The sequence below is a fragment of the Clostridium fessum genome (assembly GCF_003024715.1).
Taxonomy (GTDB): Bacteria; Bacillota; Clostridia; order Lachnospirales; family Lachnospiraceae; genus Otoolea; species Otoolea fessa.
The window spans coordinates 748,004-805,674 of record NZ_PYLO01000001.1; the positions used below are offsets into that span (position 1 = coordinate 748,004).

Consider the following 57,671-nt stretch of genomic DNA (forward strand, 5'->3'; position numbering starts at 1 on the left):
CAGATACGCATCCGACTGTTTATCCGGGAACGCTTTTCCTAAATACTCCTCGGCGTCTTCAATAACTTCCCGCTGCATGAACTCGATCGCGGTCGGGATCGTCTTAGATTTGATGATAACCGGGACGGTGTCGATCGCCTGTTTCAGGGTCGGGAACGGGATCAGAAGGCTGATGACACGCTTCGGAAGCGGCAGAAGCTTTAAGATCGCCTTGGTAATAAAGCCAAGAGTTCCCTCGGAACCAATAATCAGATCTTTCAAGTCATAGCCTGAACTATTCTTTACGACTTTGCCTCCAAACTGAGTGATCGTGCCATCCGGCAGAACCACTTCCAGCCCCATGACATAGTCTCTCGTCACACCGTATTTGACCGCACGCATACCGCCCGCATTCGTGCTGATGTTGCCGCCGATGGTCGCTGATTTCTCACCCGGATCCGGCGGGTAGAAGAAATCGTGATCTTCTACATAGGCGGACAATTCCATCAAAAGGACGCCCGGTTCCACCGTGACCGTCAGGTTTTCCTCATCCAATTCGAGAATCTGGTTCATCAGGGTGGTATCGATCATGATGCCATGTTCCATCGGAACCGAAGAACCAACCAGACCCGTTCCGGCGCCCCTCGGTGTCACCGGAATCGTATTTTCGTATGCATATTTCATGATCGCCGCGATCTCTTCGGCTGATTTTGCCTTTACCACCACATCCGGATAACTGCTGGTGCCGCTCAGCTCATCGTGGCTGTACTCTTCGTTGATATTTTCACCTACGAGGACACGCTCGTCATCCTGAATTGTGTTTTTTATATATAAAATATCATCTTTATCTATTTTCTTGTAATTTCCCATGATATCCTGCTCTCCTTCCTGTGAATCTTTATCTTCCCATCTCAATCTTCTCAATCAGTCTCGGGAGAATCTCATAGAGATCACCAGTCAGGCAGTAATGTGCCGTCTTGAAAATCGGCGCTTTCGGATCTTTATTGATCGCGACGATCGTCTCCGCGTGATTCATGCCGGCAGTAAACTGGACCGCACCGGACACGCCGCAGGTGATGATGAGTTTTGGGCGGACCGTACGGCCACTCAGACCGATCTGGCACTTGGCATCCAGCCATCCGGCTTCCACCATCGGACGGGTGCAGGCAAGCTGACCTCCCAGCAGATCTGCCAGTTTTTCCAGCATTTTCAAATCTTCCGGCTTCTTCACGCCTCGTCCGGCTACCACCAGGACGTCAGCATTTTCGATAAAGGTTTCCTTCGGCTTTTCTACGATATCCAGAACCCTCACGTGGGAAAGTAGTTTTTCCTTCTCAATTGTACAGACCACAATCTCACCGCTCTCTTTCTCGGCACGCTCCGGTGCGTTCATGATCTTATAGCGCACGGTCGCCATCTGCGGACGGTGGTTCGGGGTCTTGATGTGCGCCATGATATTGCCGCCAAAAGCCGGTCGGATCTGGGATAAATCAGTATTTTCATCCATTTCCAGGATCGTACAATCCGCGGTCAGACCTGTCTTCATACGGGCAGCCACACGCGGCGCCAGCTGTCTGCCGACCGTGGTCGCACCGACGAGAATAGACGATGGTTTTACTGTCTGGATGAAGTTTTCAAAAACTGCCGTGTACGGCTCGATCTGGAAACGTGCCAGTTCCGGTGCATCATAGACGAATACTTTATCTACATTATAATGAAGCAGTTCGTGTGCAGCCGCTTCGATTTCATTTCCCATAAACAGGGCGTAAACCGGATGTCCCGTTACCTTGGAAAGTTCTCTCGCTTTTCCAAGAAGCTCCAATGTAACCGGATGCACCTTTCCATCCACGTGATCTACGTAAACGGCAATGCCCTTCCATGCACTCTTATCGACGCTCGGTTTTACCGCGTCTTCTACATATTCAACCGCGCCCTTCGGACCTTTTCTCACGCAGAGACGGCACATTTTACAGGCGGCGCTGATCGTCACCTTTCCGTCTTTTTCTTCCATCGCCCCGAACGGACAGAGCTTGATAAGTTCCTGATTATCCGGGATTTTGTCCTGATGTATGATTAACTCAGCCATGATTCCACCTCCTACACGAATTTCATATCCACGATCTTCTGATACAGCCGGTCCGCCAGCTCTTCGCCGCTTCCGTCCCACATTTCCTTTTTGTCATTGACAGCCGGTGGGAAAATGCGCTGAACCTGCGTCGGGGAACCATTGAGTCCATAGTGCATCGCGTCTTTATCATCCATATCCGCCAAGGAAAGAATCCGGATTTCACGGTCTTTCGTGTTCATTTTCCGGACATACGAAGGAAGTCTTGGCTGGAAAATATCCTTGTCAACGGCTAAGAGACACGGGAACTGCACTTTCGCCACCTCGACCTCTTCCGGCAGATCCATGCTGACGGTGATGCCGTCCTCATCAATCTGATTGATCTTGACAACATCTGCCACGCTCGGGATATTCAGCCACTCGGAGATCTCCGGACCAACCTGCGCGGTGTCGCCGTCCGTTGTCTGTTTGCCGCAGAGGATCAGGTCAAAATCGCCGCAGCTCTTGATGCCCTGCGCAAGTGTATAGCTGGTCGCCAGTACATCCGCACCGCCAAATTTGCGATCCGATAAAAGCGTTCCGCCGTCCGCGCCCATCGCAAATGCCTCGCGGATCACCTGCTGCGCCTGCGGCGGTCCCATGGAAATGACGTGAACACTTCCGCCCACTTCTTCCCGGATCCGGAACGCCGTCTCCAGCGCGTACAGATCGTATGGGTTCATCTTCGAAGCCGCGCCGTCTCGTTTCAGCACGCCGGTAACCGGATCGACTTCTACTTTATTGCTTTCCGGTACCTGTTTGATACAGACAAGAATCTTCATTCTGTTTCCTCCTTCATATGGATGCTTTGTAAAAATCTTTAAATGATGGATGTAAAGAATTTTTAATCCGCATATTGGTTCTACCAATTTATTGAAAAGAAAAAGAATTTTGGTAGAACCAATTTTCTTTATTCGTTAGTATAGTGGGCTGCGTTCTAGTTGTCAACGATTGTTTATCTTTTCACATAGAATGTGTTTTTTCATGTTTTTCCAAAATTTCATCTATCATCCGGAAATGCCGGTCCAGTGCATCCTTCCCCGCTGCATTATCTTTGTTCCGCAGCGCTTCCGCAATCTGCCGGTGACAGAGATTCAGTGCTTCTTTCGCCTCTTTTGTTCGCAGAATTTCCGCGCGCATATTCCGGATGAAGGTATCGATCACGCCGGAACACGCCTCTAAAATATTGAGCAGCAGCACATTTCCCGACGCCAGCGCCAGTGTAAAATGGATCTGTTTGTCAATCCGGGCGTTTTCCTGCTCGTCCATGCTCCGGTCAAGACGCTTTACCAGTTCTTCCAGCGCGTCCATCTGGCTCTCCGACGCATGTTCAACCGCCAGGGCAAACGCCTGCTGTTCCAGCGCATAGCGGATCTGGCTGATCTGCTGATAATTAATCTGGGACATAGCAAACATCATCCCCATCGTCTCCGCAATGCTTTTCTGAAATTCACAAGTGATGTAATTCCCCGAGCCCTGCTGGGAGGAAATCACTCCCGTCATATCCATGATCCGCAGCGCTTCCCGGACGGAATTGCGGCTGACTTCCAGCATCTGCGCAATCTCCCGCTCCGGAGGAAGCTTCTCCCCCGGACGCAGCTCGCCCGCCATGATGCGGTTCTTGAAATATTCGATGACGCCTTTGTAGGCTTTTTCCTGTTTTTCCATAGACGCTGCATTCCTTTCACTTTGTCTTTATCATATCATATATAAAAATCCGGATTGAACCGAAAAGATTCTTTTTACAGAAAGCTCTCCAATCTCGTCTCCTGCCAGCTTATAATCTCCTGCTCCAATTTACAGTTGTGCTCCAACATATACCGCAATATTCCCGCATAGCTGCTGCCCTGTTTTATCATCGCTTCCGCCTTCGTCCGATCGGGTGCTTCCAATGGCTTCGCATATGTCTGAAACTGCTGCAATTCCTGCACGCCCATCGCGCACAGCTGAAACGGCAGTCCCGTCTTTCGGATCAGATGTCCCGCGATCGCCAGACCGTCTGGATCGAGATCTCCAAAATGATACCAGGAAAGTCCCGGATTTTCTCTGGCGATCCGCTGCAAAAGCGCCTGTTTCGTGCGGGTATGGTAACCACTCAGAAACAGGTAAAATATATGTTCCCGCTCCAGCCGATGAAACGAGGTCAGATTTTCCACCGTCATCAGCGCCGCATCCCGGATGTGGATGCTTTTTGCCTTCTGGAATGTCTCAAAAGGGATCGACATCGGCAGATCGTGATAAATCCGAAGTTCGCGTCCATCTTCAAGGCAGATCCGCGCATCCCCTTTCAGATAGATATACGCCGGATTGGAATAAATGTAAAATTCCTCCAGAAGCGCCGTCTGCCGCTCCCGTTCTTCTTCCAGCTCCGCAAGCGGTTCATCATACCGTCCTGTGTGCTCCAAAATCCCACACACCTTTTTCCGATATATCTTTTCCCACTGTTTACTGTCATGCAGAACTGCCTCTGACATTTCCCGCTCCAGCGTAGTTCTCTGCTTTTCCTGATTTTCTTTTAAAAATTGCACCAGCTTCCAGATAGCTTCTGCCTCGGTTATCTCTTTTTCTACCTTCTTTTCATCCAGCTTTCTCGCACGGCTGTTTTTCAGTGTCTGAAGCTTTTCTTTTCCATATGCCTCCAATAAATCGCATTGGCAGAAGCGATGATAAACCTCTTCCAGCCGTTTTTTTAGAATATTCTTTTCTGTCCGGTTCAGGCAGGCATAGTAATCTTCCCAGCGTTCCGGGACAGCACAGATCTGACGGAGAATACCCGTATTCGGAGGAACTACATGAATAAGTCCCTCCGATTCCATCTGACGGATCAGTCGTTCAAATTCTTTTTCCTGGAAAAGCTGTTCCGGCGGGAGAAAATCTTTGTTGTAGCCCTTGAAAATATCGGATGGTTTGACCGAAAACACTTGTTTTACCTTGTTTTCACCGGCGTAGGTGACGCTTTTTTCGTATTGATCCAGCAATTTACTTAAAAGCTGTTCTTTCCACTCTTTCCGATCCGCCATTTTTTCTCCTCGTTTCCTATGCCTGCTTCACCAATCCTTCTACCGCATTCGTATACCGTCCTGTCACGATCAGGCTGACGGTTGAATCGATGAACTGACCGATACTGTTGATCTTCTCCGGCGGGGCTGCATAGAATACCTGGAAGTGATTTTCTTCGAAATAACGGACCATCTGCTCGATCCGCTCTCTCGACAATGCCGAGAATGCCTCGTCGATGAATGCCAGACGGGCGCAGCAGGTGTTTGCCGGGTAGCACTGCAAAAGACTCGCCGCCAGAATGATGAAATATGGGGTCTGCTTTTCGCCGTTGCTGGCGGAACCCTGTTTTTTTGATAACTCTGCCGTGATCTCAGTCTGTCCCTGACGGCTGCTGATCTCCATATCGTAAGAGAAATATCTCCTGTAATCCGTGTATTCCCACTCATCTTCTTCCGCCAGAATGATACTCATAAACTCCTGAATATCATTCTCCATCTCCTCGTCGTCGCGCGCCGAATTCATATAGACCTGCGGGGAACTCATATATTTTTCCAGACGCCTGCAGATGCGGAAGAAGAGAGCGCGGTCTGGCTTTTCTTTCATCACAAACTTGTAGGTATCGTTGCCAAACGGCATATGGCGCAGTTCGCGGTTGATCGCGTCCATCTCACGTTTTGCCTCGCGGACATTCTCGTCAATCTCCGCCACGAAATCGTTCATAAACGCGCTCTCCAGTCGTCCTGCCTGCTCCTGCAGCTTCTGCTGGGCTTCCTCCACCTTGACGTGCGCCAGGTTCCGGTATTCTTCCCGGTACCACGGGATGTAACCGATGCCGCGCTTTCCGACGTCGATTCCCGCCAGGCGGCAATACGCCAGCTGTGCGTCCTCCAGCTGGCGCTCCCGCTCTGCCAGCATATTTTTGCTCTTGTCGATGGAAAGCTGTGTCGTCACGCGGATCGTGCCGCGCTTCTCGCTTTCGCGGTTATATTCCTCCAGCATCGCCTCTTTGAGTTCCATGTTGACAAGGCATTTTTCCTCATATGCCTTCTGGCATAAATAGATCTCCGTGCTGATACGGCCCAGTGTTCCTTCGCAGCCCTTTAAATCATTCTTACAGCCGCCGAGCTCACTCTGGTTCTGGTTCACACTCTCATTTGCCTCGCGTGCCAGCCGTCCCGCCGTCTCCAGTTCTTTCAGGACTGCGGTAAAGTCCGGATTTGCCTCGATCTCCTCGCGGTCCTTTACCAGGCTGTCCCTGCGCTTTTTGCAGTCCTTCAGCCCATATGCCGCGCCAAAATCGTAGTGTCCGCCGTCCCAGTCGATCTCCTTGATCGCATCACGGTATTTGATAACCTGTGAAAGTGCCTCTTTATCGGCCCGCTGAACCACCTGTAATTCTTCCAGTTCTTTTCTGGACTGTTCCAGCTGGCAGCGGATCGCGTCTGCGCCGAGACACAGCTCGGTCCGTCTCATATCCATCATCGCAACCGCATAGCTCTTCGCCAGCATGCCATCCCGCATGAGTCCGCCCTTCGGGTATTCATGCAGCTCTTCCAGATTTTCACAGAGATGAATGCCGTTTAACAGATAATTGGCGTAACGTCTCGCATAGACGTTCGGAATCCGCAGAATCTCCGCCGCGGAACCTTCCACCGCCTCTGTTTCCGGAAGCTTATCCGTGATCACGACATTTCCATCATAGATCCGCTCTTTCTGTAAAATCTGCATCGCCTTATGGCAGTGCGCGCCGTCCACGATGATATAGAAACGCTTTCTTCCCAGAAATGTCTCAACCGCCTTTCTCCACTCCGGAGCGGTCACCTCCTGGACCAATTCGGCAAAAATGTGGACCTCGGTCTGGATACCCTGTTTTTCTAACCCTCTCTGAATCTTATTCCGGGCATTTTCCACCTCCGCCGGGAACACAAGGATATTCGATTCCAGACGGCGGATCTTCTCCTGCAGCGCCCCTATCTCTTTTTCGCGCTCTTTACACTGATCCTGCAGGTGGATCTTATTTTCCTCATAGATGCCGTCCTGACGGTGCACCTTCTCGCGGAATGCGTCAAACGCCTCCCGCTTCTTCGCCGTCTCCCCATCCGCCTGTTCCAGTGTCTCCAGATAGGTGTTTTCCGAGGATAAGGACGGAAGATCTGCTTCCAGAAGCTTGATAAGCGCGCTTATCTTCTTCTTCAATTTCAAAATCTGCGCCAGCTTGTCCTCCCAGTTCTTTTTCTCACGATCCGCTTCCTCGATCTGCCGTTTCAGGGAATCCAGGCTTTCCTGCATTCCCTTGACCATATCGTTATTTTCTGCAATTCGCAGGCGTTCCTGTGCAGCTTCCTGCTGTCTTGCGAGCTCTCCCGCCCGCTCGGTCAGGCGCCCGTACTGGTCTTTTAAAGCCTGATAACGGTTTTTCGTCTGCTTTTCTTCCTCTTCCTTCTCCCGGAGCGCCTGGTACGAAAGCATCAGCTCCCGGATGCGGAGTACCCGCTTTTTCTTCTCGTATTCGTCACTCTGGCGAAGCACCTCTTCGAGCTGGATTTTGCCCTGTCTGAGACTCTCATAGAGTTCCCGCAGGCGCTCAAACTGGCGCTTCTGCTCGCGCAGTTCCTCCAGCGACTGGACTTTTCCCGGTTCCAGGACACAGTCCTGAATAAACTGGTCGATATTATTTTCCGGGTTAAATGCCATCATTTTCAGAAGCTTTGTCCGGTATTTAACTGCGTCCACGCGGAGTCCCAGTGCCCGGAGTACCGCCTCCGTGCCGCGGTCCCGTCCCATAAAAGAGGAAAGCTTCATCGCCTCGCCATTCACTGTCAGCTCATTTTTCGGCGTAATGCGGAGTGCATTTCCCTCAATCCGTGTAAAATCGATATCGTCAATCGCCGCCCCTGGACAGATAAACCAGCTGCTGACCGGCTTGCCAGACTCACTTGGAGACTCAATGCATACTCCGACCGTGAGCGGCTGCCCCAGCGTCGGATCGGAAAATTCCATCGCAATATAGCTGACAACGCTGCCATTTCTCAAATAACGCGCCTCGCCATTACTGCGCGTGTCGCCGCGCACATAACCAAGCACCGTCCGGTCTCGGTCCTTCGCCGCCTTGTTAAACTGCGTGTTGCCCGTCAGGAGATAGGTCATCGCATCAAGCACCGTCGATTTTCCGCTTCCGTTGACACCGGTCACCAGGGTCGAACCTTCCAGCTCGATACAGACATTCTGGAAACGCGACCACTGGACCATCAAAAGTTTTTTCGCCGATTTCCTATTCATGATCGTCTGATTCTTCATCGCCGTCTTCCTCCTCTTTTGTCAGCTCCGTTTCCCATTCGTCCTCACGGCTCCACTTTTCCTGCATCCGCCGGTTGACATTTTCCACAAATTTGCCAAACTCCTGTGGTTCCAGCACAAACTGCATCGACGGATAAAGACAGATCCGGCAGTCCTCCTCGCCGAGCTTTCCAATCACCTGCAGAAGCTGATATTTAGTAAACAGCGTCAGAATCGATGCAAAACTGCTCTTGTCAATCTGATCCCGAATGCCGTATTTTTCCATCTCATAGCGCAGATCGGTCACCGAAATCTCAATATTTTTCGAAAGATTTCCAGAACGCACCCGGTCCGCATAGAGAGTCCAGAGGCAGCATAAAACCACACTCTCCATCTTTTTGAGTGTCACATGGTTGATCTGCAGTTTTCCATTCTCGCCGAGATCCCGGCAGTTCTGCAGCATAATCACGCCATTTTCCCGGTCAATTACAATATCATATCCGATATATCCCAGGTACGCTGAAAATGGTTCCGAACGCTTGGAGACAAAATAGTACGCTTTTTTGCTGTCCTCGTCACGGTCGCGCACGATAAAGGTCTGCTTCAGAAGACGCCTGACACTTTTCTGGAACATGTCCTTCTCAGAGGATGTATATTCATTCCATATTTCTTCAAATCCCATGTTTTATTTCTCCTTCCGGCGTTCGATTTTAAAGCGCCGCAGAAGCATCTGCTGCGTTTCCAGATAACCATCCTCCGCCTGTATCTCATACCCATTTTCCGAACCATAGGCAACCGCCGAGAGCGCGCTTAAAAGATCCCGCTTGCTCTTCATCGGAACCTCCTCGCTGGATATCTCCGTCCGATCTCCTAAAAGCGCCTCCAGATAATTCTTCATCTTATCCTTCGAATACGGGTTCTCTGCCTCCCTCTCCTGTGCCTCCCTCGCACGATCGATGTCCTCCTGTGTCATTTCTTCCAGCTTTGCATAGGTTGCCTCGCGGATCATCTGCTCCCGTCGCGGATAGCGGATCGAGTCGGTATCGATAAACTCATTATTTTCCAGCAAAAACAACCCGTTCATCGACTCCGGCAGTTCTTCCTTCCAACCGAGTGTGTTCATCTCCGCCGCAATCACGCGGATCGTCTGCTCGACATGCCCGCGCACATCGCTGTCCCGGTTTTGAAGAAATCTCGCGCGTCCAATCGCAATCTGTAAATAGATATTAATTTTATGCTTGATATCCCGCATGATCTGGTCGTAATCGACTGAGAAAAACTGCAGAATCGTCTGGATCATATCCAGCACCTTATTCTCCGCCTCAATGTGTTCCAGTTCTTCTTCCTTCGCGCATCCCGCCACCAGGCCCTCAAACAGCTCCTGCCGGTTCTGCATCGCTTCCAGCTTTGACCGGATAAAGGAACGGTACATATGAATATTCTGCTGTTTTGTCAGACGCGCGTACTCGCGGATAAAATCGCCCTCACAGTATTCGAGGACGTTCTCGGTCAGACTTTCCAGGCTTTCCTCGCGCACCATCCGCTCGATGATTTTTTTGATAAAGGTCGCCAGGCGCTTGAGCGCACCGGAGAGCTGTTTCGCGTTGCGGTAGACCGAGCGCAGCGCATTGACATAGATATCCGGTTCCCACTGGTCGGGATTCTGCAAAATATTATAAATATTGAAAATATAACTTGAAAATTCTTCCCACTCCGGCTTCATCATCTTCTGGAGAAATTCTGCCAGAAAGACGCCCTGCTCCGTCATCATGATATGCTTCTCATACGTCGCATCGTCCGTGTCCTCCTCCAGCCATCCGACCTCTTTCGAGCAGAATTTGCGGATCACGGAATTGGCAAGCTGGTTGTAATTCCGGTCGGTTGTCATCTCATCGTCCAAATAATCAATGTGATTCTCCAGAAGATAGATGGCAAGCGCATCCCGGATGCGGCTGCGGGCAATGCGGTAGGTGATCTCCCGGTCATACTCATGATAAATGAGCAGAAGACAGTCCGAATAAATGCGGTTGCTGCTGCCGCTTGCCAGGCAGTTGAAAAAGCCGATTGGGAGAGCGTCAAAAAGGTTTTTATTTATACTCACGGTGTATTCCTTCCATATATTTATCTGTATTTATGTTTCTGATTTTCCTGAATATTTCAATATCTGAAAACACCTAACTACCAGCTCTTCCAAAAAACGAAAAGCCGGCAGTCTCAGTCGTTTCTTCTTAATAATTATATACTCTATACCGGGAAAATGGCAAGGCTGGGACTGTTTGGACTTTGATTCCGGTTATTTCAAAGAGACGTTTCTTCCTTTATTTAACGTACTCACAAACTGCATCACACATTTCGTCAGCTTCGCAATGCTTTCACTTTCCTCCGCCCCCGGCTTCATACCCATTCCTATTTCCCGGATGCAGGTCGGGGAAACCGGAACGCAGTAGACATCTTCAGTATTTCCGCGGATCATCAGTTCAGACATCATTGAAATGCCCAGCCCTTTTCCCACCATGCGGATCACCGTCTCATCATCCACATAGACAGACTGCTCCTTTGCCCTGACTCCCTCTTTTGCAAATGCGGCGTGTACATCGATGTCAAACCGCCCGTACGGCATCAGGAAATCTTTTCCTTCAAATTCACGCAGCGGAAATTCTTTGCGCCCATTTAAGGGATACTGCTTTGGCAGAATTGCATACAAAAGTTCATGATACAGCGGAATCCACTCGCATTTCGGTTCTTTCTGTCTGCTCGCAAAAATGACATCCGTCTTTCCGCTCTGTAATAATTCAAATGGTTCCAGCGCATGATCGACCATGCGGAGATCAACGTCCACCTTCGGGCAGAGGCGGCGGAACCGGTATAAAATCTCCGGCATCCAGTACATCGCGATGCTCGCATATGCCGCCACACGGATCGACTCCTCCTGCTGTTCCCGCACCGCCTGAATTTTATTTTCCAGGGTGGCATTTGCCTGCAAAAACTGGCGGATATCCGGCAACAGGTTTTCTCCCGCCTCCGTCAGCGCGATGCCGCTGTAACTGCGGCGGATCAACGGAAATCCAATCTCCCGCTCCAGGCTGTCCACCAGATGGGTCAGCCCCGACTGCGTGTAGCCAACTACCTCGGATGCTTTCGAAAAACTTCCAAGATCTACCGCCGTCATCAATATTTCCAGTTTTTTGGCATCCATGCCGCACCTCCTTTTAGAATATTACATTTTGTCATATTTCTATTATAAACTAGATTTTCACAAACCACAAGGAAGGCTTTATAATGATGATTAGAAAAGAGTTTTCAATTGTTATTGTTCACGGGTAGGCACTTTTGGAACCGAAAGTGCCGTAAGAAAACGTGGTGGCAGCAGGAATTTGCCGTATTTAAATGTGAAGCCACGGCAAATTCCGTTACTGGACACGTATGCGTGAACAGTAACTTTCAATTTTCATGTAAAAGGAGTGAGCATCTATGACGCAGACCTGTCTTTCCCATAAGCAGCGGCTTTTAGTTGCCGGAACATTATTCGGCATGTTCTTCGGCGCCGGAAATCTGATTTTTCCGGTGCACCTCGGTCAGCTTGCCGGACGCCAGTTTCTCCCGGCAACGATTGGGTTTATTCTGACTGCCGTCGGCATTCCGATCCTGGGCGTTGCCGCAATCGGAAACACCCATTCGGAGGGACTTCAGGATCTGTCCCGCCGCGTCGGACGCAGATATAGCTATTTCTTTACCTGTCTGCTCTACCTGACAATCGGACCGTTTTTCGCTATTCCGCGGTGCGCTACGACCTCCTTTACCGCCGGAGTCAGACCTCTTTTAGGAACACAGCTTTCCGAACAGACTATGCTGTTTTTGTTTTCGCTGATCTTCTTTGCGCTGGTGTTTGTATTTTCCATTCGTCCAGGCAGCATCACGCTCTGGATCGGAAAAATCATCAATCCGCTGTTTCTTCTGTTTCTAGGTGTTCTGATTGTGACTGCCCTGCTTCATCCGAGCATCGCGGTTTCAGGGGCAGTTCCCGACGCCTCTTATCAGAATGGAGCTTTCTTTTCCGCGCTCTCCCAGGGCTATGAAACCATGGATGCGATTGCCGGGCTCGCATTCGGGATCGTGGTCGTTTCGGTTATCCGCCAGATGGGCGTGCAGGAAGATTCAGCCATTGCAAAAGAAGTTCTCCATTCCGGTATGCTGGCCGGGCTTCTGATGGCATTTATCTATCTGCTTACTATCCTGATTGGGGTACAGTCACTGGGACAGTTCGAACTTTCAGAAAACGGCGGCATTGCCCTCTCCCAGATTGCAAACTACTACCTTGGACGGATGGGAACCTGGATCCTCGCCATCGCGATCACCTTCGCCTGCCTCAAGACCTCCATCGGGCTTGTAACGAGCTGTGCGGAAACCTTTGTGAAACTGTTTCCCCATGCCCTTTCCTACCGTGCATGGGCGGTCGTTTTTACCCTTTTTTCACTCATTGTATCAAATGTGGGGCTGTCCGCTATCATCACTTACTCGGTTCCTGTTTTGATGCTGATTTATCCGCCAGCCATCACGCTGATTCTCCTGGCGCTGGTTGGAAATGCATTCCAGCATGACAAAAAAGTCTATGTCTGCGTTACCATCTGTACCTGGGCAGCTTCCATCTTTGACTTTTTAGCAGCTCTGCCGGACGAAATGCAGTCTGCTCTGCATCTGGAACCCGTCATCGCAGTTGCCAGACAGACGCTTCCGCTGTTTGATTTGAACCTCGGATGGATTCTGCCGTCGCTTGTCGGGCTTTGTATTGGACTTCTCCGGAGACGGAAAGAAAAGTCAGCAGACCACTCACACCTTCCTGTATTCCCCATATCTTAATAGTATGAACGAACCGCAGGAGGCAACCATGAAACGAAATAAATTTGCAGCTGCCCTGGCTGTGCTCACCCTGCTTACTACCCTGACCGGGTGTGGACAGGCGAAGGAGACGGGCGGGGCGCTTGAACCGGTCACACTCAATGAGGTAGCCCACTCGATTTTTTATGCGCCGCAGTACGCCGCCATCGAGCTGGGCTATTTTAAGGATGAGGGCATCGCTCTGACACTCGTAAACGGTGCCGGTGCCGACAAGGTTATGACCGCGCTCATCTCCGGGGACGCCGATATCGGATTTATGGGCTCAGAGGCAAGTATCTATGTCTACCAGGAAGGTTCCGCCGATTATGCCGTCAATTTTGCCCAGCTGACCCAGCGTGCCGGAAACTTCCTCGTTGGACGAAGCGCCGAACCAGACTTTTCCTGGCAGGATCTGAAAGGCAAAAAGGTGCTTGGCGGGCGTGCGGGTGGAATGCCGGAAATGGTCTTTGAGTATATTTTAAAGAAAAATGGCATCGATCCAAAAAATGACCTGACCATCGATCAGAGTATCAATTTCGGGCTGACAGCGGCGGCGTTTACGAGTAATGATGCGGATTACACGGTCGAGTTCGAGCCCTTCGCCACCACCCTTGAAACCGAAGGAAATGGCACCGTTGTTGCCTCGCTCGGCGTCGATTCCGGTTATGTCCCCTACACCGCCTACTGTGCAAAGCAGAGCTATCTAAATAGGCATCCGGAAATTATCCAGTCGTTCACGAATGCCATCCAGAAGGGCTTAGCTTACGTCAACTCCCACAGTGCGGATGAAATCGCCGAGACAATCCAACCTCAGTTTCCGGAAACAGACCGCGCGGCAATCGCCCACATTGTTGAACGCTACAAAGCGCAGGACACCTGGAAAAATGATACCATTTTCCACAGGGACAGCTTTGAGCTTCTGGAAAATATTCTGGAAGAAGCAGGTGAACTCAAGGAACGGATTCCTTATGAAAAACTGGTAACGACCACGTATTCTGAAAAAGCGGCTGGATTGCAGAATGAATAACTAGCAAAAAAGAATGTGCCTTGGCACATCCGGGCGTCTCGCGCGGTCGCTTGCGACAACCTACATCTTCGCGCGAGTGCGCATCATTGGCACGTTAGTGCCTTTTTGTGTAATAGGAAATTCCAAGGAATTTCCTATTACACAAAAAAGCTGTCATGTATCACTATTCAAACATGACAGCTCTTTATTTTTATGCCGCAAACACTCCCATTACCTTCTTAAAATAGTCCCATAGTCCCGCTTTCTCCACCGTTTCTGCCGCTTCTATCTCCACACTTCCCAATTCCCGTCCATCCAGCCGGTAGACCAGATGTCCGATCACATCACCTTCCCGAACCGGCGCTTTGCAGGATTCTTCCATCATCCACTCTTTTTCGATTCCATCCAGATTCTCTCCTCCCATCGAAAGGTAAGAAAAGGTTCCCCGCAGACGCCCTGCAACCTGTTCCTGGATGCCGCCTGCCACCGTCGTTTCCGGCACAGCTCCCGGATTGTCATCTTTGTAAAGATGACAATTTGCAAACCCATAATTTAATAATGTGACCGCATCCGCAAACCGCGCCTTATAATCCGGTGCTGCCAGAATGACGGCAATCAGATCAACGCCTTCTTTCCGCCCGGTTGCGGACAGACAATATTTTGCCAGCGATGTAGAACCTGTTTTCAGTCCCGTCACCTCAAAATTTGTCACCATTTTCAGCAGCTTATTCGTATTGGAAAGTCCAAATTCCTTCTCTCCCTGCTTGGTCCGGTGCGTTATATTTTCCATCCAGATCGTTGAATACTGAAAAATTTCCGGATACTTCGTGATCAATTCCCGCGACATGAGGGCAATGTCGCGCGCCGACATCGCGTGCGTCGTAGACGCCGTCAAACCGCAGCAATCCTCAAACTTTGCTGTCTCCATTCCAAGCCCTTTCGCCCGCTCGTTCATCATCGCAACAAATGTCTCCTCACTGCCGCCGATATACTCTGCCATTGCCACACTGGCATCATTTCCCGATGCAATGACGATGCACTTGATCAGCGTTTCGACCGTCTGTACCTCCCCTTCTTCCAAAAACACCTGGGATCCCCCCATGGATTTCGCATGCGCGCTGGTCGTGACCTCATCTTGCAAATGAATTTTTCCCGAATGTAACGCATCAAAAATCAGAAGCAGCGTCATAATCTTCGTCACGCTGGCTGGATTTCGCGCCTCGTCCGCATTTTTTTCGTACAAAATAGTTCCGGTGGAGGCCTCCATAAGGATCGCCTCCGGTGCCTGGACGGGAAGCTCAGCGGCATTTTCTGCTGCCTGCGCTGTCTCTGCGGTTACTGAAACGGGAATCCACAGTTCCTCCGCGTAAGATGTGAGCATACCACTTCCCCCCAATTTACCAATTCCAAGCTGTATGCCTGACACACATTCTCCCATCGTAAGCACAACCGCTACACCAATCGCTGCCAGCCCTCTCCAAGCATTTCTGTTTAAATACTCTCTTCTCCTGTCTCTGCTCCCTTCGTCCCAACACATACATTCATTTTCCCGAAGCAGCTTCTTTTTCACAAACCAACACCATTTTTCCACACGCTTCCATTTCAAATACCACGCCTCCCTGCATGATACATTTTTCATTCATATCTTCCTCCGTCTGCACATACTCTCTTCTCAAGATATGGCATATCCGCCCGTCCCTATGCCAAAGAGAATTGTAAGAAACTGTCATAGACCACCTTTCCTTTTTATGGTATACTATAAGAACACAGACAGGCTTATAAAAACGTTTTCCGCCCTCTTCCTTGCTGTGTCGAGTCGGTGGCAAACTTTCTCGGCCTGTTATTACTATCTGACGCAAAAAACGACAGATAAATATGAATAAACAAAAGGTGAAAACTATGATGAGAAGAAATTCCTCCCTTGGAAACGTTGGATTTTCTGCACGTGGCGGACGTTCTAGGCGACGGCACGGCGGTTCCTCCAAACTTCCGTATTTAATTTTAATCGGCATTCTGATTGTACTGCTTGGAATTGCCGCGTTCCTCTGGGTGCGCCGCTCTCCGGCAGCACATGTATCTTCGGTTCCAGCGGCAACCGAAACGGATTCTGAAAATGGAGTAATTTCCCTTGATAATGCATCTGCACCTGCTGATGACAGCCTCGAGGGTGTCATCGCTCAGGCAAAGCTTCTGGCAGACGGTTATGACTATGACGGGGCAATCAATCTCCTGTCCAGCAGTACATACGCATCTGACGAGTCCGTGACGGCAGCGATCGACGAATACAACGCCACCAAAGAAACACTGGTGCGCGCTGATCCGCGCAAGGTAACGCATGTATTCTTCCATACACTGATTATGGATACCTCGAAAGCATTTGACGGCGACAGCCGCGAAAAGGGTTATAATCAGGTCATGACGACCAAGGATGAATTTATGAAGATTCTCCAGTCGATGTATGAGCGCGGTTTCGTTCTGGTACGTCTGCACGATGTAGCATATGAGGTGACCGCAGAGGACGGTTCCAAGCATTTCCAGGAGGGCGATATCATGCTTCCGGAAGGTAAGAAGCCGTTCGTCATGTCACAGGATGATGTCTGCTACTACGAATACATGGATGGCGACGGCTTTGCCTCCCGTATGATTATCGGCGAGGATGGCAAGCCAACGAACGAGATGAAGATGGACGACGGTTCTGTTTCCGTCGGTTCCTATGATCTGGTGCCGTTACTGGATGATTTCATCAAAGAGCATCCGGATTTCTCCTACCGCGGCGCAAAAGCGTGCATTGCTTTTACCGGTTACAATGGCATCCTGGGCTACCGCACCGATTCCGCCTACAATACTGACGAGTACAAAGCGGAACACCCGGATTTCAACTTTGAGGAAGAACGCGCCAACGCAGCAAAAGCCGTCCAGTGCCTGCGCGACGACGGTTTTGAAATTGCCTCCCACAGCTGGGGACACCGCAACATGGGTACGATCCCAATGGATAAATTCCGTGAAGATACCGATAAATGGGCAAATGAAGTCGAAACGCTGACCGGTCCGTGTGATATCATCCTCTTCCCGTTTGGAAGCGATATTGGGGACTGGCATCCGTATGATACAAGCAGCGAGCGCTTCCAGTACCTGTACAACAAGGGATTCCGTTACTTCTGTAACGTAGATTCCTCCCAGTATTTCGTCCAGATCGGCGACGATTATATGCGACAGGGGCGCCGGAACCTCGACGGCTACCGGATGTATTATGACCTTCCGGAAAGTGGAGTCGGCGGCGACCATTTGAGTGACCTGTTTGATGTCAACGAGGTATTTGACCGGTCAAGACCTACTCCGGTGCCGAAGATGACGGAGTAAGATAAATCTGTAATCCAATTTTAAATAAAAGAAAGAGAAATCGAGCATTTGTTCGATTTCTCTTTCTTTTTTAAAAACCCCGGAGTCTTCCACACTCCGGGGCACACCTTTTCATTCAAGCACAGCTTTCCGTTGCAAATCTTAGAACTGCACAATCTCCTCAATCGGCTCTGCCTTTTCCACGTAATCTGCATAAAGCATCGGACCTTCGCCCTCATACTCCGGCATATACTCATATTCTACGCGGGCACGTACTTTGACCCAGTCTTTCGTCTCAAGCAGACGGGCATTTTTTGCCTTGCACATGAAACCTAAGAACGTCATATCTGCCTCGCAGCAGGTCATCGCCATACGTCCAGGAACAAAGTTGTTCTTCGGGAAATCCGGGGTTTTCAGTACCATGCCGGTAAATTCAACGGTCTTTCCACGGTAACGGTCCGGTTTATCCATCGCATCAATATACCAGATACCATATGCCTCCGGCGGAATCTCGATCACTTCGGCATTGACATCAAATGGAAGATCCGCTTCGGTCACTTCCTCAATTTCGCCCTCTGCGTCCTCAAATACGATCTGAACCTGCGGGTTCATGCCCTTTAAAGTACGGCGGTATACATCCAGATCCTCGATCTCGTCGCAACGGTTCATGATAATCATTTCCGTGTTGCGGACCATGGCACCAATCAATGGTTTCATGTTCTGCAGGTATAAATCAAATGTGGAACCATCGATGATCGTGATCTGCTGATACAGATCCCAATCGTTCGGAAGTTTCAGGACATCCAGATTCCACATACCGTTCCACTCCATCAGAACTCGCTCCGGATTGTAAAGAAGCTCCAGATCCTGTAGGTATTCCGGCGTCAGCTTTTCCGCTTCCTCTATATAGACAACCGCTGTATGAGTCTGCTTTAAAAGCTCCTCATCATACTCTTCCTCGCCCTCTTCGCAGACAATCAGAAGTGTTTTTCCTTCGGTCTGGAAATAATCCTGCTGCATTGTAAATTTAATAAACTGGGTTTTTCCAGCTTCCAGAAAACCATTGATGAGAAACAACGGCATCTTATCTTCATTCATAGTTCATTCTCCTTGTATTTACGCGTTGAACGCTGCCTTCAGACCCTCTTCGTCCAGCTCGGCACCGATCACGCACACCTTTCCGGTAAAATCCGGTGCTCCCTCACGGATCTCAGCCTGCTCCGGAACCATATCAAAATGCAGCCATACGCCCTTTTCTTCACTCGGAACCATGCCTTTCGCACGCAGAACCTCGCCGTATTTATCACCATAAGCCAGATCATCCAGAATCTTCTGCAGATCTTCTTTCTTCATCACGCCGACATTCTCCAAGCCCCAGCTTGTAAATACATCATCTGCATGATGGTGTCCTTCGTGATCGTGGTGGTGGTCATGGCAGCCACAGCCACACTCGTCATCATGGTCATGATGATGGTGCTCATGATCGTGATCATGACAGCCACAATCGCAGTCATCGTCATGGTGATGATGCTCGTGATCATGATCATGGCAGCCACAGTCGCAGTCATCGTCATGGTGGTGATGCTCATGATCGTGGTCATGGCAGCCGCAATCGCAGTCATCGTCATGATCATGATGGTGATGATGCTCATGCATATGCTCTCTTGCCTCTTTCATCAGCTCCTCTGCCATATCATCTTCCTGCTCGATCATCTCAAGAAGCTGTGCGCCGGTCAGCTCGCTGCATGGAGTGGTCACGATGGTTGCCTTTGCATTGTGCTGGCGAAGCATCTCAACCGCGCCCTGTACCTTTTTCGGATCCGCTACATCGGTACGGCTTAACACGATCGTGCCTGCATTTTCGATCTGGTTGTTGAAAAACTCACCGAAGTTCTTCATATACATACGGCATTTGTTGACATCTACCACGGTAACCGCACTGTTTAACATAACCTCAATCTCAGAAGCCACATTTTTTACTGCATTCATAACATCAGACAGCTTGCCGACGCCTGACGGCTCGATGATAACACGATCCGGCTGATATTTGGTCAGAACTTCCTCGAGGGAACGTCCAAAATCGCCGACCAGAGAGCAGCAGATACAGCCGGAGTTCATCTCACGGATCTCGATGCCAGCGTCTTTTAAAAAACCGCCGTCAATGCCGATCTGTCCAAATTCATTTTCAATCAGAACGACTTTCTCGCCTGAAATTGCTTCTTTTAAAAGCTGTTTAATAAACGTAGTCTTTCCTGCACCCAGGAAACCGGAAATAATATCAATCTTTGTCATTTTACTTACCTTCTTTTCTGTACAAATGTGTACTGACTGTAAATCATTGTCCGCCCGGTACCTGGCATCCCGGCAATGCATAGCTTTACATCGCCCGAATCTGCCGAAGTTCCGATCAGCCACTTATTATTTTACACAAATACCTAGTAAAGTCAAGCATCGGCAAAATCCCGTTACTGGGCGCGTGTGAACAGTAACGTTTTTAGCCTCACATATATGCAGCCTTTTTGAGACCAAAAACGCCCTATAAAGACACAGTAATCGTCCGCTTCCAGCTCGCCCCAGCATACACTGCCGTGATAAGCTCTGCCAGCCAGAACGCGTGCCAGACACCGGTAGGACCGATGATCCGGCTGAGCACAAATGCGATCGGAATGATAATCACGGCATAGCGCATCAGGGAAATTTTCAGAGATTTAAGTCCCATTCCAAGTCCCTCAAACGCGCCGGAAGCAATGACGGAAACCGTTGACATGACAAAGCCCAGGCTGATGATCCGGAGCGCCGTTCTGCCGATCTCCACCGTCGAAGGCGTCTGCGTAAACAGCCCCATCAGGAAATCCGGCACCAGCTCGCCAAGCAGGGTTCCCGCTGTCATGATAATGCCAACAATCATAAGGGCCGCGCGGAAGATCTTTTTCACCCTCTCCTGCTCGCCTGCACCGTAATTGTAACCGATCAGCGGGCGCATTCCCTGCACCACGCCGCTGGCTCCCTGATAAAGCAGTGCCTGCAGCTTGTAGTAAACACCCAGCACCAGAATATATACCTGCGAAAATGGTGCCAGAATCGCATTGAGCGCCGTCAGAAGCAGGGATGTCAGCGCCATATTGAGTGTTGCCGCGATTCCGACTGAATACATACCGCCGCAGATCTCCTTCGACGGACGCATTTCCCGCAGCGAAATCTCCACATTTAACGGTTTCACATGGTTTAAAATCAAATAAAACAGCAGCGACGCCGTCTGCCCGATTCCTGTCGCCCACGCCGCACCGCAGATTCCCAGTTCCGGCATGGGGCCTAATCCAAAGATAAAGATCGGGTCCAGCACGATATTGACGCCGCATCCAATCAAGACGGCTGCCATCGATATTTTCATCTTTCCAACCGACTGGTAGACCTTTTCATATGCCATTCCCATCGTGTCAATCGTTGAAAACAGAAACACATTGCAAAAATACGTCAGTCCGTAGGAAATCGTTACCTCATCGCTCGTAAACATCCGCAGGAAATACGGAATCACCGCCATTCCTAAAATCGTTAAAATCATTCCATGTAAGGCACTTAAAAATACTCCCTGCGATGCTGTCTGGTTCGCCATCCGTGTTTTTCCTTCGCCAAGGCGTCTCGCCACCATCGCATTGATACCAACGCCAAACCCAACCCCGGCTGCATGCGCGAGGTTCTGGATCGGATAGACAAGCGAAACCGCCGTCATCGCGTCCTCACTGATCATTGCCACGAAAATGCTGTCCACGATATTGTAGAGTGCCCCGGCGATCATCGATATGATGACCGGGATTCCCATCGAAAGCAGCAGCGGGACAACTGGTTTTTCTTTCATGTAAGTCTGATCCATTTTTCCATCTCCATTCCCTTTTTTATTTTCCACTTTTCATGAGCGTTTCTGACACATTCTTCGCAGAAAAAACACCTGGGTTTCTTCCGCAAAGCATTTCTTATCAAATAAAAAAGAGACTACGGACTTTACTGTTTATCTCAGAAACAGTACAAACCCTATAGTCTCTTTAACGCTTAGACAAGCTATTCGATTTTCGTTTTCTATCGCCGACCAGCAACTCTGCAAGCTTTTGCTGGCGATCTGCCCATTCCGGCAACCGGATATTATTATAACCGCAAGCCATTTTATTTGTCAACCACTCCCCGGCAAATTCCTGCTGCCACCACGTTTTCTTACGGCACTTTCGGTTCCAAAAGTGCCTACCCGTGAACAGAAACATGAGCATACAGAATGTGTATGTTCTACAAAAAACATCCTATTTGCGGGCAGTAGCAGCTATCCCTCTCTGTATCAGCGAAAAGAGCAGAAACGCCGCCAGATCCACCACAACAACGCTCGCGCCCGCCGGTGTTGAGTACGTGTAGGACATCACCATTCCTCCAAAGAAACAGATCAGCGACAGAATCCCCGATGCGACGACCACGCCCCGGAAGCTCTTGAACACCCGCATGGAGGTCAGAGCCGGGAAAATAATCAGACTGGAGATCAGCATCGCGCCCATCATCCGCATTCCAATCACGATCGTGATCGCGGTCAGAACCGCTATCAGCACGTTATAGAGCGACACATTGACGCCGGTCGCCTTGGCAAAGCTCTCATCAAAGGTAACCGCAAATACTTTGTTATAGCAAAAAAGATATAATCCAAGCACCACCATGGAAAGCACCGCCGCAAACTGGACATCTTCCCGGCTCATCGCGAGAATACTTCCAAACATATAGCTGCTGACATCGGTCGTCATACCGGTTGTCAGGGAAGTTACGATAATACCGATTGCAAGCGCACTGGCCGAGATCATCGCAATCGCAGCGTCACTCTTTACTTTTCCATGTTCCGTGATCCGCAGCAGGAAAAATGCCGCCAGCACGACCACCGGAATCGAAACCTTTAAAGGCGACCAGCCTGCCGCCAATGCGATCGAAAGGGATCCGAACGAAACATGGGATAAACCGTCTCCAATCATTGAGTAGCGTTTCAGCACCAGGCTGACACCCAGCAGAGAGGCGCAGAGAGAGACTAAAAGACCGCCGATCAGCGCCCGCACCATAAACGGGTATGATAACATTTCAGATATAATTCCCATCTTCTACACCTCCTTCTCCGCATTCCTGTCTTTCAAATGCTGTTTCGTTTCAGAATCAGTTTCCGAACCCATTTCCGGCTTCTGCATCTTCCTGATTCCATCCTTCTGCATCGGCACTCCGCATCTGTGCCCCAGAGTTGCCAGCTCTTCCCGTCCCAGGAAAGAATGAGCAATCTCACTCTTCACATATTCTTTCATCGTACCCCAGAACAGCGGCTTCTGCCGCATCTGCAAAATTTTTCCTCCCTGATGCACAATATTTGCCATATCATGGGAAACCATCAGGATTGCAACCTTTTCTTCCTGATTCAGTTTCCGGATCAGCTGGTAAAAGTCCAGAATCGCCGACGGATCGAGTCCCGTGATCGGCTCATCGAGAATTAGCAGCTTATCCGTCGCACAGAGCGCCCGCGCGATCAGAACACGCTGTTTCTGACCGCCGGAAAGCTCTCTGAAACAGCTTTTTTCCAGATCGCGGATTCCCAGACGATCCAGATTTGCCCGCGCCTCTTTCTTTTCTTTCATCGAATAAAACGGGCGGCTGCCGCGTTTTCCCAGGCACCCGGAGATAACCACCTCAAACACAGTCGCTGGAAAGTCCTTCTGCGCGTCGGTCTGCTGCGGCAGGTAACCAATACCGGCTTTTTTTAATTCTTCTGAATATTCAATCCTGCCCGAAGTCGGTTTTAAAAGTCCCAGAATGCCCTTCATCAGGGTACTTTTTCCCGAACCATTTTCCCCGACAATGCAGATGTAATCGCCCTCATTTACCTCCAGGTTCACATCCAGCACCGCATCCTGGTTTTCATAACCAAAACCTACATGCTCACATTTTAAGAGTAATCCCATCTATAATTCCTTTCACTACTGCTCTACTCTTCTATTGTCATAAACATTCACCATGGCTAAAGACTTTTTCCCATAATCATCTATTCTTTTTATGACAATCCCTTTTTCAAGTTCTTTACGTTCTGCTCCATCAATTCCAGATAGGTAACGCCCGAATCAAACTGGTGTCTCGTCACATTGTGGCAGGAGTGGAACAACAGTGGTTCCGCGCCCGTCTCTTCCCCGATGATCTCCGCCACGCGCGGGCTGGAAAGCTCCAGGTAATAGACGGCTGATATCTGTTCCTCCCGCACCTTATCGATCAGGTAGGCGATGGTCTTGGCACTCGGCTCCGTATCCGTACTGCATCCTGAAAATGCCGCCCTGTATTCCAGCCCATACTCATCGAAAAAGTACCGGAGTGGAAATTTATCACCGAAAACGACGAGACGGCGCTTGGCATGGGAGACAACTTCTCTGAATTCTGCATCCAATTCCGTCAATTTATCCTGATAGGACGCGCAGTTTTCCGCATAGGAAGCCGCGTGCGCCGGATCTTCCTGTGCCAGCACCTCCGCCAGCACGCCGGCCAGCTTTTTCGCATTGACCGGGGATGTCCAGATGTGCTCGTCATATTCAATCTCGACGCCGTGACCATCGTCCTCATCCAGATACTCTTGAGCGTGATCTTCATCATGAACCGCCACATCTTCCATATCATGCTCATCCTCGCTGTGAATATGCTCTTCTGTGTCGTGTTCTTCTTCACTGTAAACATGGTCCTCTGGCTCATGTTCTTCTTCACTGTGAGCATGATCTTCCGACTCATGATCGTGATCACCCGCATGAACTGTTCCATCCGCATGAACATGCATATGTCCATGATCGTGCGCCTCTCCCTCTTCCATGCCCTCGACGATCTCCTCCTGCACTACATCCACGCAATCCATCATCGTCACGACGCGCTTCGGTCCGGTGCCTTCCCCGAAGGAATCAAGCACCTGCGAAAGCCACTGTTCCATCGTACCGCCGTTGCAGACTAACAGATCTGCATTCTGGATCGTGATCATGTCCGCCGGCGTCGGCTCGAACGAATGGCTGTCCATGCCCGCCGGAACGACCATCGTCAGCCGGATCGAATCCCCGGCAATCTGCCGGAGAAAATCGTAATACGGAAATAGCGTCGTCACAACGTTTAAGCGCGTATCACCAGACGCATCTGCCCCTTTTAACGGATTCGACGATGAATCAGACGATGCAGTTCCCCGCCGTGGCGTACACGCTGTAAGAACACAGGAAAAGGCAATCAAAAAAGCAAGCATCCATGATATCCATTTACATTTAAATTCATTCTTGTGTTTTACCATATTTCTTTTTTACCCTTAACTTCTTCTATTTCAGTAAATGTTTTTCAATAAACATTTCGAATTACTCTTTCAAATATCATTTTCTTTCACAACTGTTTCTCTTTTCAAAGCTATGAACAAACACAGACACTACTCCATTCTTCCATGTGACTCATTCTTTTTCTTCACAATCTCCGCTACTTCCGACGGATGTGCCACAATATACTGCGGATGGCAACCTTCCAGCTCTTCCCGGTCACGGAAGCCCCAGAGCACGCCGACCGTGTCCATTCCGGCATTCAGCCCAGTTTCCATATCTGTATTCGTATCGCCCAGATACAGACACTCTTCCTGTTTTATACCCAGTTCCCGGCAAATGGCGAACGCCCCGTCTGGAGCCGGTTTTTTCGGCGTTCCCGCCTGCTCGCCGCGCACCACATCAAAATATCCTTTCCCAAAGAATGTCTCAATATTCACAATTGCCTGCTCATGCGGCTTGTTCGAAAGGACAGCCACATGTACACCCATCTCTTTTAACGACGCCAGCAGTTCCCGGATACCGTCATATGGCTCTACGTCTTTCAGGCAGTATTTAGAGAAATTCTCCATATAAATCGGAAGCGACGCTTCATAATGAACCAGCTTCTCATCCCCCGCCAGCACCAGCGCGCGCTTCATCTGCATCCGGTATCCATTTCCCACGATCCGTTTCGTTTCCTCCGGTGTAACATGGCGCAGTCCGAATGCATCCAATGTTAAATTTGTCACATAAGTCAGCGCATAAACCGTATTTAAAAGAGTTCCATCCAAATCAAATATACATAAGCGGTACATTGCGTTTCTTCCTTTCTGTTTCCATCTTTTCTTATAACTTTTTTGTTACTGTTCACGCATACGTGCTCAGTAACGGAATTTGCCGTGGCTTCGCATTTAAATACGGCAAATTCCTGCTGCCACCACGTTTTCTTACGGCACTTTCGGTTCCAAAAGTGCCTACCTGTGAACAGTACCACTTTTTTCCCCTCACAGCCGTTTCATACTTTCACAGCTACAGGCAATCATCCATACAAACTCATCTTCAACCAAACATATCGCCCCGCAAATCACGATGTTTCCTGCCTCTCCTTCTGCATCTGCTCTTCACGCTCCCGCTTCGAGAACACGCATCCGCAGTAATTCTGCCGGTATAGATGATACTGCGCCGACAGCTCGATCGAGCGCTTATATCCCTCTTTTTTCTTGAAATCCGACGGCAGAAATGCCACATGATACTCTTCTCCCATCGCCTGCCCGATCGTATTGAGGCGCCCGGCATTTTTGAGCGGACTGATCGTGAGGGTCGTCGTGAACCAGTCATAGCCGCCCTCGGCTGCCAGCTTCGCCGCTTCCCGTAGGCGCATCTCAAAACAAATACCGCAGCGCTCGCCGCCCTCCGGATCCTTCTCATGCCCCCGGACTGCCTCATAGTAGCATTCCGGGTCGTATTTTCCTTCTACAAACCGGATCGGATGCACCGCTGGAAGCTCCCGGATCAGCCGCTGTACCTCCTCCGTGCGCGCCTCATATTCCTCTTTCGGTGAAATATTCGGATTGTAGTAGAACACCGTAATCGAAAAATACTGCGACAGATATTCCAGCACGTAGCTGCTGCACGGCGCACAACAGCTGTGGAGAAATAAAGTCGGAACTCTGCCGTCCCGGACTGCTGCATCCAGCACTTTTTCCATTTCTTTCTGATAATTTCGTTTCGCCGTCTGTGTCTTTCTGGCTGGCGGATTTTTCATTGGTTCCGACATTTTTCTCTCCTCTTTCTATAAATTCCCATCTGTCCGTGCATTTTCCATCCAGCACACGATACTTCTATCCGAAACGCTTCTTTCCTGACAAACATCATTTCCATCCTTAGACGTCATATGAAGATATGCACAATAATTCATATTCTTCAAAACTTGAAAAAGCAGCCTGTACCCACGGACGGGTACAAACTGCTTTATCTTTTTATTAAACCTTTCAGGAAATTCCAAACAAATTCCCCTTTTTATCAAAATGATACAACTCTTACAGGAAATCGCGAATCCGTTTGCTCCGGACCGGATTTCTTAATTTACGAAGTGCTTTTGCCTCGATCTGGCGGATACGCTCTCTCGTTACGTTGAATGCTTTTCCGACCTCTTCCAGGGTTCTCGGATGTCCGTCCTCCAGACCAAACCGGAGAATAATAACCTGACGCTCTCTCTCCTTCAGGTCTCCAAGCAATGCATCGATATGCTCACGCAGCATAACAGATTCTACATTCCCTTCCGGCGTTACCACGTTACCGTCCGCTACGAAATCACCCAGATTGGAATCGTCTTCCTCACCGATCGGGGTTTCCAGGGAAGCTGGCTCACGTGCGATCTGCATGATCTCCATGACCTTATCCTCGGACATGCCAAGCGCCTCGGAAAGCTCTGCCACCGACGGCTCATAGCCCAGTTCCAGCGTCAGCTTACGCTGCATCTTGGACATCTTGTTGATCGTCTCTACCATATGCACCGGGACACGGATAGTTCTCGCCTGATCCGCCAGAGCCCTTGTAACAGACTGACGAATCCACCAGGTCGCATATGTACTTAACTTATAACCCTTTGTATAATCAAACTTCTCAACGCCCTTAATAAGACCCAGATTGCCTTCCTGAACCAGATCCAGGAAGCTCATGCCGCGTCCTGTATAGCGCTTTGCAATGCTGACAACCAGGCGCAGGTTTGCCTCAATCAGGCGCTCTTTTGCATTCACATCCCCCTCTGCTTTGCGCTTTGCAAGGCGGATCTCCTCCTCCGCGCTCAGAAGCGGAACAGTACCGATCTCTTTCAGGTACATGCGGACCGGATCTTCCGTGCCGATTCCCTCTAATAGATCGATCGCATCCAGATCGATATCCTCTTCCTCGTTCTTGAGGAATTCATCATCCACATCATCATCGAGCATCGAATCATTTTCCTTGAGGATCGAATCATCGATCACCTCCGGAATGACATCAATATTATTCTGCTCCAGATAATTGTAAATCTGCTCCATCTGCTCTGTCTGCAGATTATCGCCCATAAAAAAGTTATTGATCTCTGTCACGTCCAGCGCGTTCTGCTTGGACTTTGCTAACTCTACCAGTTTCCTTAACTTACCTAAAAAATTTTCTTTCTCCACGAATTAACGTCCTTTCGATTTATTTCGCTTAGAAGTTTCTTTATATCTAACGTGATATTGTCCCTCGATTGTTTGTGTGCTCTTATTTTCCTGCACCTTTCCCTGCAATATCCCGAAAGTACATTATATACGATTAAATTCTATTTTTCAACAATTTTCGAAATTTTTCGATCTATTTCTATTTAGGCAGTTACTGTTCACGCATACGTGCCCAGCAACGCAATTTGCCGTGGCTTCGCATTTAAATACGGCAAATTCCTGCTGCCACCACGTTTTCTTACGGCACTTTCGGTTACAAAAGTGCCTACCCGCGAACCGTAACTTCAGGCACCCGGATCGCAATCTCTCTTGGTTTATTTTCAATCACGACCTCTGTCTGACTTCCACCAAACTCACCGTCCAGCGACCAGTCCACCAGCTCCTCCGACTGTACCGTCAGTTTCGAGGTGCGGAACTTGAATACGCATTCATTTTCGCCCTCTCTCTGAATCAGATAAGCAGCAATACTTGCAATGTCAAGCGGCGTGCGCGGTTTCCGGACCAGAAGCACCTCAAACTCCCCGTCATCCAGCGCCACGTCCATACCAACCAGTCCTTTAAAACCTCCGATCGAGGTCGTATTGGTCACCATTCCCAGAATAAATTCCTCTTCCAATTCTCTCTGCTCCCCCAGATGTTCCCACGTAAGGCGCATCCGGTAGGATTTAAGCCCTGTCAGGCGTTTGATGGCTTCCAGCATATATGCCTGATGCCCCAAAATATTTTTCGTCTCCTGCGGGGTCGAATAGGATACCTCCGTAAATGCTCCGAACGCCGCCACATAGACGAAATACCGGTTTTTGCCGAATACACCGACATCCACCAGAAATGGTTTTCCCAGCGCAGCTGTCTGCGCCGCTTTCCGCATATTTTTCGGAAGTCCCAGACTGGATGCGAAATCATTCGTGGAACCCGACGGGATATATCCTAACTCCGGGCGCTTTTCCGGGGTGATCGTCATCAGCCCCGATACCACCTCGTTGAGCGTACCGTCCCCGCCGCTGCACACGACCAGTTCCTTCGTTTTCGCACGTGCCGCCTGATACTCCGCGTCCTTCGGTCCCTGCGTAATATAAACAGACGGTCCATAGCCCGCCTTTACAAAACTATCTAAAATTTCAAGAAGACGACTTCGAATCTGTTCTTTGCCAGATCTCGGATTGATGATAAAAAGCATTTTTTTCATAATCGCCATTTCTCCTGTTTCCCCACACTAACAGTATTTCATATTAATATATTTGTATACACGCGAAATGCATTGGGGATCGGATAGCGATCCTGCAGCTGTGCCCGGCGCACCATCAAAACTGTTTTATCCTGATAGCCGGATGCCCGTTTCAAGCGGATTCTGCGTCCACACATATGCCATTCAACATGGGAAAAAATGTGGACTGCATCCGGCAGATCCTCGGTTTCCCTGATATCCGCCTCCGCGATCCCCAGTTCTTTCGCTGCCTCCGCCGCACTCTTTTTTCCGTCCAGATTGACATATTCGTAGAGGGACGCCAACAATCCCTTGCTGCTGCGCTTGCGGATCGCCACCGTATCCTCCCACTCAATCAGGCAGACCGTTTTTTCCTCGATCCGGCGCGGCTTTTTCGGCGGCTTGACCGGATATTGCTCCTCCTCTCCCCGCCGGTGCGCCAGACAAAGGGATTCCAGCGGGCACTTCTCACAGAGCGGACGTCCGCCCGGGATGCAGACAAGCGCGCCCAGCTCGATCCATGCCTGATTATATTCACCCGGATGAAATAGCTCTTCTGACCGTGATGCCGTGGAAACCTCACCGGCATCATCACCGGCTGACAAATAGGAATCTCTTTCCTCCGTCCGGCGCACAAGTTCCGCCTCCAAGCGCCGCTCATATTCCTTTCGAAGCGCCGGCTTCGTGCTGTCCTGTGGGTCAGCAAACAAGCGTGTCAGAACACGCACCACATTTCCATCCAGCGCCGGAGCCGGCAGATCATACGCGATCGACGCAACTGCCCCGGCCGTATAACTTCCGATGCCCGGAAGTTTCAATATCTCATCCCGCGACGCAGGCATCTGACCGCCGTAGTCTTCCATCAGGCAGACCGCTGCCTTTTTTAGGTTCCGGGCTCTGGAATAATACCCAAGTCCCTCCCACAGCTTCAAAAGCCGCTCTTCGTCCACCTGCGCGAGCGAGGTGATGTCCGGGAGTGCTTCCATAAAACGGGCAAAGTACGGTTTGACCGCCTCTACCCGTGTCTGCTGCAGCATGATCTCCGAAATCCAGACCGAATACGGTTCCGGATTCTCCCGCCACGGAAGGAGCCGCCGGTTTTTCCGGTACCAGGAGAGCAATGGAGCGCCGGATGCCGCCAGCCTCTCTTCTTCCGCATAAGGTATTTCCCCCTCTAAAGGCTTCAACGACGCATAAAAATCTTTATACATATCCGTAAATGCCCCGGACAGATACCTCTCCTGAGATCACCTTGCACACTTTTCCGTCTTCTGTGCGGACCAGCAGTTCGCCCATCTCATCAATTCCGAGCGCCATTCCAGTATACTCATTGCCCGGAGACAGGACACGCACCTGTGTACCGCAGTTTGCCAGACGGCTGTTATAAACGTCCATCAGGGATTTCAGGTTCTGGTTTTCCATGAATTTATCATAATATCCCTCATACGCACGCATGATCGCGGCGATAAGCTGGCTGCGGCGCACTTCTTTTCCTGTCTCCAGATACAGAGACGTTGCCACATCCCGAATCTCCTCCGGGAACTCGTGATTTGCAACGTTGATACCAATACCAGTCACGATATAATTAATACACTCTAATTCCGTGCTCATCTCGGTCAGGATACCACAGACCTTCTTTCCATTGACGACGATATCGTTCGGCCACTTGATCTTTGCCTCCAGATCACAAACCTCCCGAATCCCGTCGGCAACTGCCAGAGCCGCCACCAGCGTCAGCATCGACGCGCAGGTCGGAGGAAGCTCCGGGCGCAGAAGCAGGCTCATCCAGATGCCGACGCCATGCGGCGCCGCCCAGCTTCTTCCGCGGCGTCCCTTTCCCATCGACTGATAATCCGCGACTGCCAGCGTACCGTGCGGGGCATCTTTCTCCGCCGCTTTCTTGATCTCGGTATTGGTTGAATCTGTCTCGTCAAAATATAAAATATTTTTTCCAGCCCACTCGCTGTCGATGCTGCTCTCCAGCTCTGCCTGGCTGAGAACATCGCCCAGGAAACGCAGCCGGTAACCGCGGTTCCGGACCGCCTCTATCTCATATCCTTCTGCCTCCAACTGTTTGATAACTTTCCAGACTGCCGTCCGTGATACATTTAAACGCTCACAGATCTCCTGTCCGGACAGGTAATCATCCGTTTCTTTTAACATTCGCAAAACTTCTGTTTTCACTTTTATTACCCCCACCATATTGTAAGTGTACTGACAATACATAAAAGGAACAATCCTGCTCCCACAGCCATCAGGATCATTCCGCCGGTCCGCAGATGCTTTCTTCCCCTTCCCCGGCGATAGCGGTCATAGCCATTGGCAAAATTCAGTACCGCTGCCAGAAGAAAGATTACCGGAAACAAAATCCGGTTTTCATCCGGGTTCAGAAACGCAAGAACCGCAAATATCACGATCAATATACCCACTACGATATGAAGCATATCCAGGGCAAACGCGATATTCGCGCTTTTCTTTCTTTTTTCCTGCAGGTTCAACGCATCCACTCCTTACTTATATTCGTATTCGCAAACAACAGCCTCATTCTTCATATAGCACATAGCTTCTTGCATATACCCTTTCATCAACATATATGGGTATACATATCACTATGGGATATTATACCGAATGTCCGCAGGCTTGTCAAAAAAGAAATCGAAAAAGGCTGCGGTTCCTGCTTTACATAACCATCAGCCTTTTCTTATACCTTCTTTTTATAACTTAGAGCCGCTCACTCCCGGCTACTCTGCCTTTTGAACATCCGTGCCAACTTCCGTCAGACCCTTTACCAGACCGGCAATGCCCTGGATCTCGGACGGGATGATGATCTTCGTCGCCTTGCCGTCCGCTGCTTTGGCAAATGCCTCCAGGCTCTTGAGCTGTAGCACTGCATTGTCCGCGCCTGCTTCCTTGATGAAGCGAAGTCCGTCTGCTTCCGCTTTCTGGACTTTGAGGATCGCTTCCGCCTCACCTTCTGCCTCGCGGATCATCTTTTCCTTCTGTGCTTCTGCACGCAGGATCGCCGCTTCCTTCTCTGCTTCTGCTTCCAGAATCGCGGACTCTTTCTTACCTTCGGCTACCAGGATCGTCGATTTCTTCTCGCCTTCGGCACGGAGAATGGACTCACGGCGCTCACGCTCTGCCTTCATCTGTTTCTCCATCGCATCCTGAATAGCTGCCGGAGGAATGATATTTTTCAACTCAACACGGTTTACCTTGATTCCCCACGGGTCTGTCGCCACATCGAGTGCAGCGCGCATCTTCGTGTTGATCGTCTCACGGGAGGTTAAGGTCTGGTCAAGTTCGAGATCACCGATGATATTTCGAAGGGTGGTCGCCGTCAGGTTCTCGATCGCCATGATCGGGTTCTCAACACCATACGCAAACAGCTTCGGATCCGTGATCTGGAAAAATACAACCGTATCAATCTTCATCGTAACGTTATCTTTCGTGATAACCGGCTGCGGTGCAAAATCTACAACCTGCTCTTTTAAAATGACTCTTTTTGCCACGCGGTCAATGAACGGCACCTTGAAATGCACGCCAACCGACCATGTCTCCAGATAAGCACCCAGACGCTCTACGACTAATGCCTGTGCCTGCGGCACAATCCGGATACAGGATGACAAAATCAGAAGTACCACAATTGCAATGACAAGAAAACTGATAACTGCTCCCATATTTCCTACTCCTCCTTACATTTGCTGACAATCAGCTTGACGCCGCTGACCGCCTGAATCTGTACCATCGTATCCTTCGGAATCCGGCTTCCATCCGCCGAGCGTGCCGTCCATTCCTGACCGGACACCATCGCCGTCCCTCTCGCCTCGTCGTTATCAATCTCTGCGGTTACCCGCGCTTTTTTACCCACCAGCGCGTCCACATTGGTCCGCACCGTCTTCTGATTGATATACCGGAGTGCCAATGGTCTTGTTGAATACAAAAGAAGGAATGAAACAACGACAAACACTGCCATCTGGATGTAAAGATTCACTCCCGCGATCGACAGGACACACGCAATCAGAGCGCCTCCAGCAAACCAGATCGAAGTCAGCGCCATCGACGCTGCTTCCAGCCCGATACACACTACAAACACCGCCAGCCAGACACACCATACTGACATGTCATCCCCTCCTTCCATATAGGTCTTTTGACCCTGATATCTTAAAACTAGTATACGATATTTTCTGACATTTATCAACCAATCAGCTCTGTTTTTGAACTTACGGTTTTATTACAAACTTCTTAATGGAACATATCGATCTGCAGTTCAATTTATTTCTTCACTGCTCTCTATTTGCACAAACTATCCGGCTTAAAACATTGTTTCAAAAAATGCAATTTACTGCCGTCTCTGCCGTGCCGTCTCAAACAGCAGCACCGAAGCCGCCACCGCTGCATTGAGGGATTCAACCTTTCCAGCCATCGGAATCCTCACCCACGCGTCAGCAAGCGCCGCCGTCTCCTCGGTCAGACCATTTGCCTCATTTCCGATCAGGAAGCCGGACGGACCTGTATAATTTTCTTCTTCGTAGTTATGTTTCCCCTTTAAATGTGCCGCATAGAGGCGGATTCCCTGCTTTTTTACTTCCCCGATCGTCTGATGCAGGTCGTCCGTGTAGATAAACGGCACCCGGTAGATCGAGCCCATCGTGGAACGGATGACCTTCGGGCTGTAAATATCAGCTGAACCACGGTCAAGAATGATGCCTGTCACACCCGCCCCCTCTCCGGCACGCAGGATTGTTCCCAGATTACCCGGATCCTGCAGCGTCTCCAGAATCACAAGCTCCGGTGCCTTTCCGTCCGGGCTATTTTTCAGCACATCTGAGAGCTGATAGGAAAACTGTTCCGCTATCGCCAGGATACCCTGCGGTGTCTGGGTGTCCGACATATGGCGCATGACCTCATCCGTCACCGTCTCATACCGGCAGCCAGCCAGCAGTTTTTCTGCTCTTTCCCCCTGCTGGCGCAGAAAATTTTCCGACACATAGACTTCGCGGCGTCTCTCCACCGGCAGTTCCCCGAACATCTTCGGACCTTCCACCAAAAAGACGCCCTGTTCCCGTCTTGCTTTTGCTTTCTTTGCAAGCGCCGTCACCGCTCTGACACGGGCGTTGCCCGTGCTCGCGATCACAGGCTGCCTCCTGCCGCGTTCGTCTCCGGCACTCCGTAAACGCAATCCTCATCCAGTGTTTCCAGCTCCTCCAGCCACAGGCGGCTGCACGCATCGCTCGGCATACGCAGGTCGCCGCGCGGTGATACTGCAGCAGAACCTACCTTCGGACCATCCGGCAGGCAGGAACGCTTAAACTGCTGGTTGAAGAAACGGCGGTAGAACACCTTCAGCCATTTAAGGATCGTTTCCTTATCATAAGCACCGTCAAATGCCTGACGCGCCAGGCGGTAAATCTTGCCCGGACGGTAGCCGAATCTTAATATATAGTAGAGATAGAAATCATGCAACTCATAAGGACCAACCAAATCCTCCGTTTTCTGTGCGATCTTTCCATCCTCCTCCGGCGGCAGAAGCTCCGGGCTGACCGGCGTATCCAGTACATCCAGCAGAATATCAGAAAGCTCTTTCTCGCCACAGGTATCTGCATAATAGCGCACCAGATGGCGCACCAGCATCTTCGGAACCGAGCAGTTGACACCGTACATCGACATATGATCGCCGTTGTAGGTCGCCCAGCCAAGCGCCAGCTCCGACATATCGCCGGTACCGATGACAAGACCGCCGATCTTATTGGCAAGGTTCATCAGAACCAGCGTCCTCTGGCGTGCCTGTGAATTTTCATACGTTACATCATGAACCGACGGATCCTGCTCAATGTCGCGGAAATGGATAGTAACTGCCTCTCGGATATCGACTTCTTTCAAGGTTGCACCCAGCTTTTTCGTGAGCTGGCAGGCATTCTGGTACGTCCGGTCAGTCGTACCAAAGCACGGCATCGTCACAGACAGAATATTTTCACGCGGAATCCCCAGCAAATCAAAGGCGCGCACGGTTACTAAAAGTGCCAGCGTTGAATCCAGACCGCCTGAAATACCAACGACAGCATGGCGGCATCCGGTATGTTTGAGACGTTTTTTCAATCCCATCGCCTGAATCGAAAGGATCTCCTCGCAGCGGCGGTTCCGGCTGCCCGCATCGTGTGGGACAAACGGGGTCGGATCGATCGCGCGCTCCAGCGCAAGCGGTTTCCGATCCAGCGTAAAGCTTACAAACCGGTAATCCTCACGGCCTTCCGTCTGATAGGTCGTCATCCGGCGGCGCTCACATTCCAGACGTTCCAAATCGATATCTGCGTAGATCGTCTGATTCTCAAATCGCGCTGACTCCGACAGGATATTGCCATTCTCAGCGATAATATTCTGGCCGCCAAAAACGAGATCCTGGGAAGACTCTCCCTCGCCCGCATTGGCGTAAATATACGCACAGAGAAGTCGCGCCGACTGACCGCTGATCAGACTTCTGCGGTACTCGCTCTTGCCTGTCACCTCATCGCTGGCAGAACAATTGACGATCACCGTTGCCCCCGCCGACGCGTGTGCAATACTCGGTGGATTTAAAACCCAGACGTCCTCGCAGATCTCCGCCCCCACGACGAGATTTTCCACATTGTCACAGGAAAATAAAAGCTTCATTCCCATTGGCACCTGATAACCGTCCCAGGAAACCTCGATTGTCTTTTCCCAGCCCGGGTTGAAATAACGTCCCTCATAAAATTCAGAATAGTTTGGAATCCATCTCTTCGGAACCAGACCGAGCAGCTTTCCATCCTGGATCGCCGCTGCCACATTGTACAATTTATTGTTGTATTCCCACGGAAGTCCTACAAATACAAGCATTGAATCGCCAGCTGTAAAGGCGATCAGCTTCCTAAGCTCTTCCTTTGCCTTCGCCAGCAGCGATTTCTGGATAAACAGCTCACCGCACGTATATCCCGTCAGCACCAGCTCTGGAAATACCATCATCGAAGCGCCCTTTTTGCGCCCCTCCTCTATCTGTTCACAAACCTGTTCCCGGTTGTACTCTACATCTGCCACCTTCACTTCCGGCGTTGACGCGGCAACCCGGATAAAGCCATCTCTTATCATATGGTTTGTCTCCCTTATAAATAATTTTTAAAAACATAGCAACTGTTCAATAGGTCTGCGCATTTACTGCGCTGACCGTACGAAAACATGGACCAGCAGGCAAAAATCCCATTGCCGTAGGCAATTTTAAATGGATTTTTGCGCGTGACTGTGAAGGTACTGAACAGTTACGAATTTATTGTAGCTGTCACTATACAAAAAGTCAAACATATATAAAAAGAGAGCCGCTTTTCCCCCACAGAAAGCAGCTCTCCGGTCACGTTCACAACCGTTACATTAAATAGTTTGATTGCTGTATGTAAATATACCACCCTTTTCCAATTTTGTCAACGTCACTTTTGTCATTTTGCACAATAAATCATTTTCTTTTTTCGACAAGAAAAAGCAATTTTCACAGTTCTTTTTTACAAATCTTTCCGCTTTCAGTCTTTGAAAACTCCTTTAGCAAGGCAAATTCGCGCGGGATCTCATAATCTGCCAGTCTTTCCGCCAAAAATTCCCGAATTGCCATATTGGTACAACCACATTTCCCGCTGTCACTTCCGACATTTTCTAGTATATCGGAATTTCAAAAGATTGCCAAACTTGTACCACTGAGGGTTTACAAATTGTTTTTCTTTTTACTCAACTGCCAGAACGGATATTTCACGATACCGGGTGTGTTATTGTTTTGTCTTTTTAAACGGTTGCTTTTCACTTCCGATGAATTTATAATAACGCCATAGGTTACAGTCTGAAACCAATCCCCGACGCAATGCGGATCTGGGGCGGACATTATAAACCGACACAGGAGGATACTGCCAAATGATCACCATTCAAAATCCGCTGACCTTTACTTCCTCTTATCCGCCCAAACGGTTAGGAGCTATCTCCGATCTGCTCTTTTTCGATATCGAGACAACCGGCTTTTCCGGCGACTACGCCTCGGTCTATCTGATCGGCTGCGTCTGGCACGACGGAAACACCTGGATTCTGACCCAGTATTTTGCCGAGACGAGGGATGCAGAGGAAGAGGTTCTCGACGCTTTTTTTGCACTTCTCCGGACAAAGCGCATCCTCGTCCATTTCAACGGCGACGGGTTTGACATTCCATTTCTGACGAAACGCTGTGTTTTTTATAAAAAGGACTGGAATTTTGAAGCGGTTGAAAGTTTTGATATTTATAAGAAAATACGCCCATTAAAAAAATTGCTGGGACTTGAAAATCTGAAACAGAAAAGCATCGAGCGGTTCCTCGGCATTGCCCGCGAAGATAAGTACAACGGCGGTCAGCTCATCGAGGTTTACGGTGAATATTTACAGACGCACTCTGAATTGCTGAAACACCTTCTGATTCTCCATAACGAGGATGACTTAAAGGGAATGCCGCAGATTCTGCCGATTCTCGCCTACCCGGACTTTCTGACCGGCGATTTTTCTTTCAAAGGTTCAGAAAGCCGTGATATCCCATATGCGGACGGAAACTCAGAAAAGCACCTGCTGCTTCACTATGAAAGTCCCGTCTCTCTGACAAGCGGATTCCAGTTTTCCATCGGTGATCTGGAGCTGTCGGCGGAAGGAAACCGCCTGACGCTCGACCTTCCATTATATTCCGGGGAACTGAAACGATTTTACAGCGATTATGAGAATTATTACTATATGATCTACGAGGACTGCGCCATCCACAAAAGTGTCGGTCAGTATGTGGATCGCTCCGCCCGCAAGAAGGCAACCGCCAAAACGTGCTACACCCGCGCAGCCGGGCTGTTTGTGCCGCAGCCGCTTCTTGCAGATGGCACTCCGATGTGGCATGAATGCCTGAAAGCAGACTATAAGAGTAAGCAGCTGTTTGTGCCGTATTCAGAACAGCTTTTCACAGATCCAGAGACGGCAGTGCTGTACTTACATAATTATCTGAGAGAATTGTCCTTATAAATTACAGCACCCGTCCGCGCTCTCTTATCTCCCGGATCACGTGTCCCATCCGTTTTCTCCGGACTGCCTGTTCTTTCGCCCTCTCCCGCGCAAGCAGCGCCCGGATGAACGCAAAGGTTCTCTCCTCGCCCTGCTCTTTCAGCATCGTGAGGAGATATTCCAGCTGGTACTTCGTCCTCGGGTGCATCACGACAAAATCTCTGCCTCTTTCAAAGTATTCCCACGCACACGCATCCGTGTAATCTTTTCCCTTATAAACCTTCGACGCGGCAATCCGGTCCATTACCATCTCGATCAGATAGCGAAGGGGCATTTTATTGCCGACAAGCCCCCAGGACTTGTCCGGTGCAAAATCGATCCAGTATTCGAAATGATGTTTGTTGCGTCCCTTGTGGTGCAGCCATGCCGCCGAATAGCCCTTTTCTTCTTTTTCCGCCGCATTTGGGCTGCGGTTTCCCTGATAATATTTAACGCCGGTCGCAAATTCCTCCCAGGAATACTTGGAGAGGTCGTGCAGAAGTCCCTGGCGGTACAGCCCTACCGCAAAGCAGTTTTTCATGACCTCGCATTTATGTTTCGTGATCGTCAAAAAATGATGATACGCATTGTAAATATAATTCATTTTCCTACCTCTTTCCCCTTTTCTTTCCTCCTATTTTACCCCCCGTATTCTGGTTTGACAACCCCACTTTCTTTCGCGGCTTTCTGGAAAATACCCGTTACTGGGTGCACATGTGTGTACAGTAACAAATGCCCTTATTTTCCACAAAAATTTAACTATTTTTAAATGTCTGAATTTCCAGAAATTTTATGCGAAAACGTTTGACATCAATATGAAACTATGCTATTCTTGGAACAGGTCGTAAATCCATGCGGCCATCACTATTTTTTATATTTTTTTGGAGGTATCATATGAACAGAGGTACTGTAAAGTGGTTCAACAACCAGAAAGGTTACGGATTTATCTGCGACGAGCAGGGCAACGATGTATTCGTTCACTACTCCGGACTGAACATGGAAGGCTTCAAGTCTCTTGAGGAAGGCGCTCAGGTAGAGTTCGAAGTTGTTAACGGTGCTAAGGGACCGCAGGCTACTAACGTAACCAAGCTTTAATCATCAACTTTCCAGTGTACCTGTTTTCCAAATATGTTTGATATATATTTTGCGAATACGTTATATTGATCTAAGTAAAGTGATTATAAAAAGGGATACTGCTTCGGCAGTATCCCTTTTTTCGTCACTGCTCACACATGTGTGAACAGTGACCTTTTTTCTGTCCTGCCATGCGGAACATATCCAAATATCCTTTTTCCGCACAGCAGCCATATCTATTATCTCATTTCTTTTTACTTCTTAGCTTTCTCGTACAATTTTTTCAGCTCATCCACACTAAATTCATAGTACTTGTTGCAGAACTGGCAGTTGACTTCGATGCTCTTGCCCTCGTCGATCATCTCCTGCAGCTCCTTGCCGCCGATGCTGATCAGCGCCTTTTCTACACGGCTCTTGGTGCAGTTGCAGGTACACTGAATCGGCATCTTATCCAGAATCTCCAGACCAAATTGTCCTAAAATCAGCTCCAGAATGTCCTCCGGGGTCATTCCCTTATTTAACATCGTCGTCACCGGCTCCAGCTCACCGATCGTCTTTTCAAGTGCCGCGATCGTCGCCTCCTCTGCTCCCGGAAGAAGCTGGATGATAAATCCGCCTGCCTGGCGCACCGTATTTTCTTTATTCATCAGAACGCCCAGTGCCACGGAGGACGGAGTCTGCTCGGAGGTCGCATAGTAATAAGTCAGATCTTCCGCAATCTCACCCGTTACCAGGATCGTCTGTCCCACATACGGCTCTTTCAAACCGATATCCTGGATTACGCTCAAGACGCCGACTCCCAGCGCACCGCCCACATCCAGCTTGCCCTTCGCATTCGGCGGCAGCATTACCTCCGGGTGGAACGCGTAGCCCTTGACATTGCCGTTCTTATCAGCTGTCACCGTCAGACCGCCGATCGGACCATCGCCCTCGACCCGGATGGTTAAAAGATCACTGTCCGCTTTCATCATCGATCCCATCATGACCCCTGCCGTCATCAGGCGTCCCAGCGCTGCGGTCGCCACCGGGCTGGTATTGTGCGCCTGTCTGGCTTTCTCCACCAGATCACGGGAAGTCGCCGCAAATGCGCGGATCTGACCATTCGCCGCCGTCGCACGGAGCATATAATCTCCGGTCTGTCCCGTTATTTCACCTGCTTTTATCTTTTCCATCATTTATACCTCTTTTCCATGTTCTCTCGCAACCACATAGATTCGGTCGCTCTCTTTTCGCGGCGCGTTCTTCGTAAATGCGTCATACGCCGCCACAAATTCCATGCCCGCCTCTGTGAGCGCCTTTTTTATCTCGTCCAACGACCACGCGCGCTCAAAATGCGTCTCCTGATAGCGGCGGTATAAGTCATCCTCCTCGCGGATAAAGAGCGTCAGATCGTAGGAGTTAATTTTCTCCTCTTCATCATACTCATTTTCCCAGATGAAGCTCCCCTCGTCGCGCACCTCCGCGATCGTCTCACTTCCCATTGCCTGAAACTTTGCCTCCGTGTTCAGGTCGAAAATGAACATTCCCTTCGGATCCAGATAATTGTTGACCAGCGAAAATACGTGCGCCAGATCGTCATAATCCAGAATATAATTCAGCGAATCGCAGATACTCACGACCGCCCGGACCGTCCCGTACAATTCAAATTCACGCATATCCTGCAATAAATATAAAATCGGCAGCCCGGATTCTGCCCGTTTTTCGATTGCTTCCTGCAGCATATCCTCCGAGACATCCACGCCGATCATATCATAGCCTTCCTTTGCCAGAAGCTCCGTCAGCGTGCCGGTTCCACATCCCAGATCCAGCACCAGACCATCGTTGATCCCATATTCCTTTAAAAGAGAAGTCAGGTACCCGCACCAGTCCTCATAGGGAATATTATCCATAAACATATCATATACTTCCGCAAAACTCGTGTAAGCGTCCATTTAGCCTCTCCTTCTATATTGCCGATGCAAAAATGACTGCCATGCACCGAAAGCTTTCCCCTACTGCACAATCTCCTTCCGATGCCAGCACTCCCATCATAGCAATTTTTCGCCCTGTTTGCAAGAATAATTGAAAAAGCACACGCAAATGACTAGGAATGGAGTAATTGTTCACAGGTAGGCACTTTTGGAACCGAAAGTGCCGTAAGAAAACGTGATGGCAGCAGGATTTTGTCGTATACACTAACTCTTGACGTTCCACGCAGAACTGACTATACTAGAGCGTATGAAAAATTTGACTGAAAAACAAAAACATTCCCCCATCAAAAGCCGCCGTTTTTACCGCCGGCAGATGTGGCTTCCGGCGCTGGTGCTGATCGCGTCCATCCTGCTCCTGTGGCAGAATGCCGGGGAAAATTCACACTCCCCGCGGCCGATAAACAGCCAGTGCAAGTTTGAAGATTTTTATAACCCGGCTCAGCCCTATGTCTCGGTGAACGCTCCTTCCTTATATTATACAGGGTGCGCTGCCTACGATGGAAAGAAAGAGACCGGATATTATTATTACTCTCTGGAAAATGGAACCTGCCATTTCTATCTGCTCGATCCGTCTTCCGGCTATCCAGAGCCGCCCGAACGCAAAGCACTTTCATTAAACGGGCGTTTGATCCGCCTGAACGAGGATACCTATGAATCGCTTCTCCAGACGATGGCGGACAGTCTCTCCTGGACGGTGAGCTCCCTGCGGAACATGACTTCTCCTTATATCATATCCGCTCTGCCGTATCCCGCTCTGACGCATGAGGTATTTCATCTATTAGCCGGATGTGCGTTTCTGATCGCCCTGGTGGATCTGATCTGGCTTTTTTACCATTCACTCCGGCACCGCCGGGAGCCGCTGCAGCTTTCCGGTGAGGCACAGCAGGGGCAGCAGGATTCTTCCAGTGAGCAGCCGCGCACTTTGATTTCCCACCGCAGGAAAAAACATTGACAGACGATTCGAGCCATGCCGCTTTCCCTGGCATAGGCTGAACCGTCTGTCTTTTTTCGGCTGCTATTTCGTTTTTCTCTATTTCAGCTTATCAGATTATGCTTCTATCTGAATACACCGCGCCCAGTGTGTCCTTGAAAGTTGTACTGCCTCCGGTGACAGCGGCACATGGGCACACGCCTCTCTTCTCTTCGGACAGCGCTCATAAAAGATACACTTCTCCCCACTGCCCGCTATCTTCTTTGGTGCATTCTGGACGGACCGCTCTTTTTCCTGATTTTCCAAAAGGTTCTCTTTCGTCTGTCCCCGCTCAGGTTTTTCCATCCGGCTGTCTCTCTCCGGCTCCGCACTCTGCTTTCCTGCCTCCGCATCCAGTTCCATTGTATCCCCGCCGATCGCCGCTTCCAGCAGAAGTTTCGTGTACGGGTGCGCCGGATGCTCATAGATCTCTTCTGCCAGACCCTCTTCCACAATCACACCCTTGTAAATGACCATGACACGGCTGCAGAGCCCGCGCACGACGTTCAGATCGTGGGAAATAAAGAGGATGGTCATCTGCTTTTCGGCATGCAGCTTCAAAAGCAGGTTCAAAATCTGGGACTGGACCGTCACATCAAGCGCCGAAACAGGCTCATCCGCGATCACCAGGCGCGGATCCATGAGAAGGGCCACGCCGATACTGATGCGCTGTTTCTGACCGCCAGAAAGCTCTCTCGGATGGCGCGCCGCAAAGGACTCGTCCAGTCCGACATTTTCAAGCATTTCTTTCACTAGCTGCCTGCGCTCTGCGCGGTCCCTGATGCCGCGCAGGCGCAGCGGTTCTTCCAGAATCCATCCGATCGTCCGCGCCGGGTTGAGCGATCCCGCCGGATCCTGAAATACCATCTGCGGACGGACGCCGTCACGCACCTTCACCTCACCCGTATAATTGTCATGAAGTCCCAGGATCGTCTTGCTGAGCGTCGATTTGCCGCAGCCGCTCTCGCCCACGATCCCCACAATCTCTCCCTCTCTTGCCGACAGGTTCAAATCGTGAATTACGTGTTTTTTCCCTTTTTTGCGGAACAGACCGCCACGCACATCGTAAAATACGTTCAAATCCGTCAGGCGCAGGATCTCCCCGCCGGAGCTTTCCCCTTTTTCTCCCTCCGGAATCGACGCCACCAGATGGCGCGTATATTCATGCTTCGGATGCAGAAGGACGTCTTCCGTCTGCCCTTCTTCCACGATCTCGCCCTTATAAACCACGATCACACGGCTGCAGAGCGCACGCACAACATTCAGATCATGGGAAATAAAGAGAATCGACGTTCCCTTGGTCCGGTGGATATTCCGCAGAAGCTCTAGGATCTGTGCCTGAACGACACAGTCTAACGCTGTCGTCGGCTCATCCGCAATCAGAAGACTCGGAGAATTGATCATCGCCTGCGCGATCATCACACGCTGGCGCATGCCGCCGGAAAGTTCATGCGGGTATTTACCGCACAGCCCCTCCGGGTCCGGCAGACCGACTTCTGAGAGTGCCTGCACGACCCGTTCATGGATCTCAGCATTTCCGAGTTTCGTATGGATCCGCAGGCTTTCCCCGACCTGCCGTTCGATTTTCAATACCGGATTTAAGGAGGTCATCGGCTCCTGAAAGACCATCGCCATTTTGCTGCCGCATAGCTGTCTCCGCTTTTCCGGTTTCATGGTCACCAGATCTTCTCCCTGAAAACAGAGCGATCCGGAGGCAATCTCGGCGTCCTTCGGAAGCAGCCCCATCAGCGCAAGCGCACTCATGGATTTTCCTGACCCTGACTCGCCGACTACTCCGACGATCTCGCCTTTTCCGATCGAAAAGCTGATGTCCTTGACTGCCTCAAAGGTCGAATTTCCTTCTGGAAAACGGATCGACAGATTTTTTATCTCAACCAATGGTTCCATCTTTTCGCCTCCTTACTGCTGCATCGAGCGCAGCCCCTCGCTCACCATGCTGAATCCCAGAATAATCAGGATGATCGTCACGCCCGGTCCGATCGCGTACCACGGCGCATTGAACAGGTACGACTGCGCTTCGTAAAGCATTCTCCCGAGACTCGGCTCCGGCGGCTGGATTCCCAGTCCCAGATAACTCATACTCGCCTCCGCCAGCACCGCATTGTTAAATCCGATCGCCGCCGCCGTCAAAAGGCTGACCGCCGCATTCGGCAGAATATGGGCGAAAATAATCCGGATATGCCCTGCGCCAAGGATCCGCGCACTCTTGACAAAATCCAGTTCCCGGCACCGGATCACCTCACTGCGGACGATCCGGGCAAAACTCGGGATAAAAAGGATTCCCAGCGCCAGAATGATGTTGTAGCTTCCCGGCTTCGTCAGGCTGATGAAAATAAGCGCCAGAAGAATGCTCGGAAACGATAAAAGGATATCATTGAAACGCATGATCAGGTTATCGAAAAAGCCGCCGAAATAGCCGGTCAGCGCACCGACGATCGTGCCAAACACACACCCGATCAGAACCGTGCAGACTGCCACAAAAAAGGTGCTGCCGCTTCCCGCCATCACACGGCTCAAAATATCGCGCCCGAAGTTATCCGTTCCCAGCGGGTGTGCTGCACACGGCGCCAGATTGACTGCCATGGAGTCCATCGTCGTCGTCCCATACGGCGTCCAGAACTGTCCGATCAGGGCAACTGCCAGAAAGAACAGCGTGATCGCGCCCCCTATCATCAGATTATAATTCTTTCGTTTCATTCGTCTTCCCTCTATTCTTCCGCCGTCCGGACTCTCGGATCCAAAACCTGATAAATCATATCAACCGCAAAATTGATAAGTACGACCACCGATGTGATGTACAGCACGATCGCCTGCACAACCGGATAATCGCGGTTGGAAATCGAGCTGATCAGAAGTCTTCCGATTCCCGGCACGCTGAACACCTGCTCCGCCACGATGCTGCCGGCAAGGATCTCCGCGATTACCATCGCAAAGAACGTCACAACCGGAATCATCGCATTTTTCAGCACATGCCCGTACAATACCGCCGTTTCCGTATTGCCGCGGCTGTAGGCAGTCCGCACGTATTCCCGGTTCATCTCGGTCAGAATCGAGCTTCGCAGGAATTTCACCACCATCGCAATCTTCGGCAGCGCCACCGCGAGCGCCGGAAATAAAAGGTACTGTGCAGACTTTCCAAAATTTTCCGACGGTTCGATAAATTTACCCGGTTGGAACATATGAAGAATCAGTCCAAACACGTAGGTCAGGATCATGCCGAGAAAGAATGACGGCACCGCCATCAGAATCTGCGTCAGGCAGTTCGTCAGCGTATCGACCCATTTTCCGGCAAACCGGGCACTCAGGATTCCGAGTGGAACTGAAATCACCGTGATGATAAGCAGGGAAATGACTGCCAGAAGCACCGTGACCGGAAGCCGCTGTGCCAGAAGGGAGCGGACTGAGGTTTCCTCATACCGGTAGGACTCCCCGAAATCTCCCTGCATCGCATCGGTCACCCATCTTCCATACCGCTCCAGAAGTGGATCATTTAATCCCATCTCATCCCGCGCCCGCTCTAACTGCTCTTCCGTCGCGTCCTTTCCCAGCCTGGAAAGTGCCGCATCGCCCGGAATCACAGAAAAAGCGGTAAACGTCAGGAAGGATATGACCAACAATGTGATAATGAGAGTTATCAGTTTTTTTATAAAGAATTTCATAATTCCCTCCTGCGTTTACCGCTTCTTATTCTGTTGTTATTTCCTGGTTACTGTTCACGGGCAGGCACTTTTGGAACCGAAAGTGCCGTAAGAAAACGTGGTAGCAACAGGAATTTGCTGGATTGTAACTGTATATTTTACTGCTCTACCTGATATAACAGGGACATATCCTCTGCTGCCGTCGGGTAGAAGGTGTAGCCACCAAACTTCTTGCTGACTGCTACGAGGTTCGCCGGATCTTCGATGTAAACGGCTGCCGCATCCTCTGCCAGGATCATCTGCGCCTTCTTGTAGTTTTCTACTTTTACATCGTCATCAACGGTTGTGTATGCTGTATTAAATACATCGTCGTACTCAGTGTTGGAGTAATGCATGAAGTTCTTCGCATCGTCTGTCACATATTTCTTAAGCCAGTCGCTTGGTGCCAGCGTTCCGTCAAAACCAATGACGGTCGCCTGGAAGTTGCCTCCCTTGTATACATCCTGCAGCCAGGTGCTCCACTCAACCTGATTTAAGGTCACGTTGATGCCGACCTGGGACAGCTCATCCGCGATGATCTGCGCGCTGTCTACGTGCTGGCTGTATGAGCTCGGAACGGTGATTTCCAGATCAAAGCCATCTGCGTATCCGGCATCTGCCAGAAGCTCTTTTGCCTTCTCCGGATCGTAGCTGTATACGGTCTCTGCTTCCGGCTCATAGTATTTCGACATTGCCGGAATCATATGGGAGCCGATGATGTGGCTCTTTCCGCCGAAAATAAAGTTGTTGATCGCATCGCGGTCTACCGCATAGCAGAGTGCCTGACGCACCTCTGTCTTGGAAAGCGGCTCGTAAGCGCTGTTTAAGTACATCGCATGGACGAGGTTCATGCTTCCCTGTACGATGTTGTAATCATCGCCCAGTGTCTCCGCCTGTGCGGCGGTTAAATATTTCAGAATGTCGATGGTGCCTGCCTGCAACTCTACAAATGCGGTGTCCACATCGGCAATAAATTTAAATTCCACGCTGTCCAGGCTCGGAACGCCCTCCTGCCAGTAGCCGTCATATTTTTCCAGCTCCAGGTTCTGTCCCGGTGTGTAGGAAACATATTTGAATGGACCGGTACCGATCGGATTGCCTGCCGGGTCCTCGTTGGACTGCGGAATGATGGCAATCGTCATCATCGGAAGAAACTCTGAATAACTTTCTTTCAGGTTTACAACCAGTGTCTTGTCATCCTGCACCTCTACACTATCTACAAGCGAAGAAAAAGCGGAGGATTCGCCCTGAATCTCCGCATAACGATCGATGGAATATTTGACATCTTCGATGGTAACCGGTGTGCCGTCATGGAATGTGATGCCATCTCTCAATGTGAAAGTATAAGTCTTTGCATCATCGGAAATGGTATAATCGCTGGCAACAGCCGGAATAAATCCGCCATCGGAAGTAGGCTTTACAAGCCCTTCGTACAAATTGAAAACCACGTCTCTAGTTCCTGCGTCCGTATCTACATGGGGGTCAAGACTAGCCAGGTCCTGCGTCATGCCATACACAACGCTGCCGCCTGGTACTGGTGTTCCTTCTGAAAGAGTATTACTGGTCTCTGCTTCGCTGGACTCGCCAGCTGCTTCTGAGGTGCCTTCTGCTGTCTTGCTGCCTCCGCATGCACAGAGTGAAGCAGATAACAAAAGTGCCATTACGCCTGAAAGAAGCTGTTTCTTTTTCATATCTTTGTCCTCTCGAATTCGTAATAATCTCTCATTATTAAATTGTCCTAGCCATTATAGCAGATTTTCATAGAAAATCAACTTTTCCAGCATAATTTAGGACTTTCTCACTATCTTTTAGGATGTTTTTTGTTGAAATTCACGAATTGATCCGGCTCGAAACTGTCAAAAATAAAAACATCAAACTGTTTCCGGTGCCGGTTTAATTCGCCCTGGTTTTTGATCGTCCACGCCGCCATCTTACATTCGTAGAAATAACGCAGCATTTCCACCGGAAGCGTGTTGCTGAACTGGCAGTTGTACGCAATGAAATCCGGTCTGCAAAATCCGTTTAGCATGCAGTATGTAAGCATCTCCCGCACAATGACCGGCGTTTTCAATCCCTCGCCGCGGTGATTGGTCGCAAGCTGTCCGCGCAAAACATTCGGACGATGGCGCTTAAACCAGCCGAGTGCCAGCGGACTGAACGATTCGATGCAGTACTCACCTGGATAACGGTCTAAAAGCGCCGCGCATTTCTCGCACAGCTCCCGGTGGACAATCTCCGCTTTCAGCTCGATGATAAGCGGTGTGCGTCCATCCGCCAGCTCAAGCACTGTCTCAAAGGCTGGTATCGTCTGGGATGAACCAAACAAACGATAGCTTTGCAGCTCTTCAAAGGTACAGTCGCGTATCTTCCGGTCAACGCCCGCCGCCCGTTTCAGATCCCAGTCGTGAAATACGACCGGAACCCCGTCTTTTGTCAGCTGTACATCCAGCTCGATCCCATATCCCATCTGGATCGCGCGTTCAAACGCCGGGAGCGAATTTTCCGGACATTCACCCCGGTTGTCATGAAATCCCCGGTGGGCGATATATTGCCGCTCAAATGCCTGCATTCTCGCCTTCCGCCCCGTCTCCGGCAGCATACTGCAGTAAAACAGAGATAAGAGCGATATCGTCACCATTCCTGGAATTACGATTGTCATATGTAAATAGCCTCTTTTCTTTCGTCACACAACGGCTCTGCGCCGTCCTACTAATCTTCTATCTCCCAATGCACCTGGCTTCCACCATTTCCTTTTTTTACCACCAGCTTGTGTCCCATCTCCTCTTTCAGCTCCGTCACGTGGGAAATGATGCCGATCAAGCGTCTTCCTCCGGACAGCTCCTGCAGCACCTGAACCGCCCGCGTCCGTGATTCCTCATCCAGGGAACCAAATCCCTCATCAATGAACATCGCATCCACCTTCACGCTGCCTGCCGCATTCTGGATGACATCCGCCATGCCGAGCGCCATCGCAAGCGCCGCCAGAAAGGATTCTCCACCGGACAGCGTTTTGACGTCCCGGACCCGGTCAGTCACAAAGCTGTAAACATCCAGGTCAAGTCCCACTTCTCCCTGTTTTCCCAGATCGGCCAGACCGCGGCATTGAAGTTCAAAGGTTCCTTTCGTCATCCGGCGCAGGCGGCGGTTGGCTGCCTGTATCATCTGGCGGAAATACTGGCGCTGTACATACGTCTGGAAATCGATCCGCGCCGCGCCGCTCAGTTTTCCGTCCGCCGTCTGGTAAAGCTCGCTGATCTGCTGTTTTTCCCGGTCAAGCTGCTCCCGTTCCTGCAGATACACCCGAAGTGCCGCATATGCATCCTCGTTGCGCGTCCGCACCGACATATGTTCCCGGTGAAGCCGCGACCAGCGGGTTTTTTCCTCTTCCCAGTGCCGGATCGCCTGCTGGATTTTTTCTTCCGGATCTGTTTCCGAATCTGCTTCCATATGTTCCCGGAGCGAAGATAAGCTTCCCTCCAGCTCCCTGCATTTTTCCCGGCACTCCTGTGCTTTCTTATCAGCCGCTGTCACCGCCTCTGCAAGTGTTTCCAGCTCCCGGCTGCGCTTCTCAAGCTCCACCTGGAGTGTCCGGCTGTCTTTCCACTCCAGCCGCTTCGAGAGTTCCTCCAGCTCATTACGTCTCGTCTGGCTCTCGATCGCCGCCTGCTGCACCTCACTTCTTTTAAGCTCCAGCGCAGCTTCCAGCTTCTTCTGTCCGGCTCCGTTCGCCTCCCGTTTCTGCCGGATCGTTTCTTCCATGGCAATCCGGTCAGTATAAGTGGTTTCCGCCTGCCTGCATCGCCGGATTTCTTGTGCCATCTGCCGGAGCTCCTTCTCCAGAGCATCCACATCCGACTGGGCTGCCGGGCTGTCCTGATTTTGGCCGTACAGTTTTCCCTGGATCTCTATCCGCCGTCTGCTCTCATGTTCCAGCGAGATCTGCGCCTCCTGGCACGCCTCAGCGGCTGTCCTCTGCTTCTGATCGGCATCATCCCGCCCGGCACGCAGCGCTTCCACCTGTTCCTCCCGGATCGGCTCTGTCTCCAGACGGCAGGGAGCCGGGTGTTCCAGCGAGCCACAGACCGGGCACGGTTTTCCTTCCTGCAGCTCTGCCGCCAGAAGTCCCGCCTGCATCGCCAGAAAGCGGCAGGACGCGTCCTGATACAACTGATCTGACTGCTGGTACGCCCGCGCGGCTGCCTGAAATTTTTCCTGGCGTTTTTCTAGTGACTTTCTCCATGTCCGCTCCGCTTCACAGCATTTCCCTAACTCCTGCAAAACCGCCTGGCGCCGTTCCATCTGCTCCCGCCGTCCCCGGCATTCTGCCAGGGCAGCGCGCGCCTCTACCGCCTCCCGCTCCTGGTTTCGAAGTATTTCTTCCTGTGTACGGCACGTTTCCAGCTGATTCTGCATTTTTTTCAGGTTTTGGGTCAGAGCCGTCCGCTGATGTTCCAAAGTTTCATATGCCTGCCGTTTTTTCTCCTGCTCCGCATAGAGCGGAAGCGCATCCTGCATCCGCCGGATCTGATCCTCCAGCTCCGGTTTCCGGCTCTCATAGGCTGCGGCAGCTTCCCGGCGCCTAGCCTCCATCTCCCGTCCAAATGCTTCCAAACGGCTCTTTTCTTCCAGTACCCGTTTTTCCTTTTTCACAAGCTCCAGATGGTTCTGTCCGGCAGCAAGCTTCTGGATTGCATTCTCTTCCAGTCTCCCCGTCTCTTCCTCGAGCCTCCGGCTTTCCTCCGACAAATGATGCAGAAATGCAAGCAGTTCCGCTCCATTTGTCCGGTACCGCTCTTTCAAAGACTGCCATCTTTCTTCCCACTCCGAAGCTACCGCCTCCTCCGTCCTGGGAACCGTCACCTGCCGGATGACTTCCTCGCACCGGGTCTTGTTATCCTCCAGCCTTCCATACAGCGTCCGATCTGCCTCCCGCAGCTTCTGCTGGATTCTACCGTAGATCCCGGTATGGAAAATGCGCGAAAATATCTCTTTTCTTTCTTTGGAGGATGCATGGAGCAGACGGATGTATTCGCCCTGCGCGATCATCGTGATCTGCGAAAACTGATCGCGGTCCACGCCCACGATCGCCCGGATCTTCTCATCGATCTCACGGATCCGGCCGGACATCTCACTTCCATCCGGCAAAAGCAGAGACGCTTTCGGCGCCACACTCGTCGCCGTATATGCGCCGTCCTTATTTTTCCGCTTGCTGAGGCGCGTGTATGCCGGACTGCGGCGGATCGTATAATCCTGCCCCTTATCCTCAAACGTCAGTTCCACCCAGGTCTCCGCGTCCTCCGGTGCATACTGGCTGCGAAGCATCGCGCCCTCTCTCCCGGCGCCGCTCGCCGCCCCGTAGAGCGCAAACGAGATCGCGTCAAAGATTGTCGTTTTGCCTGCCCCCGTATCGCCCGTGATCAGGAACAATCCCGTCCCTGCCCGTTCGAAATCAATCTGCGTCACGCCCCCATAAGAGCCAAACGCCGACATTGTAAGCAGCTTCGGTTTCATACGCGTTCCTCCTCCTCTGCCTCTTCCACCATGCGCGCCAGAATCGTCTCCTGTTCCTCTGTCATCGGGCAGTGGCGCACCGCCTCATAAAAAGAGGCAAATGCCTGAAACGGCGTCACCGCCCCTGTTTCCTCCGGTTCTTCCTCCAGTCGTTTCCGCGTCCTCTCATTGTCCACCCGGATCTCCAAAATATGCGCAAAGAACTCCTCCAGGCGTTCCCGGAAATCGTACATTTCTTTTTCGTCCGTCAGGACCACGCTCACATACGCGTCCGCGCGTCCGCTTCCATCCGGCATCTTTTCCATCGTATCTGAAAGCAGCTTGAGTTCTTCCAGTGTCCCCCGCACGCGCTTTACATCGGGATGACAGAGAATCGGCAGACGGCGGATCTGAGGCTCACTTCCTTTTTCTCCCAGTTCCACCACCGTGATCCCCTTCTGATGATGTTCTTCACTGATCGAATATTTGTACGGCGTCCCACAATAGCAAAACCGCTCCTGCCCTACCTTCTGTGCCCCGTGGATATGCCCTAACGCCGCATATTCAAAGGGTTCCAGCACCGACGCATCGATCGCATCCAATCCTCCGGAGGTCAGCACCGCCGTCTCCGAATCGCAGGTTTCCGGATTCTGACCGTTCCAGACAAAAAACTGGTGCGCCAGAACCACATTGCGCTCCTGCTTCCTGATCGTCTCCCGCGCCAGGAGTTTCTGGAATGCATCGGTATAACCATTGGTGTCAAACAAATGGCGCACATGACCCGGACGGATAAACGGTACCAGATAAAAATGAACCGGTCCCCACTCATCTGTAAGTGTGACCTGCTTTAAATACTCCGTCCGATCTGCCGGCGGCAGCGCCGCGATATGGATCCGGTGGCGTGCCAGAAACGATGCGCCATACGCCAGCCGCTCCGGTGAATCGTGATTTCCCGCAATGATCAGGATCTCCGTCCCCGGACAGCGCCCGGATAGCTCGGTCAGAAACCAGTCAAAAAGCGTATACGCTTCCCCCGCCGGGACCGATTTATCATAAATATCCCCGCATATCAGAATCGAATCCGGCTTCTCTTCCTCCGCATATTTAAGTATCTGCAAAAACGCATTCTTCTGGCTCTCGCGCAGGCTATAGCCATTTAACATTTTCCCGATATGCAGATCAGAAAGATGAAATAGTTTCACGCAGGCACACCTCCTTTTTCTTCCTTTGAGCCACTGTTTTTTTGATTTCCAATTTTTTCCGCTTAAACATATAGGCATTTTCCGGACATATATGGCAAAAAGCGCCGACACATCGAACCACCTCCCGTGCCAGCGCCTTTTTTGGTTACTGTGAACCGTTACCTTTTTCTGTTTTGTTCTTCACTCTTAATCCAGCTGGATCAATGCCATAAAGACCAGATCTTCATCTCCGGTATTGGCAATGCCATGACCACAGCCATCCGGCGTGAAGGTCTTATCGCCGACGGTAACCGGACGTTTCGTTCCATTGTCATCGTACTCGCCCTGTCCCTTGATGATATAATACGTCTCGCTCTCGCCGTGGTGCTCATGATAGCCCAGGGAACATCCCGGTGCGATCGTTACCTCGGCAAACATCTTACATTTTGCATTTAACTCATTGTCATCCAGAATGTATTTTACAACTACCTGTCCTTTGCCGCCGTTCGCATTTTCCTTAACAACTGTCTTCATGCTGCTTCCTCCTCATCCTGTGCCATTCTTTCAGATTCGTTCGACACTGTTTTTCTATGGAGTATTATAAGCGATTTTTTCCTCAACTTCAAGATCTCTACTTAAGCGCAATCCGCATTTGTTGCAGTTCAGAAAATTCCTACTTGCTAAGCGCAATCCGCATTTCTAACTCGCTGTACGGAATTGTTACCTCCGGGAATCCTTCCGCATACGATGCAATCTCATACGGCGCATAATAGAAAACCACGCCCGTCTCGCTCAGATAAAACGGCGATTCGTAGCTGATGCCGTCTGCCACCGTATGTTCCAGATCCTCCGGTGATTCAAAGGCAAAATTTGTCTTTTCCGCCAGCTCCCGGAATGCCGCACCAACCTTCGCCTGCAGCTCCTCCACCGGATTCTCAACCACATCTCTCAAAGACAGGCGTGCCCCCGTTTTCCGGTCAAAGACAAAATACTGGCGGAACGGCGTTCCGTGTGCGCCGCCCGTATATTCGTATCCATCCGCACGGACGCAGACATAATGATCATCCAGATACGTAATCGCGTCATCTCCGTCGATCGTAAGCGCCATCGAATAGATCGGCTGCGCCGCATCCGCCTCCTGCGGAAGTACCTCTTCCTCCGATCCATCCGTTTCCGCTGTATCTATGCTCATCTCCGTATCAAGATTCATGGAATCCGTCCGCGCCGCCGACAGAACCGACGCCTGCAGCTCCTGCATCGTCTGGTTCATCGCCTCGACCGCATCGCCCTCTCCGTCAAATACCAGCCGTTCTGCGTACACACTTCCCAGCTCCCGGCTTCCATCCGCACTCTTTAACGTCTCCGACTGCGCCTCGACATGCCCCAGCTCCCGGATCGGAGACTGGAACAGAACCGGCTCTAACAACGTCACTTCCCCGCCTGCCGCATCATCCAGCGTTTTTTCGCCCAGATAAACGCCGTAATCCTTAAACTGCTGGCAGTATGCCTGATTTCCCGTCACATAAAAATTACCATACATAGAAAAATCATTCGTCATGCCCGGCTCTTCCTCGACCGTAAAAAGCGCATTCTGCGCCTCGGCGGCATTTGCCGCTGCATCTGCCTTAGCATCCGCCGCAATCCGCTTAAACGAATACTTTCCCGTGCTGATCTGGGACGCCTGATTTTCCATCAGGTACAAATATCCGTCCTGATACTGCACCAGGCTGATATTTTCCGCAGTCTCATATAAAAGCGTCCGTTTCTCCGGGTCAGAGACCTCATAGCGGTAACACTGCGTATTTCCATTGCCATCCCGAAGCAGGGCAAAAAATGCGTCCTTCGCAAACAGCACCGACGATGTATTCGTAATATCCGAAATCTCCCTCGGATGGCTGCCGTCCACATCCGCAATCACCAGGCAGGTTTCATTCTGCACCGGCATATACCCAAACTGTTCCGTATAATATGGAAGAATCCCATTAAACAGCTCGCTGCAGCCTGCCGGAATCTCCCCGTAGATCGTGTCTGACGGTGACAACTCTCCCGCTGTTTTGCCATTCTCATCGAGCGTATAAATGACATTCATGTTGTAACCCTTGACATACAGGCGGTTCTTTGACGCATAGAGCACCGACGGCTGATCCGTCAGATCCGCTAAATGCTCTTCCACACCACTCTCCAAATCCAGCCGATACAGCCCATAAAGCTCCGTGCCCTGTGTGCTGCCACTCTCCGCCTGTATCCGGTCAAAATACAGCCCGCCTCCGTAGACCCAGAAGGTGCTGTTTTCATCTCCTGTGTCAAACTGGCAGAGCGTCTTCATCTCGCCTGTCTCCTTCGAAAGGGAACGGATCTCCGTGCGGTATTTGAGGTACAGCATGCCATTCTCCTCCAGCACCCGATCCGCCGCTCCGAGCGCCGTGCTGACCGCGCCCTCCGTTTCCTCTGCCGCCTGTGTCTGCGCTGTTGTCTCAGCCGCCGGTGTTTTTTTGCACGCTGACAGGGCTGCCGAAGCAGCAATCAAAAACATCGAAGCCGCCAGCACTGCCCTATACCCTGTCTTTTTCTGAACCTTTTTTCTCTGGTTCTGCTCTGTTCTTCCCTGATTCTGTTTCATTTCTTCCCGTTTCCACTCTTTCTGAGCCATCCGTCCAAACTCCCCACACTTTTTCTATTTTTCATCGGACCTGCGTCCGCTTTTTCTTCTGAATACAGGCGGAAATGGTAAATCCATCCCCGCCTGTCATACAGTGTACCCTGTTTTTTTTGCAATGTCAAAAGGTGTTCCAATATATTAAGTTATATTAATGAAACTGTAAGATTACAGTGCGCGGGTCTTTGACACCTGCATACCAGCTTTATGAGGCAATCGGCATTCCTACTGCAAATTATCCGGTCCGAATCCCATCGGTAGAAGCTCCGCCAGTGTATAGACCTTATATTCCTTCACCGAACGTGCCAGAATGATCTGAAACGCATCCTCATGGCAGAATTCCTTCATCACCTGACGACACACGCCACAGGGCGCACACCAGTCAAATTCCGAAGCTTCTTCCGGGCCTCCCACAACTGCAATCGCTGTGAAGCTGCGTTCACCCTCACTGACTGCCTTAAAAAAGGCAGTGCGTTCCGCGCAGTTTGTCGGTGTATAGGCCGCATTTTCAATATTGCAGCCACGGTAAATCCCGCCTTTTTCAGTCAGCAGAGCCGCCCCCACCTGAAAATGAGAATAGGGTGTATAGGCCATTTTCCGTGCTGCGAATGCTTCCTCGATGAGTGTTTCTATCCTCTCATTATTCATTCTTCGCATCCTCCTGAATCAAGATACGGATGGCTTCCACTGCTGTCCGGATCGCTGCCTCTGTATCATGGGCCTGTTCATTGGACAGACCTTTTTTCGCCCGCTCCTGATTAGCCAGAACCAGGAAGCAGGCACCTACACGCACCCGAAGGAAGCTGCCTGCGATAAACAGTGCTGCTGACTCCATCTCCGATGCCAGGCATCCCATCCGAAGCCACGCCTGCCACTTATTTTCAAGCTCGTAGCTGACCGGCATCACCTCCGGCTCATGCTGTCCAAAGAAGGAATCCTTCGACTGTACAACGCCCGCATGACAGCGGAACTTCAGATTCTTCGCTGCACGGATCATGGCATTCATAACATCCACATGGGGAACAGCCGGGTACTCAATGGGAGCGTACTCTCTGCTGGTTCCTTCCATGCGGATAGCTCCGCTTGCAACTACGATATCTCCGCCCAGTACATCCTCCTGCATACCGCCACAGGTGCCCACACGCAGAAAAGTATGGGCTCCGCACTTGGATAACTCCTCGATAGCGATAGCCGCTGACGGACCACCGATGCCGGTTGACGTCACACTGACTTTTACCCCATCGATGGTTCCCGTATATGTGGTATATTCACGATTATCCGCAACTAACACCGGATTTTCAAAATGTTCTGCTATCTTCTTGCATCGCTTGGGGTCCCCCGGCATGATGACATATCCACCGATATCCTCCGGGCCGATTCCTGTGTGGTACTGTTTTCCCGTTCCTTCTGTATAATCAACCATATAATCGCCGCCTTTCTGTTTTTAACTTCAAGTCCAATGTCATTTATTTTATCTGATCCAGAATAGAAGTTCCGATGGTTCCCTCCGGCATCTTGACACCGAAATTGTCCGCAATAGTCGCACCGATGACAGCAAAGGTGTCACTGGTATCAAGCTTCCCGCTTTCCGTATCCGATGGTGAATACGCAATAAACGGGACCTGCTCTCTCGTATGATCCGTTCCCTTGTAGGTTGGATCATTTCCATGATCCGCCGTCAGAATCAGCAGATCGTCCTCACGGAGCAGCGGCAGAAGCTCTCCCAGCTTTTTATCAAATTTTTCGATCTCTTCCCCGTATCCCACTGGATTTCTGCGATGTCCCCATAACGCATCAAAATCTACCAGATTGGTAAAGCAAAGTCCCTTGAAATCCCGCTTTGCGATATCGATGGTCTGCTGCATGCCATGTACACTGCTGTCGGAATGATTGCTTTCTGTTATCCCTTCTCCCACAAAGATATCGTTAATCTTTCCAACGGAAATCACATCATATCCGGCATCCTTCAGTGCATTCAGCGCCGTCGGTCCGGTGGGTTTCAAAGCATAATCATGGCGGTTACTTGTCCGTTTGAATTCGCCGCGCTTTTTGCCCACATAGGGTCTTGCGATAACACGGCCGACTCTCCACTCATCCCGCATAGTCAGTTCTCTGGCAATCTCACAGTAATGATACAAGGTCTCAAGTCCCATGGTTTCCTCATTGCCACAGATCTGAAGCACAGAATCCGCTGATGTATAGACAATCAGCTTTCCTTCATTGACTTCCTGCTCGCCCAGTTCCTCCAGAATCTCCGTTCCGCTGGCTGCCTTATTGCCGATTATCTTTCTGCCGCA

At 50.6% G+C, this 57,671-nt stretch carries 48 protein-coding genes (2 of these 48 running past the window's edge); 6 read left to right on the forward strand and 42 right to left on the reverse strand.

Annotated features, from left to right (window positions below; all coding sequences use genetic code 11):
* The 9 genes from C7U56_RS03455 to C7U56_RS03495 form a co-directional block, all read right to left on the reverse strand.
* Positions 1-849, reverse strand: partial view of an FAD-binding oxidoreductase gene (locus tag C7U56_RS03455; RefSeq protein WP_107000143.1) — the 5' portion only. Its footprint begins 558 nt before the window's first position; the window shows 849 of its 1,407 coding nt (coding positions 1-849); the start codon lies at positions 847-849; the stop codon falls past the left edge of the window.
* A 28-nt stretch (positions 850-877) separates the two neighbouring features.
* Positions 878-2,065, reverse strand: coding sequence for an electron transfer flavoprotein subunit alpha (locus C7U56_RS03460; RefSeq protein ID WP_107000144.1), 1,188 nt, complete (start codon positions 2,063-2,065; stop codon positions 878-880).
* A gap of 11 nt (positions 2,066-2,076) precedes the next feature.
* Positions 2,077-2,865: an electron transfer flavoprotein subunit beta/FixA family protein gene (locus C7U56_RS03465; protein WP_022359830.1), complete on the reverse strand. Its 789-nt coding sequence runs from the start codon at positions 2,863-2,865 to the stop codon at positions 2,077-2,079.
* A gap of 181 nt (positions 2,866-3,046) precedes the next feature.
* Complete coding sequence (locus tag C7U56_RS03470) at positions 3,047-3,751, reverse strand: FadR/GntR family transcriptional regulator (protein ID WP_107000145.1); 705 nt, start codon at positions 3,749-3,751, stop codon at positions 3,047-3,049.
* Between the two features lie 74 nt (positions 3,752-3,825).
* Complete coding sequence (locus C7U56_RS03475) at positions 3,826-5,103, reverse strand: Wadjet anti-phage system protein JetD domain-containing protein (RefSeq protein ID WP_107000146.1); 1,278 nt, start codon at positions 5,101-5,103, stop codon at positions 3,826-3,828.
* 16 nt (positions 5,104-5,119) lie between these two features.
* Positions 5,120-8,380: an ATP-binding protein gene (locus tag C7U56_RS03480; RefSeq protein ID WP_107000147.1), complete on the reverse strand. Its 3,261-nt coding sequence runs from the start codon at positions 8,378-8,380 to the stop codon at positions 5,120-5,122.
* Positions 8,355-9,041, reverse strand: a complete 687-nt coding sequence (locus C7U56_RS03485; protein ID WP_022359826.1) for a DUF4194 domain-containing protein — start codon at positions 9,039-9,041, stop codon at positions 8,355-8,357. Before C7U56_RS03485 ends, C7U56_RS03480 begins: the two co-directional genes overlap by 26 nt.
* A gap of 3 nt (positions 9,042-9,044) precedes the next feature.
* Positions 9,045-10,460, reverse strand: coding sequence for a Wadjet anti-phage system protein JetA family protein (locus tag C7U56_RS03490; RefSeq protein WP_107000148.1), 1,416 nt, complete (start codon positions 10,458-10,460; stop codon positions 9,045-9,047).
* A 192-nt stretch (positions 10,461-10,652) separates the two neighbouring features.
* A complete protein-coding gene (locus C7U56_RS03495) occupies positions 10,653-11,555 on the reverse strand; it encodes a LysR family transcriptional regulator (RefSeq protein ID WP_107000149.1) in 903 nt (300 codons plus the stop codon).
* A gap of 275 nt (positions 11,556-11,830) precedes the next feature.
* Between C7U56_RS03495 and brnQ the strand changes: the two genes are divergently transcribed.
* Entirely contained in the window at positions 11,831-13,216 is a 1,386-nt protein-coding gene (gene brnQ, locus C7U56_RS03500; RefSeq protein ID WP_107000150.1) for a branched-chain amino acid transport system II carrier protein, read from the forward strand.
* Positions 13,217-13,244: 28 nt separating this feature from the next.
* Complete coding sequence (locus C7U56_RS03505; protein ID WP_107000151.1) at positions 13,245-14,261, forward strand: ABC transporter substrate-binding protein; 1,017 nt, start codon at positions 13,245-13,247, stop codon at positions 14,259-14,261.
* Positions 14,262-14,451: 190 nt separating this feature from the next.
* Here the strand turns inward: C7U56_RS03505 and C7U56_RS03510 are convergent, their stop codons facing one another.
* Positions 14,452-15,879, reverse strand: coding sequence for a D-alanyl-D-alanine carboxypeptidase family protein (locus C7U56_RS03510; protein WP_233430168.1), 1,428 nt, complete (start codon positions 15,877-15,879; stop codon positions 14,452-14,454).
* 260 nt (positions 15,880-16,139) lie between these two features.
* Between C7U56_RS03510 and C7U56_RS03515 the strand changes: the two genes are divergently transcribed.
* Positions 16,140-17,600 carry a polysaccharide deacetylase family protein gene (locus C7U56_RS03515; protein ID WP_107000152.1) on the forward strand — a complete coding sequence of 487 codons (1,461 nt, stop codon included), beginning with the start codon at positions 16,140-16,142 and terminating at the stop codon, positions 17,598-17,600.
* Positions 17,601-17,741: 141 nt separating this feature from the next.
* Here C7U56_RS03515 and C7U56_RS03520 read toward each other — a convergent pair whose 3' ends face one another.
* The 17 genes from C7U56_RS03520 to C7U56_RS03605 form a co-directional block, all read right to left on the reverse strand.
* Positions 17,742-18,677, reverse strand: a complete 936-nt coding sequence (locus C7U56_RS03520; protein ID WP_107000153.1) for a TIGR03943 family putative permease subunit — start codon at positions 18,675-18,677, stop codon at positions 17,742-17,744.
* A gap of 18 nt (positions 18,678-18,695) precedes the next feature.
* Entirely contained in the window at positions 18,696-19,871 is a 1,176-nt protein-coding gene (locus C7U56_RS03525; RefSeq protein WP_107000154.1) for a CobW family GTP-binding protein, read from the reverse strand.
* 244 nt (positions 19,872-20,115) lie between these two features.
* On the reverse strand, positions 20,116-21,450 hold the full coding sequence (locus tag C7U56_RS03530; RefSeq protein WP_107000155.1) for an MATE family efflux transporter: 1,335 nt from the start codon (positions 21,448-21,450) through the stop codon (positions 20,116-20,118).
* A 418-nt stretch (positions 21,451-21,868) separates the two neighbouring features.
* On the reverse strand, positions 21,869-22,696 hold the full coding sequence (locus tag C7U56_RS03540) for a metal ABC transporter permease (protein ID WP_107000157.1): 828 nt from the start codon (positions 22,694-22,696) through the stop codon (positions 21,869-21,871).
* Between the two features lie 3 nt (positions 22,697-22,699).
* Positions 22,700-23,545: a metal ABC transporter ATP-binding protein gene (locus tag C7U56_RS03545; protein WP_107000158.1), complete on the reverse strand. Its 846-nt coding sequence runs from the start codon at positions 23,543-23,545 to the stop codon at positions 22,700-22,702.
* Between the two features lie 89 nt (positions 23,546-23,634).
* Positions 23,635-24,846 carry a metal ABC transporter substrate-binding protein gene (locus C7U56_RS03550; protein ID WP_233430169.1) on the reverse strand — a complete coding sequence of 404 codons (1,212 nt, stop codon included), beginning with the start codon at positions 24,844-24,846 and terminating at the stop codon, positions 23,635-23,637.
* A 174-nt stretch (positions 24,847-25,020) separates the two neighbouring features.
* Positions 25,021-25,704, reverse strand: a complete 684-nt coding sequence (locus C7U56_RS03555; RefSeq protein ID WP_107000160.1) for an HAD family hydrolase — start codon at positions 25,702-25,704, stop codon at positions 25,021-25,023.
* Positions 25,705-25,973: 269 nt separating this feature from the next.
* Positions 25,974-26,666, reverse strand: a complete 693-nt coding sequence (locus C7U56_RS03560) for an epoxyqueuosine reductase QueH (RefSeq protein WP_022359809.1) — start codon at positions 26,664-26,666, stop codon at positions 25,974-25,976.
* A gap of 262 nt (positions 26,667-26,928) precedes the next feature.
* Complete coding sequence (gene rpoD / locus C7U56_RS03565) at positions 26,929-28,056, reverse strand: RNA polymerase sigma factor RpoD (protein WP_022359808.1); 1,128 nt, start codon at positions 28,054-28,056, stop codon at positions 26,929-26,931.
* 304 nt (positions 28,057-28,360) lie between these two features.
* Entirely contained in the window at positions 28,361-29,281 is a 921-nt protein-coding gene (locus C7U56_RS03570; RefSeq protein WP_107000161.1) for a diacylglycerol/lipid kinase family protein, read from the reverse strand.
* Between the two features lie 38 nt (positions 29,282-29,319).
* Positions 29,320-30,510 carry an A/G-specific adenine glycosylase gene (locus tag C7U56_RS03575; RefSeq protein ID WP_107000162.1) on the reverse strand — a complete coding sequence of 397 codons (1,191 nt, stop codon included), beginning with the start codon at positions 30,508-30,510 and terminating at the stop codon, positions 29,320-29,322.
* Complete coding sequence (locus C7U56_RS03580) at positions 30,503-31,462, reverse strand: biotin--[acetyl-CoA-carboxylase] ligase (RefSeq protein ID WP_338108841.1); 960 nt, start codon at positions 31,460-31,462, stop codon at positions 30,503-30,505. Before C7U56_RS03580 ends, C7U56_RS03575 begins: the two co-directional genes overlap by 8 nt.
* A gap of 26 nt (positions 31,463-31,488) precedes the next feature.
* Positions 31,489-31,797: a DUF6637 family protein gene (locus tag C7U56_RS03585; protein WP_022359804.1), complete on the reverse strand. Its 309-nt coding sequence runs from the start codon at positions 31,795-31,797 to the stop codon at positions 31,489-31,491.
* 243 nt (positions 31,798-32,040) lie between these two features.
* Entirely contained in the window at positions 32,041-32,979 is a 939-nt protein-coding gene (locus tag C7U56_RS03590; protein WP_022359803.1) for an SPFH domain-containing protein, read from the reverse strand.
* A 5-nt stretch (positions 32,980-32,984) separates the two neighbouring features.
* On the reverse strand, positions 32,985-33,422 hold the full coding sequence (locus C7U56_RS03595; RefSeq protein ID WP_107000164.1) for an NfeD family protein: 438 nt from the start codon (positions 33,420-33,422) through the stop codon (positions 32,985-32,987).
* A gap of 219 nt (positions 33,423-33,641) precedes the next feature.
* Positions 33,642-34,436 carry a TrmH family RNA methyltransferase gene (locus C7U56_RS03600; protein ID WP_107000165.1) on the reverse strand — a complete coding sequence of 265 codons (795 nt, stop codon included), beginning with the start codon at positions 34,434-34,436 and terminating at the stop codon, positions 33,642-33,644.
* A complete protein-coding gene (locus C7U56_RS03605) occupies positions 34,433-36,400 on the reverse strand; it encodes an NAD(+) synthase (RefSeq protein WP_181357180.1) in 1,968 nt (655 codons plus the stop codon). The genes C7U56_RS03600 and C7U56_RS03605 overlap by 4 nt, the downstream gene beginning before the upstream one ends.
* Before the next feature lie 807 nt (positions 36,401-37,207).
* Here C7U56_RS03605 and C7U56_RS03610 point away from each other — a divergent pair.
* On the forward strand, positions 37,208-38,317 hold the full coding sequence (locus C7U56_RS03610) for a ribonuclease H-like domain-containing protein (RefSeq protein ID WP_107000167.1): 1,110 nt from the start codon (positions 37,208-37,210) through the stop codon (positions 38,315-38,317).
* Position 38,318: 1 nt separating this feature from the next.
* Here C7U56_RS03610 and C7U56_RS03615 read toward each other — a convergent pair whose 3' ends face one another.
* A complete protein-coding gene (locus tag C7U56_RS03615; RefSeq protein ID WP_022359798.1) occupies positions 38,319-38,939 on the reverse strand; it encodes a DUF5662 family protein in 621 nt (206 codons plus the stop codon).
* A gap of 290 nt (positions 38,940-39,229) precedes the next feature.
* Here C7U56_RS03615 and C7U56_RS03620 point away from each other — a divergent pair, with 290 nt between their 5' ends.
* Positions 39,230-39,430, forward strand: coding sequence for a cold-shock protein (locus tag C7U56_RS03620; RefSeq protein WP_022359797.1), 201 nt, complete (start codon positions 39,230-39,232; stop codon positions 39,428-39,430).
* 233 nt (positions 39,431-39,663) lie between these two features.
* On the opposite strand, the gene hslO is transcribed toward C7U56_RS03620, so the two are convergent.
* Together hslO and C7U56_RS03630 are read right to left on the reverse strand one after the other, a co-directional pair.
* On the reverse strand, positions 39,664-40,584 hold the full coding sequence (gene hslO / locus C7U56_RS03625) for an Hsp33 family molecular chaperone HslO (protein WP_338108842.1): 921 nt from the start codon (positions 40,582-40,584) through the stop codon (positions 39,664-39,666).
* Positions 40,585-41,340: a class I SAM-dependent DNA methyltransferase gene (locus C7U56_RS03630; protein WP_022359795.1), complete on the reverse strand. Its 756-nt coding sequence runs from the start codon at positions 41,338-41,340 to the stop codon at positions 40,585-40,587.
* Positions 41,341-41,626: 286 nt separating this feature from the next.
* Between C7U56_RS03630 and C7U56_RS03635 the strand changes: the two genes are divergently transcribed.
* Complete coding sequence (locus tag C7U56_RS03635; protein ID WP_107000168.1) at positions 41,627-42,331, forward strand: hypothetical protein; 705 nt, start codon at positions 41,627-41,629, stop codon at positions 42,329-42,331.
* 96 nt (positions 42,332-42,427) lie between these two features.
* Here the strand turns inward: C7U56_RS03635 and C7U56_RS03640 are convergent, their stop codons facing one another.
* The 12 genes from C7U56_RS03640 to C7U56_RS03695 all read right to left on the reverse strand — a co-directional run.
* A complete protein-coding gene (locus C7U56_RS03640; protein WP_107000169.1) occupies positions 42,428-44,257 on the reverse strand; it encodes a dipeptide ABC transporter ATP-binding protein in 1,830 nt (609 codons plus the stop codon).
* Positions 44,258-44,269: 12 nt separating this feature from the next.
* Positions 44,270-45,067: an ABC transporter permease gene (locus C7U56_RS03645; RefSeq protein ID WP_107000170.1), complete on the reverse strand. Its 798-nt coding sequence runs from the start codon at positions 45,065-45,067 to the stop codon at positions 44,270-44,272.
* Positions 45,068-45,078: 11 nt separating this feature from the next.
* Complete coding sequence (locus tag C7U56_RS03650; protein WP_107000171.1) at positions 45,079-46,029, reverse strand: ABC transporter permease; 951 nt, start codon at positions 46,027-46,029, stop codon at positions 45,079-45,081.
* 137 nt (positions 46,030-46,166) lie between these two features.
* Complete coding sequence (locus C7U56_RS03655; protein WP_107000172.1) at positions 46,167-47,738, reverse strand: ABC transporter substrate-binding protein; 1,572 nt, start codon at positions 47,736-47,738, stop codon at positions 46,167-46,169.
* 110 nt (positions 47,739-47,848) lie between these two features.
* A complete protein-coding gene (locus C7U56_RS03660) occupies positions 47,849-48,706 on the reverse strand; it encodes a glycerophosphodiester phosphodiesterase family protein (protein WP_107000173.1) in 858 nt (285 codons plus the stop codon).
* A 50-nt stretch (positions 48,707-48,756) separates the two neighbouring features.
* The gene (locus C7U56_RS03665; RefSeq protein ID WP_107000174.1) at positions 48,757-51,558 is read right to left on the reverse strand and encodes an AAA family ATPase; all 2,802 of its coding nucleotides are present in this window, start codon (positions 51,556-51,558) and stop codon (positions 48,757-48,759) included.
* Positions 51,555-52,739 carry an exonuclease SbcCD subunit D gene (locus C7U56_RS03670; RefSeq protein ID WP_107000175.1) on the reverse strand — a complete coding sequence of 395 codons (1,185 nt, stop codon included), beginning with the start codon at positions 52,737-52,739 and terminating at the stop codon, positions 51,555-51,557. Before C7U56_RS03670 ends, C7U56_RS03665 begins: the two co-directional genes overlap by 4 nt.
* Before the next feature lie 186 nt (positions 52,740-52,925).
* Complete coding sequence (locus C7U56_RS03675; protein ID WP_107000176.1) at positions 52,926-53,252, reverse strand: cupin domain-containing protein; 327 nt, start codon at positions 53,250-53,252, stop codon at positions 52,926-52,928.
* Between the two features lie 139 nt (positions 53,253-53,391).
* Positions 53,392-55,368 carry an RsiV family protein gene (locus C7U56_RS03680; protein WP_107000177.1) on the reverse strand — a complete coding sequence of 659 codons (1,977 nt, stop codon included), beginning with the start codon at positions 55,366-55,368 and terminating at the stop codon, positions 53,392-53,394.
* A gap of 231 nt (positions 55,369-55,599) precedes the next feature.
* Positions 55,600-56,022: a cytidine deaminase gene (cdd, locus tag C7U56_RS03685; RefSeq protein ID WP_107000178.1), complete on the reverse strand. Its 423-nt coding sequence runs from the start codon at positions 56,020-56,022 to the stop codon at positions 55,600-55,602.
* Positions 56,015-56,797: a uridine phosphorylase gene (gene udp / locus C7U56_RS03690; protein WP_022359925.1), complete on the reverse strand. Its 783-nt coding sequence runs from the start codon at positions 56,795-56,797 to the stop codon at positions 56,015-56,017. Before udp ends, cdd begins: the two co-directional genes overlap by 8 nt.
* Before the next feature lie 43 nt (positions 56,798-56,840).
* Positions 56,841-57,671: the 3' portion of a phosphopentomutase gene (locus tag C7U56_RS03695; RefSeq protein WP_107000179.1), read on the reverse strand. Its footprint extends 357 nt past the window's final position; only the last 831 of its 1,188 coding nucleotides appear in the window; its start codon lies beyond the right edge, outside the window; it ends in the stop codon at positions 56,841-56,843.

Bases quoted from the DNA above. Each gene is read 5' to 3' on its own strand.
- C7U56_RS03460 (WP_107000144.1), bottom strand. From the start codon at position 2,065: ATGGCTGAGTTAATCATACATCAGGACAAAATCCCGGATAATCAGGAA.
- C7U56_RS03465 (WP_022359830.1), bottom strand. From the start codon at position 2,865: ATGAAGATTCTTGTCTGTATCAAACAGGTACCGGAAAGCAATAAAGTA.
- C7U56_RS03470 (WP_107000145.1), bottom strand. From the start codon at position 3,751: ATGGAAAAACAGGAAAAAGCCTACAAAGGCGTCATCGAATATTTCAAG.
- C7U56_RS03475 (WP_107000146.1), bottom strand. From the start codon at position 5,103: ATGGCGGATCGGAAAGAGTGGAAAGAACAGCTTTTAAGTAAATTGCTG.
- C7U56_RS03480 (WP_107000147.1), bottom strand. From the start codon at position 8,380: ATGAAGAATCAGACGATCATGAATAGGAAATCGGCGAAAAAACTTTTG.
- C7U56_RS03485 (WP_022359826.1), bottom strand. From the start codon at position 9,041: ATGGGATTTGAAGAAATATGGAATGAATATACATCCTCTGAGAAGGAC.
- C7U56_RS03495 (WP_107000149.1), bottom strand. From the start codon at position 11,555: ATGGATGCCAAAAAACTGGAAATATTGATGACGGCGGTAGATCTTGGA.
- brnQ (WP_107000150.1), top strand. From the start codon at position 11,831: ATGACGCAGACCTGTCTTTCCCATAAGCAGCGGCTTTTAGTTGCCGGA.
- C7U56_RS03505 (WP_107000151.1), top strand. From the start codon at position 13,245: ATGAAACGAAATAAATTTGCAGCTGCCCTGGCTGTGCTCACCCTGCTT.
- C7U56_RS03510 (WP_233430168.1), bottom strand. From the start codon at position 15,879: ATGAAAAATGTATCATGCAGGGAGGCGTGGTATTTGAAATGGAAGCGT.
- C7U56_RS03515 (WP_107000152.1), top strand. From the start codon at position 16,140: ATGATGAGAAGAAATTCCTCCCTTGGAAACGTTGGATTTTCTGCACGT.
- C7U56_RS03520 (WP_107000153.1), bottom strand. From the start codon at position 18,677: ATGAATGAAGATAAGATGCCGTTGTTTCTCATCAATGGTTTTCTGGAA.
- C7U56_RS03525 (WP_107000154.1), bottom strand. From the start codon at position 19,871: ATGACAAAGATTGATATTATTTCCGGTTTCCTGGGTGCAGGAAAGACT.
- C7U56_RS03530 (WP_107000155.1), bottom strand. From the start codon at position 21,450: ATGGATCAGACTTACATGAAAGAAAAACCAGTTGTCCCGCTGCTGCTT.
- C7U56_RS03540 (WP_107000157.1), bottom strand. From the start codon at position 22,696: ATGGGAATTATATCTGAAATGTTATCATACCCGTTTATGGTGCGGGCG.
- C7U56_RS03545 (WP_107000158.1), bottom strand. From the start codon at position 23,545: ATGGGATTACTCTTAAAATGTGAGCATGTAGGTTTTGGTTATGAAAAC.
- C7U56_RS03550 (WP_233430169.1), bottom strand. From the start codon at position 24,846: ATGCTTGCTTTTTTGATTGCCTTTTCCTGTGTTCTTACAGCGTGTACG.
- C7U56_RS03555 (WP_107000160.1), bottom strand. From the start codon at position 25,704: ATGTACCGCTTATGTATATTTGATTTGGATGGAACTCTTTTAAATACG.
- C7U56_RS03560 (WP_022359809.1), bottom strand. From the start codon at position 26,666: ATGTCGGAACCAATGAAAAATCCGCCAGCCAGAAAGACACAGACGGCG.
- C7U56_RS03570 (WP_107000161.1), bottom strand. From the start codon at position 29,281: ATGAAAAAAATGCTTTTTATCATCAATCCGAGATCTGGCAAAGAACAG.
- C7U56_RS03575 (WP_107000162.1), bottom strand. From the start codon at position 30,510: ATGTATAAAGATTTTTATGCGTCGTTGAAGCCTTTAGAGGGGGAAATA.
- C7U56_RS03580 (WP_338108841.1), bottom strand. From the start codon at position 31,462: ATGTTAAAAGAAACGGATGATTACCTGTCCGGACAGGAGATCTGTGAG.
- C7U56_RS03590 (WP_022359803.1), bottom strand. From the start codon at position 32,979: ATGGGAGCAGTTATCAGTTTTCTTGTCATTGCAATTGTGGTACTTCTG.
- C7U56_RS03595 (WP_107000164.1), bottom strand. From the start codon at position 33,422: ATGTCAGTATGGTGTGTCTGGCTGGCGGTGTTTGTAGTGTGTATCGGG.
- C7U56_RS03610 (WP_107000167.1), top strand. From the start codon at position 37,208: ATGATCACCATTCAAAATCCGCTGACCTTTACTTCCTCTTATCCGCCC.
- C7U56_RS03615 (WP_022359798.1), bottom strand. From the start codon at position 38,939: ATGAATTATATTTACAATGCGTATCATCATTTTTTGACGATCACGAAA.
- C7U56_RS03620 (WP_022359797.1), top strand. From the start codon at position 39,230: ATGAACAGAGGTACTGTAAAGTGGTTCAACAACCAGAAAGGTTACGGA.
- hslO (WP_338108842.1), bottom strand. From the start codon at position 40,584: ATGATGGAAAAGATAAAAGCAGGTGAAATAACGGGACAGACCGGAGAT.
- C7U56_RS03630 (WP_022359795.1), bottom strand. From the start codon at position 41,340: ATGGACGCTTACACGAGTTTTGCGGAAGTATATGATATGTTTATGGAT.
- C7U56_RS03635 (WP_107000168.1), top strand. From the start codon at position 41,627: ATGAAAAATTTGACTGAAAAACAAAAACATTCCCCCATCAAAAGCCGC.
- C7U56_RS03640 (WP_107000169.1), bottom strand. From the start codon at position 44,257: ATGGAACCATTGGTTGAGATAAAAAATCTGTCGATCCGTTTTCCAGAA.
- C7U56_RS03645 (WP_107000170.1), bottom strand. From the start codon at position 45,067: ATGAAACGAAAGAATTATAATCTGATGATAGGGGGCGCGATCACGCTG.
- C7U56_RS03650 (WP_107000171.1), bottom strand. From the start codon at position 46,029: ATGAAATTCTTTATAAAAAAACTGATAACTCTCATTATCACATTGTTG.
- C7U56_RS03655 (WP_107000172.1), bottom strand. From the start codon at position 47,738: ATGAAAAAGAAACAGCTTCTTTCAGGCGTAATGGCACTTTTGTTATCT.
- C7U56_RS03660 (WP_107000173.1), bottom strand. From the start codon at position 48,706: ATGACAATCGTAATTCCAGGAATGGTGACGATATCGCTCTTATCTCTG.
- C7U56_RS03665 (WP_107000174.1), bottom strand. From the start codon at position 51,558: ATGAAACCGAAGCTGCTTACAATGTCGGCGTTTGGCTCTTATGGGGGC.
- C7U56_RS03675 (WP_107000176.1), bottom strand. From the start codon at position 53,252: ATGAAGACAGTTGTTAAGGAAAATGCGAACGGCGGCAAAGGACAGGTA.
- C7U56_RS03680 (WP_107000177.1), bottom strand. From the start codon at position 55,368: ATGGCTCAGAAAGAGTGGAAACGGGAAGAAATGAAACAGAATCAGGGA.
- cdd (WP_107000178.1), bottom strand. From the start codon at position 56,022: ATGAATAATGAGAGGATAGAAACACTCATCGAGGAAGCATTCGCAGCA.
- udp (WP_022359925.1), bottom strand. From the start codon at position 56,797: ATGGTTGATTATACAGAAGGAACGGGAAAACAGTACCACACAGGAATC.